This window comes from Pseudomonas sp. JDS08PS003 (assembly GCF_045013505.1).
GTDB classification, from domain to species: domain Bacteria; phylum Pseudomonadota; class Gammaproteobacteria; order Pseudomonadales; family Pseudomonadaceae; genus Aquipseudomonas; species Aquipseudomonas protegens_B.
The window spans coordinates 4,905,675-4,963,345 of sequence record NZ_CP120724.1; the positions used below are offsets into that span (position 1 = coordinate 4,905,675).

The window sequence follows — 57,671 nt, forward strand, 5'->3', positions numbered from 1 at the left end:
GTGATCAGGCCCAGGCTCAGACGGCGCTGGATCGACCTCACGAATCACTCCCGCCGAACAGGTAGCCCTGGCCACGGCGGGTTTCGATCACACTGCGCCCCAGCTTGCGCCGCAGGTGATTGACGTGGACTTCAAGGACATTGGAATCGCGTTCGGTTTCACCGTCGTACAGGTGTTCGGCCAGGTGGCTTTTGGACAGGATCTGCTGCGGGTGCAGCATGAAGTAGCGCAACAGGCGAAATTCCGCGGCGGTCAGCAACACGTCCTGGCCATCGCGGACCACGCATTGGCGGCCTTCATCCAGATGCAGCCCGGCGGCCTGCAAGGTCTGCTGATTGGCCTGGCCGTGGGAGCGACGCAACAGCGCCTGCACCCGCAAGTGCAGCTCCTCGGGGTGAAAGGGCTTGCTCAGGTAATCATCGGCGCCGGCCTTCAGACCTTCGATACGCTCGGCCCAGGAGCCGCGGGCGGTGAGGATCAGCACCGGGGTCGCCAGGCCACCGGCACGCCATTGACGCAGCACATCGAGTCCCGGGACCCCGGGCAGGCCGAGGTCGAGAATGATCAGGTCATAGGGTTCACTGGCGCCCTGGTACAGGGCATCGCGGCCGTCGGCCAGCCAGTCCACCGCGTAGCCCTGAAGTTTCAGGCCCTCCAGCAGTTCATCCGCCAGGGATACGTGATCTTCCACCACAAGCAGGCGCATCAGTCATCTTCCTCATCTTTCAACAGGCGCCCAGTGGCGGCATCCAGATCCAGCTCGCGGACCACGCCGTCCACGGTCAACAGCTCGACCTCGTAAATGTACACATCATGTTTTTCTTCCAGTTCGGCTTCCAGCAGCCTGGCACCGGGATAGCGGTCCATGGCCTGCTGCAGCAGTTGCTCCAGAGGCAGGATCACCCCCCGCTGGCGCAGGCGCAGGGCCTCGTCCTGGTCCAGGTCGCGGGCCACGGCCAGGGAGCAGAATAGCAACAGCGCCAGGGCCGCCCGGCTGCCGGCGCGCATCGTCGAGTTCATTAAGTGTCCTGATGGTCCTTGAGCACCTGGCCGGTCACCGCGTCCAGTTCCAGGTCCCACTCCAGCCCTTGCGGATCGCGCAGTTCAACCTGGTAGATGTACTTGCCGTACTCCTCTTCCAGCTCGGTTTCACTGATGCTCGCCCCAGGATGCCGGGACAGGGCCGTGGCATTGAGTTTTTCAAAGGACACAATGGTACCAGCGTCGCGCAGCCTCAGGGCTTCGTCCGGGCCCAGGTCCCGGGCATGGGCGAGGCTGGCGGCCAGGCTGGTGGTCAGAGCAATCAGGCTGGCGCCGAACAGCGCGGTCAGGGTTTTCATGGCAGGTCTCCAAGGTCAGTGGCCAAAGGCCGATGACGCCGACGATACCCAAGGCAACTTAATTGAAACTGAATGGCCATCATGGGCCTGACACAAGTTTCACTCGGCCCGCAGCGGCGGGGTTCTCTATACTCGGCGGCTGATTCAAGAGTGAGCCCGGTATGACCGCCATCCATATCAAGTTTCCCGCCCTGTCCCTCAAGGCCGGCCCCCGCGCCCTGGCCCGCATCCGTCGTCAAGGCCTGCACGCCGGCGAAGTCGGCACCTTGCCGGGCGCCGCCGGCGGGCCCAAGGCCCTGGGCATTCAGGGGCTGGACCTGGCGCTGTTCGGTGAATGGTTGCCCGCAGTCCCCCGTGAGCGTTCGTTGATCGGCGCGTCGGTGGGTTCCTGGCGCTTTGCCAGCGCCTGCCTGCCGGACGCCGCCGAAGGCATCCGCCGCCTGGGCCAGCTGTACAACGCCCAGAGTTTCGCCAAGGGCGTGACCATGGCGCAGATCAGCCAGAGCTCCCGGCGCATGCTCGACGACCTGCTCGATGGCCGCGACGCTTCGATCCTCGACAACCCCCACTACCGGCTCAACATCATGGTGGTCAAGAGCCACGGCCTGCTGGCGGACGATCACCGCGCACGCCTCGGCCTGGGCCTGTCCTCGGTGATCGCCGACAACCTGCGGGGCCGCGCGCGCCTGTCCCGGCACTTCGAGCGCCTGGTGCTGCACGACCCGCGCCTGGCGCCGCCGCTGCTGGCCCTGGAAGACTTCCCCTCGCGCTTTGTGCCCCTGGACCGCGGCAACCTGCGCCAGGCCCTGCTGGCCTCGGGCTCGATTCCCATGGTCATGCAGGGCGTGCGCGAACTGCCCGGCGCCGGGGCCGGCACCTTCCGCGACGGCGGCCTGCTGGACTACCACCTCGACCTGCCCTACAGCGGCAGCGACATCGTGCTCTACCCGCACTTCACCGACCGGGTGATTCCCGGCTGGTTCGACAAGACCCTGCCCTGGCGCCGGGCCAGCCCGGAGCGCCTGCGGGACGTCTTGCTGCTGGCGCCGTCGAAGGAGTACCTGGCGCGCCTGCCCTACGGCAAGCTGCCGGACCGCAACGACTTCAAGCGCTTCATGGGCGACGACGCCAGCCGGCAGAAATACTGGCGCAGCGCCATGGACGAAAGCCGGCGCCTGGGGGACGAGTTTCTCGAACTGGCGGCGCAGAACCGCCTGGGTGAGCGCTTGCAAAGCCTGTAAATCCAGAGCTGCGCTGCGCACTGACCCTTTAGTCAGGGTTTTTCCGCAGCCTTGGGGCCAAGCTGATAAACTCGCCGCCTGCCTCAACTCGCCCCCCGGCGATCGCCATCTGACAGAGCTGACCGACACTGTGGAAATCTTCAAAGAATTTACCTTCGAATCCGCCCATCGCCTGCCTTTCGTGCCCGAGGGCCACAAGTGCGGCCGCCTCCATGGCCACTCGTTCAAGGTGGCGATCCACCTCAGCGGCGAGGTCGACGCACACACCGGCTGGATCCGCGACTTCTCGGAAATCAAGGCCATCTTCAAGCCGCTCTACGAGCGTCTGGACCACAACTACCTGAACGACATTCCCGGCCTGGAAAACCCCACCAGCGAGGTCCTGGCCAAATGGATCTGGAACGAGCTCAAGCCCCTGCTGCCGGAGCTTTCGGCGATTCGCATCCACGAAACCTGCACCAGCGGCTGCATCTATCGCGGCGAATAAGCCGAACCATCTGCAGGTCGCAAGGAAGCTGGCCATGAGCCCACGTATCTACCTCGCCGGGTTCGATGTGTTTCGCAGCGACGCCCAGGCCCATGGCGAGTACCTCAAGCGACTGTGCAGCGTTCAGGGCCTGCACGGTCTGTTCCCCCTGGACAACCAGGCCCCGCAGAACCTCTCGCCAGACGCCACCGCGCAGTGGATCTGTCAGCAGAACCTGGCCATGATCCGCGACTGCGACGCCCTGCTGGCCAACCTCAACGACTTTCGCGGCCTGGAGCCGGATTCCGGCACCGCCTTCGAAGTGGGTGCGGCGATCGCCCTGGGCAAGCCGGTGTGGGCCTACTTCAGCGGCCCCGCGACCCTGCGCCAGCAGGTGCCCCACGATGACGCCGGGCGCGACGCCCAGGGTTTTGCGGTAGAAGACTTCAACCTGCCGCGCAACCTGATGCTGGCCTGCAGCTGGAGCGGTCGCAGCACCTGTGTGGAAGCCGCCATCAGCGACCTCGGGCGCTGGCTGAACGCTTCCCCTGCACCTCGCTGAGATAGCCAGCAACGTCACTTTCTGCCGAAAACGACCACCCCGGACAAAAGCCTTGTTTTGTCGCGAAAGCCGATGTTATGTTTCTAACACAGGCTACAAAAATGAAACCTTGATAACATTTTCCGCGAACGCCTTGCGAGATCGTCATGGACAAGAACAGTTTCCAAGTCACCCTGGAACAGCAGTTTGCAAGCCTGACGCCCACCGGCAAGCGCATCGCTACCTATCTGTTGGCCAACCTCCAGCAACTGCCCTTCGAGACCGCTGACAGCATCGCCCAGCAAGCCGGCACCACTGGCATTTCCGTGGGGCGCTTCCTGCGTTCGTTGGGCTACCGCAACCTGGATGACGTCAAGCAAGGCCTGCGCGGCGATGCCCCGGCCTCCTGGCTGATCACTGACCGGCTTGGCGCGTTTCGCAGCGAGGCCCATCAGGACGATGCCCTGGAGCGCTCGATGCATCGTGAGATCGAAGCCATCCAGCACGTCTACGGCCTGGCCCGCAGCCAGCCGTTCGCCGATATCGTGCGGCAGATCGTCGAGGCCGACGCGGTGTTCATCATCGGCATCCAGTCGACCCGGGGCATCCTCAACGCCTTCCACAGCCACCTGGAATACATCCGGCCCAAGGTCTACTACGTCGATGGCCTGTCGGGCATCTATGCCGAGACCCTGAACTCGGGCTTCGCCAAGCCCTACGCGATCATTTCCGACTTCCGCGCCTACTCCGCCATCACCCAGACCTTCTGCGAAGTAGCCAACGCCAATGCCCTGCCCCTGGCCCTGGTCACCGACCTGCAATGCCCTTGGGCCCGGGATTACCCACTGGACCTGCTGCAACTGAAAACCGATGTCGGCCAGTTCTGGGACTCCCTGGCGCCGCTGACCTGCCTGTTCAACCTGATGGTGTCCGCCGTGGCCGAGGGCTATGGCGAACGTCTGGACCAGCGCCTGGCGAAGAACCGTCAGTTGCAGGAAGCCTTCGGCCAGTTCGAGTCCTGACCTTCAAGCGTTAACCCAGATGGAGTGAGTGAGTGAACAACAGCCCCCTTGTCGAAATCGACGCCCAGCGCCACCAACTGGAAATCGACCTGATCTACGCCAGCGCCGACAACCTGGCCGGTCAGGTGATCTACCGCAACGCCCGCTGCCTGCTGCACAAGGACGCCGCCGCCTGCCTGTACAAGGCCAGCCAGCTGGCGCGCATGGCCGGCCTGGGCCTGCGCATCTACGACGCCTATCGCCCGGCCTACGCCCAGCAGCTGCTGTGGCAGGCCCTGCCCAATCCGGACTACGTGCGCGACCCACGCCTGGGCTCGCACCATACCCGGGGCGTGGCCGTGGACCTGACCCTGGTGGATGAAAGCGGCCAGCCCCTGGACATGGGCACCGCCTTCGATGCCATGGAGCCCAAGTCGCACCAGTTCTACAGCGACCTGCCGCCCCAGGTGCAGCGCAATCGCCTGCTGCTGCTGGGGATCATGCTCAGCGCCGGCTTCGAGGCGATCCCCACCGAATGGTGGCACTACGAGCTGCCCAACGCCGAGGACTTCCCCCTGATCCAGGAGCACGACCAGCCCTTCGAACACTGATCTCCCGTTCCCCAGCCGGCCACAACAACAGGCAGCCCACTGCCCCAAGCCGGTCGTTACCCGCCACACCGCTTCAGCTCCAACTGCCCGGTTATAGCTTTTATAAAAAACCTGACGAACTTCCCAACATCGAATGATCAAGGAAACCGGCATGACCCCAAATCTGCGCAATTACCCTGATGTGCGTCTGTCCACCCGTGTCGCCCTGTCGCTGCTGTGCGCCGCCCTGAGCCTGGGGGCCTGGCAGGCGGCCAGCGCCGCTGCGCCCAAGGACACCCTGATGATCGGCAAGGCCGCCGACCCGCAGACCCTCGACCCGGCCGTGACCATCGACAACAACGACTGGGCCGTGACCTACCCGGCCTACCAGAAGCTGGTGACCTACAAGGTCGAGAACGGCAAAGGCAGCACCGAAGTCCAGGGCGACCTGGCCGAGAGTTGGAGCACCTCCGCCGACAACCTGACCTGGGACTTCAAACTCAAGCCCGGCAACAAGTTCGACGACGGCAAGCCGGTGGACGCTGCGGCAGTGAAGTTTTCCTTCGAGCGCCTGATGCAGCTCAAACAGGGCCCGTCCGGGGCCTTCCCGGATGACATGAGCGTGGCCGTGGTCGATCCGCTGACCGTGCGCTTCACCCTGAAGAAGCCCTATGCGCCCTTCCTCTACACCCTGGCCCACAACGGCGGCGGCATCATCAACCCGGACGTGGCCAACAAGGGTGAGGACGTCAATGCCTACCTGTCGACCCACACCGCCGGCTCCGGGGCCTTCCGCCTGAGCAACTGGCAGAAGGGCCAGTCGCTGACGCTGGAGCCCAACAGCTATTACGCCGGCCCCAAGCCGAGCCTGAACAAGGTGGTGATCAAGATCATCAGCGAAGCCTCGGTGCGCCGCCTGCAACTGGAACGCGGCGACCTGGACATCATCGAGGACATGCCCGAAGACCAGCTCGGCACCCTGGCCGGCAAGTCCGGGGTGGTGATCCAGACCTTCCCCTCGCTGCGGGTCAATTACCTGTACCTGAACAACCAGCGCGCGCCCCTGGACAACGTCGAGGCACGCCAGGCGCTGGTCCAGGCCATCGACTACAAGGGCATCGTCGACGGCATCCTCAAGGGCCAGGCCAAGCTGATGAACGGGCCGATCCCAGACGGCATGTGGGCCCACGACCCGAGCCTGCCGCTGATGCAGCAGAACCTCGACGGCGCCAAGGCCAGCCTGGCCAAGGTCCCGCAGAAGATCAGCAACCTGACCTACCTGTACTCGGACAAGGACGCCAACTGGGAGTCCATCGGCCTGACCCTGCAAGCGGGCCTGGCGCCCCTGGGCATCAACCTGAAGATGGAGAAACTGGCCAACGCCACCATGCGTGAACGGGTCGGCAAGGGTGACTACGACGTGGCCATCGGCTCCTGGAGCCCGGACTTCGCCGATCCCTACATGTTCATGAACTTCTGGTTCGACTCCAGCCTCCAGGGCTTGCCGGGCAATCGCTCGTTCTACAGCAACCCCGAGGTCGACAGCCTGATCCGCGAGGCGGCGGCCACCAACGACACCGCCAAGCGCATCGAGCTGTACCAGAAGGCGCAGAAGATCGTCCTCAAGGACAACGTCTACGCCTACCTGTACCAGAAGAACTACAGCCTGCCGATGCGCGATTCGGTGAAGGGCTACGTGTTCCATCCGATGCTGGAGCAGGTGTTCAACATCGCCGAAATCAGCAAGTAGGACCGGCCCTGCGATCCCCGTCGCCGGCCCCTGAACCGGGCCGGCGACGGGCTGCCGTGTCCCCGCTGCGGGGCTGCTGTCGCCCCTGCCGTTCGTCAAGCGTTAACGAGGTTGCCTCATGGCCTTCCTGAATATGTTGCGCAAACGCCTGCTCGGCCTGTTGCTGGTCGTGGTCGGGGTTTCGCTGATTACCTTCACCATCTCGCACCTGATTCCCGGCGACCCGGCGCGGCTGATCGCCGGCGACCGGGCCAGCGATGCGATCGTGCAGAACATCCGCCACCAACTGGGCCTGGACCTGCCCCTGTACCAGCAATATGGCCGCTACATGCTCGACCTGCTGCACGGCGACCTGGGCACCTCGATCCGCACCAGCCGCCCGGTGCTGGAGGACCTGCAAGCGTTCTTCCCGGCCACCCTGGAACTGGCCCTGGCGGCGCTGCTGCTGTCGGTGCTGGTGGGCGTGCCGCTGGGGGTGCTGTCGGCGGTCTATCACAACCGTTTTATTGACCAGATCGCCCGCACCCTGGCGGTCACCGGGATCTCCACCCCGGCGTTCTGGCTGGGCTTGGGACTGATCCTGCTGTTCTACGGCCACCTGGGCTGGCTGCCCGGCAGCGGCCGTCTGGACGAAGGCCTGGAGCCGCCGCCGACGATCAGCGGTTTCTACCTGATCGACTCGTTGCTGGCCGGGGATATCCCGCTGTTTCTCAATGCCCTGCAGCACCTGATCCTGCCGGCCGTGACCCTGGGTTTCGTCAACCTCGGGGTGGTGGCGCGGCAGATTCGCTCGGCCATGCTCGACCAGTTGGGCGAGGACTACATCCGCACCGCCCGGGCCTATGGCCTGTCGCGCTGGGCGGTGATCCTGCGCCACGCCCTGCCCAACGCCCTAATCCCCTCGGTGACGGTGCTCGGCCTGACCCTGGGCGACTTGCTGTACGGCGCGGTGCTGACCGAGACCGTGTTCGCCTGGCCGGGCATGGGCGCCTATGTGGTGAAGTCGATCCAGGCCCTGGATTTCCCGGCGGTGATGGGCTTCGCGATCCTGGTGTCATTCATTTATGTGCTGCTGAACATGGCGATCGACCTGTTGTACCGGGTGATCGACCCGCGCATTGGCGAGGTAAATTGAGATGTCCGCTCCCTTGAACATTCCCCTGCCGCTGCCCGTGGTCCAGGCCAACGGCTGGCGCGCGCGTCTGGCCTACCTGGGCTACCGCGTGCGGCAAAGCCCGCTGACCATCGCCGGGCTATGCATGACCCTGCTGGTGCTGCTGTGCATGGCCTTCGCCCCCTGGCTGTCGAGCCATGATCCCAATGCCCTGAACCTGGCCGAACGCCTGGCCGCCCCCAGCGCCAGCCATTGGTTCGGCACCGACGAAGTCGGCCGCGACCTGTTCAGCCGGGTGCTCCACGGCAGCCGCCAGTCGGTGGGCGTGGGCCTGTTCGTGGCCTTCGCCTCGTGCCTGGCCGGGGGCCTGTTGGGCTGCCTGTCGGGGATCATCGGCGGGCGCTTCGACAGCCTGATCATGCGCCTGATGGACATCATGCTCTCGGTGCCGTCGCTGGTGCTGATCATGGCCCTGGCCGCCGCCCTGGGCCCGAGCCTGTTCAACGCCATGCTGGCGATCACCCTGGTGCGCATTCCGTTCTACGTGCGCCTGGCCCGAGGCCAGGCCCTGAGCATCCGCCAGATGGGCTACGTCAAGGCCGCCCAGACCTACGGCGCCGGGCGCTGGCACATCGTCAGCTGGCACGTGGGGCGCAACGCCATGCCGCCATTACTGGTGCAACTGAGCCTGGACATCGGCAGCGCCATCCTCATGGCCTCGGCCCTGGGCTTCATTGGCCTGGGCGCGCAGCAGCCCACCGCCGAATGGGGGGCGATGGTGGCCACCGGGCGCAACTTCATCCTCGACAACTGGTGGTACTCGACCTTTCCCGGGCTGGCGATCCTGTTCACCGCCACCGGGTTCAACCTGCTGGGTGACGGCATCCGTGACCTGCTCGATCCACGGCAACAGGGGAAATGACCATGAGCTCATCCGCCGTTCTCAACATCGATAACCTGAGCCTGGAATTCCCCGCCTACCGCAGCAACGTACAGGCGCTCAACGGCGTGTCGCTGCACGTCAACCCGGGGGAGATCGTCGGCGTGGTCGGCGAGTCCGGCTCGGGCAAGTCGGTGACCGCCATGCTCAGCCTGCGCCTGCTGCCCGAACGCAGCTACCGCATCACCTCCGGCAGCCTCAGCCTGCTGGGCCGCGACATGCTCGCCACCCCGGAAAAACAGCTGCTGCAGATCCGCGGCCGCGACGCGGCGATGATCTTCCAGGAACCGATGACCGCCCTCAACCCGACCCGGCGCATCGGCCGGCAGATGCTCGACGTGATCATCCATCACCAGCGCCTGAGCCAGGAGCAGGCCCGGGCCAAGGCCATCGCCCTGCTGCGAGACATGCACATCGCCGACCCCGAGCAGGTGCTCCAGGCCTACCCCTTCGAGCTGTCCGGGGGCATGCGCCAGCGGGTGATGATCGCCCTGGCGTTTTCCTGCGATCCGCAGTTGCTGATTGCCGACGAGCCGACCACCGCCCTGGACGTCACGGTGCAGCGCCAGGTGCTGCTGTTGCTGCGCGAGAAGGCCCGGCAACGGGGCACCGCGATCCTCCTGATCACCCACGACATGGCGGTGGTCTCGCAGTTCTGCGACCGGGTCTATGTGATGTACACCGGCGCCGTGGTCGAGCAAGGCAGCACCGCCCAGGTCATGCTCGACCCGCAGCATCCCTACACCCGCGGCCTGCTCAGCGGCCTGCCGGAACAGGTGCCCCCCGGCGCACCGCTGCTGACCATTCCCGGGCAAGTGCCCAACCTCGCCCACCTGCCCGGCGGCTGCACCTTCCGCGAACGCTGCAGCCAGGCCATGGCGATCTGCGCCGAGCGTCCGCCGCTGCATTCGATCAACGCCTGCGAGCAGCGCAAGAGCGCCTGCTGGCTGGCTGCCCCGGAGTCCGCCCAATGACCGCCACCCACTCCCAAACCGGTAGCGCGCCGCTGCTGCGCCTCAACGATGTGCAAGTGCGCTTTCCCCTGAGCAATGACTGGCTGGGGCGGCCCCGGGCCTTTGCCCATGCCCTCAACGGCATCGACCTGGAACTGCGCCCCGGGGAAACCCTGGGCATCGTCGGCGAATCCGGCTGCGGCAAAAGCACCCTGGCGCAACTGCTCATGGGCCTGGTCAAGCCCAGCAGCGGCGACCTGCGCTGGGCCTACGCCAGCGACCGCGAGCGCCACAGCCACGTGCAGATCGTGTTCCAGGACCCGCAATCGTCCCTCGACCCACGCCTGCCGATCTGGAAGATCATCACCGAGCCGCTGTTCGCCCTGGGCAACACCCCGGCCGGGCAGATGCGCGAGATCGCCGCCAAGGTGGCGCAGCAGGTGGGTATTCGCGGCGAATACCTGGAGCGCTACCCGCACCAGTTTTCCGGTGGCCAGCGCCAGCGCATCGCCATTGCCCGGGCCCTGGCGTCGAACCCAGACATCATCGTCCTCGACGAACCGACCTCGGCCCTGGACATCTCGGTGCAGGCGCAGATCCTCAACCTGCTGGCAGACCTGCAACGCAGCCGCGGCCTGACCTTTGTGCTGATCTCCCACAACGTTTCGGTGGTGCGGCACATGGCCGACCGGGTGGCAGTGATGTACCTGGGGCAGATCGTCGAACTGGGCAGCGCCGAACAGGTGCTGGAGCGGCCGCGCCATCCCTACACCCAACTGCTGCTGGATGCGGTGCCACGCCTGGGCGCGCCCCTGGCGGACAGCCAGGTCTCGGCCCCCACCGAACTGCCGGGCAACCGCAAGCTGCCCGCCGGCTGCTTCTTCTTCGACCGCTGCAGCCGGCGCGGCCCGGGCTGCGAGCTGCCACAACAACTGCTGGGCGATGCCGACCAGCAGGTGCGTTGCCACCGGCAGGATCTCGCGGGGTAATCCAACAGCACCACGCCGCCTGGCGCGGCGTGGTGCTTGCTCCCTGCTCGCCAAGGGCTTAAAACAAGCGCCTTCTCTTTGACGTTGCAGGAACCTCTCTTATGGAAAGCAGCTGGCTGACCCACGCCAAACGCTTGCAAGCCATCGCCTCGACCGGCCTGCACTTTTGCCAGGACGTGCACGACCGCGAGCGCTACCAGGAAATCGCCGACATCGCCCACGGCATGCTGGCGCAATTGGGCAACGTGCCCCTGGAGCGCATCACCGATCTGGTCTCGGACTTCGCCCAACGCTATTCGACACCAATGGTGGAAGTGCGCGGCGCGCTGATCGAGGACGGTAAGATCCTCCTGGTGCGCGAGCAGCACGACGGCCTCTGGGCCCTGCCCGGGGGCTACGCCGATGTGGGCCTGTCGGCGGCGCAGAACATCATCAAGGAAATCCACGAAGAAGCCGGGCTGCAGGTTTCGGTGCGCCAGCTGTACGGCCTGCGGCACAAGGCCAAGGGCCCCTACAAGCCGGATCACCGGGACTTCTACAAGCTCTACTTCCTCTGCGAACGGCACGATGGCGAAAGCCCGGTGGCGGGCAGCGAAACCAGCGACGCAGCGTTCTTCGCCCCGGACCAATTGCCGCCGCTGTCCCAGGGCCGCACCGTGGAACGGGATATCCAGGAAGCCTTCGATTTCCATCAGGGACGGCGCAGCGTGACCCTGTTCGACTGAGCAGAGCACCAGATGTAAAGCACCCTTGACACAGAAAAGACTCGCGCCTAATGTAAAGGACACTTTACTTCAGGAGATCGCCCCATGGGCAGTAAACGTTATTTCGTCGAATTCGGCCTGGCCTTGCTGGCCTACATCGCCTGCGTGCTGCTGAGCAGCCACTGGCTGGCGGACCTGAACCCGGGCCCGGGCAAGATCGCCCTGGCCCTGGTGCCGGTGATCCCCATGGTGGCCATGGCCCTGGCGGTGGTGCGCCAGTTGCGGCGCATGGACGAACTGGCCCGGCGCATCCAGCTCGAAGCCCTGGGCCTGTCCTTTGTCTGCACCGCGCTGATCACCTTCAGCTACGGCTTCCTGGAAACCGCCGGCCTGCCCCGGCTCTCGATGTTCTACGTATGGCCCGTGATGGGCCTGGTCTGGGCCCTGGCCACGGTGGCCGGCGTGCGGCGCTACCGATGAACAACCAACTGCGCGAACTGCGTACCCGGCAAGGCTGGTCCCAGGCCGAACTGGCCACCCGGCTCGAGGTATCACGGCAGACGGTGAATGCCATCGAGACCGGCCGCTACGACCCCAGCCTGCCCCTGGCGTTCAAGATTGCCCGGGCCTTCCAGCTGCCCATCGAAAGCATTTTCAGTCCCGACCAGGACTGAAACCGGCCACGCGGCAGTGCACCACTTTCGCCCCGGTGCCGCCTGCATCCGGTGCAGACCCACGGGCATCGGCTATAACTGCTGGGGCGCCCGCCCCGGCGGTACCGGTTTGGCACGGCACCTGCAACGGCGAGGCACCACTGCGACCAGGGACAGGCCATGACCCAGCACGAACCCGGCAACGACTACCCCTTGAGCGAAGTTCCGCAGCACGCCCGCAAGGGCCTGGCCTCCATGGCCATGGTGCTGCTGGGCTTCACCTTCTTCACCGCCACCATGTTCGCCGGCGGCAAGCTGGGGGTGGCTTTCGACTTCCCGACCCTGCTGGCAGTGATCCTCGTCGGCAATCTGCTGCTGGGGATCTACGCCGCAAGCCTGGGCTACATCGCCTTCAAGAGCGGGCTGAACACCGTGCTGATGGGGCGCTTCTGCTTCGGTGAACGGGGCAGCAAGCTCAGCGATTTGATCCTCGGCCTGACCCAGGTCGGCTGGTACGCCTGGGGCACCGCCACAGCCGCGGTGGTGCTGGGCAAGTATTTCCAGCTGGATTCGGGCGCGGTGCTGGGGCTGATGCTGCTGTTCGGCATGGCGTTCTGCGCCACCGCCTATATCGGCTATCGCGGCCTGGAGATCCTGTCGTGGATCGCGGTGCCGGCCATGGGCCTGTTGCTGGTGCTGTCGATGGCGGTGGCAACCACTCGGGTCGGCGGTCTCGACGGCCTGCTGGCCCTCACCCCCAGCGCCACCATGGACCTGTCCACGGCCCTGACCCTGGTGTTCGGCACCTTTGTCAGCGGCGCGACCCAAGCTACCAACTGGACCCGTTTCTCCCGCTCGGCGCGGGTGGCGGTGAGCGCCAGCCTGATCGGTTTCTTCATCGGCAACGGCCTGATGGTGCTGATCGGTGCCTACGGCGCCATCGTCTACCAGCAGCCGGACGTGGTGGAGGTCTTGCTGCTGCAAGGCTTCGCCATGGCGGCCATGGCCATGCTGCTGTTGAACATCTGGAGCACCCAGGACAACACCATCTACAACTTCGCCGTGGCTGGCTGCAACTTGCTGCGCACCCGTCGACGCAAGACCGTGACCCTGGTGGGCGCGCTGATCGGCACCTTGCTGGCGATGCTCGGCATGTACGATTTGCTGGTGCCCTACCTGGTGCTGCTGGGCACGGTGATTCCGCCGATTGGCGGGGTGATCATGGCCGACTTTTTCTATCGCTGGCGCGGCCGCTACCCGCGCCTGGCCGACAGCCAGTTGCCCGCCTGGAACTGGTCCGGGCTGTGCGCCTATGGCCTGGGCACCCTGGCGGCCTTCTGCTCGCCCTGGGTCGCGCCCCTGGTGGGCATCGCGGCTGCCGGCCTGAGCTACATCCTGTTGAGCGCGATGCTGGGCGCGCGCGTCCCCCAGGCCGTCGACATCCAGGCCTGATTTGCTCACCCGGCACCTTCCGGGTCTATCATGGCCCGGTCACGCAACACCCTGCCCCCTGCCCCACGGCGCGTTAACGCCTGGTCGGGAGCAGTCCAACGACCGTGGGACAAGGACCTGCCCTGATCCGACGGCTGAACCACTGATTGCCCGACCCGAGGAACTGCTCCGATGCTGATCACCAACGCCCGCCTGCGCCACCGTGAAGGCCTGCACCAACTGCACCTGGAAAACGGCCGCATCGCCCGCATTGTCCTGCAAAGCGCCGACACCTCTGACGCCGTCCCGGCCTTCGGCCCCGAACACCTGGATGCCGGCGGCAACCTGGTGGTGCCGCCCTTCGTCGAGCCGCACATTCACCTGGACGCCACCCTCACCGCCGGCGAGCCACGCTGGAACATGAGCGGCACCCTGTTCGAAGGCATCGAGTGCTGGGGCGAGCGCAAGGCTACCATCACCGCCGAAGACACCCGCACCCGCGCCCACAAGACTATCCGCGCCCTGGCGGCCCACGGCATCCAGCACGTGCGCACCCACGTCGACGTCACCGACCCGGACCTCACTGCCCTCAAGGCCATGCTCGAAGTGCGCGAGCAAAGCGCGCACCTGATCGACCTGCAGATCGTCGCCTTCCCTCAAGAGGGCATCGAATCGTTTCGCAACGGCCGCGAGCTGATGGAAGAAGCCATCCGCCTGGGCGCCGATGTGGTGGGCGGTATTCCACACTTCGAATACACCCGGGACCAGGGCGTGAGCTCGGTGAAATTCCTCATGGACCTGGCCGAACGCACGGGTTGCCTGGTGGACGTGCACTGCGACGAAACCGACGACCCGCACTCGCGCTTTCTCGAAGTGCTGGCCGAGGAAGCCCGCAGCCGCGACATGGGTTCACGGGTCAGCGCCAGCCACACCACCGCCATGGGCTCCTACGACAACGCCTACTGCGCCAAGCTGTTCCGCCTGCTGGGGCACTCGGGCATCAGCTTTGTCTCCTGCCCCACCGAAAGCATTCACCTGCAGGGGCGCTTTGACAGCTTCCCGAAACGCCGTGGCGTGACGCGGGTGAATGAGTTGCTGGAAGCGGGAATGAACGTGTGCTTTGGCCAGGACTCGATTGTCGACCCCTGGTACCCCTTGGGTAACGGCAACATCCTGCGAGTGCTGGAAGCCGGCCTGCACATCTGCCACATGCTCGGTTACCGCAATCTGCAGAACGCTCTGGACCTGGTCACCGACAACAGCGCCAAGGCCCTGGCCCTGGGCGAGGGTTACGGCCTTGAAGAAGGTCGACCGGCGAACCTGCTGATCCTCTCAGCCGACAGCGACTACGAAATGATCCGCAGCCAGGGCCTGCCGCTGTATTCGATCCGCCACGGCAAGGTGCTGATGCAGCGGCAGATGGCTCAGGTGCAACTGGCCGGCGACTGACCCGTGGCGATGCTTACTTGACCCGAAACGGCTGGGCCGCCATGAACGCCACCGGCAACAGCGGCAGGGCGAGGATCGTCAATACGCCGTCTGCGGTGAGGGTCACCGGCGTCAGCAGCACCTGGCCAACCTTGCTCTTCTCCCGGTACGCCGAGAAGTTCAGGGTGTAGGTGCTGTTCAACGCGTTGGCCTGATAGACGCTGATATCCCGCTTGGACTCAAAGCGGCTGCCGCGAATGGCATAACGGTGCAACAAGGCGTTCTGCGACGTCGCCACGACGAAGCCCAAAGCCTTGGCTTCATCGATCTGCTGGGCGTCAAGCTGGTCCAGCCCGGGAATCCTCAGGACCAGCTCACCCTCCAGGTTCTGCCACGCATTGACGAGGATCTGCGAAAACTCGGCCTGCATTCTTCCATGCAGGCCCGACTTGATGGCCTGTAGCAACTCCGGATCGACCATCACGAAGTAGTGGTACTTCTTGCCCAGGATGACAAAGCTCTTCGCGTCCGCCGTGAGATAGAACTGGCTGACGGTTTCCGTATAGACCTCATTGCTGGCTCGGCTTTCGTACAGCTTGCTGGTCAGACAACCACCAAGACTGCCAGCGACCGCAGCCCCCAGGGCCATAACCGTGCCTTTGAGCAAAGCTCGGCGGGGCGTTCCTTTTTGCATGTCGAGTCCTTTACGTAAATGTGGGCTGTGTCGAGAGACGAGCCGCGACTGCCGCCACGCTATAGAAACTCCAGCCGTTTTGCACTCTGCCACCGCAACTCCGACGTCCTCACTCAGCCAGTGCCAGCGCCGTGCCGAACAGGCTCACCCGGGTTAACACCCCGTCGGTCTCTTGCAACATCAACGGCGCGGTGCCGCCCGGCATCAGTACTTCGACCCGCCCGGCCTGGACCCAGCCAACCCGCCAGGCCGCGCAAGCCACGGCGCTGGCACTGGTGCCGGACGACGCGGTGGGACCTTCGCCGCGCTCGAAGACCCGGGCCGCGATGCGCCCTTCGCCTGCGCGCATGGCCCATTGCAGGTTGACCCCGGCCGAGCATGGCTCGCCGCTGCCGAAGGGCCGGGCGAACGCGGTACGGGTCAGGCCCTCCAACAACGGCGGTTCGAGCATCTGCCGATTGCTCGGCAAAGCGTCGGCGTGATCAACCAGGCTCACACAGTGGGGATTGCCGATACGCACGAACTGGCTGTGCTGCCACTGTGGATTCAGCGCCTGCAAGGGCGCGACCCGGCTCAGTTGGCAGCCATTGAAGGTCACGCTTTCGACCCCAATGGCAGCCACCGCCTCAGGCCCGAAGCTCGGCTGCCCGAGATCCAGCCAGAACCCCTGCACCCCCGCCACCCGCGCCGGCTCCACTGCGGTGATCACCGGCGACTCGCCACCGGGCTGGTCATGATGCACCCGCAATAGCGTCTCCCCCTCCGCCGCCAACAGCCCCTGTTCGGTGAGGGCCTGGGAAAAAATCGTCAGGCCATTGCCGCTGCGCTCGGCCAGGGTGCCGTCGGTATTGACGATCAGCAGATCGAAAGGCGCGCCGGCCTGGAACGGCCCCACCAGCAAACCGTCACTGCGATGAGCCTTGGCCCCTGGCGGCCGGGTACCCGGCGCCCAGTCACACAGCGCGGCGATGGCCTGCACGGCCCACCGGCGCCGGTCCAGGGCCGCCTGCGCCGCCGTGTCGGGCAAGGCAATGCCCAGGCTGCGCAGCGCCTCGGGCGACACCACGCCATAGATATTGCCCCGGGCATCGTAGAACGCCGCCATCACCCTGCCTCCAGAAAAAAACCGAGCCGCTGACATTACGGGCAATCCAGCGGCTCGACCAGAGGGGACTAAGCAACCTGGGTGGACATCGCGCGCTGCTGAAGAAAAACCATCCGCCAGGCTAGCGAATGGGCAAGGCCATAGGCCGGATCGGCGCCGCGTCGGCACCCCGCAGTTTGAGTGAGGCACCGATAAAGGCGAACTGATAGACCTTGTCCCGGGACAAGCCTTCCAGATTCACCAGCTCCAGGATCGGCGCGCCCTGCATCGCCAGCAGGTAAGTGTGCAACGGCAGGTAATTGCCCTCGACCTCGGAAGGGAAGGTTTCAAAGCTGAGGTTGTCCGCCCCCACCACCATGGCCCCGCCCTCTTCCACCAGGAACTTCGCCGCATCCAGGCTCAGCCCCGGCGGGTTGGCCATGTAGCGCTGGGCATTGTCGTAGTCGCGCATGCGCCCGGTACGAATCAGCACCACATCGCCCTTCTCCAGGGCGACCTGCTGTTTGGCCAGGGCCTGTTGCAGGTCGGCGCGGGTGACCCGGTAGCTGTCCGCCAGCTGTTCCAGGCCCTTGGCCGCAGCGACGTCGATCAGCACCCCGCGAGCAATGATCGGCGGCAGTTTTTCCGCGCCGGTGACGTTCCAGCCGCGGTCCCCCAGGTGCTGGTCGGCGCGGTAGCCGTTCCAGATCTTACCGTTGAGGCCGAAGTGGTTGAGGGCGTCGATATGGGTGCCCATATGGGCGTACATCGACACCGCCGAACCGCTGTAGCTGACGTGCTGGTTCATCGGTTCGCCGACCTGCATCGGATCGGCGACCACATTGCCGTGGGGCGTATGGGTCATCCACATCTGATAGGGCGGATCTCCAGCGGCCTGCCAACTAGGCATGCCGACAAAGTAATCCACTGCTAGGTCGTAGGCCTGCTCGCCGCTGACCCGGGCCATGATCGCCGCCCGGGACTCGGGGGTGATCAGGTTCAAGCGACCGATCTCATCCTTGGCCCCCCAGGGGCTGATACCCACCTCGGCTCGGGCCGCAGTGGCGGCATTGCAGCCACCGCTGAAAAGGGCCAGGGCTAGCACCCCGGGAAGGATCTTCGACATTGCGCGATGGGCCATGACAACACTCCTGTGAAATGAAGTGCTCATGGTATTGAGAGATCAATCAGAGATAATCAGCCGATTCGTGGATAGATATTCAACCCTGAGGAAACAATATGGACGTACTGATGGCCATGCGCACCTTTCGCCGGGTGGTGGAGCGGGCCAGCTTCAGCCAGGCCGCCGCCGACCTCGGACAATCCACTGCCGCCGTCAGCAAGCAGGTGCGGCAACTGGAAGAGCGCCTGGGCAGTCTGCTGATCCTGCGCACCACCCGACGCATGAGCCTCTCGGAAGCCGGACAGAGCTACTTCAATGAGTGCTGTCATCTGCTGGATGAGCTGGACACCCTGGAGCGCGCCACCCAGGCTGGCAGCCGCGAACCCGGAGGCCGCCTGCGGATCAATGCGCCCCTATCCTTTGGGCTCAAGGTGCTGTCGCCGATCCTGGTGGCCTTTATGCAGCGCTACCCGCAATTGCAGGTGGACCTGACCCTCAACGATCAGGTGCTGGACGTGGTGGGCGAAGGCTTCGACGTGTCCCTGCGAATTCGCCGGCAACTGGAGGACTCGACCTTGATCGCTCGTCACCTGGGTCAGGTTGAGCAGGTGATCTGCGCCGCGCCGACCTATCTCCAGGCCCAGGGCACGCCCAGCGCCATTGCCGACCTGCATCGCCACCGTTGCCTGGCCTACCGGTTGGCGGAGCATCCCGGACGCTGGCAGCTGGAGGGCCCGGAAGGCCAGACGCGACTGGAACTGCCGGTGCACTTTGCCGTGGACAACAGCCTGCTGCTGAGCGAGATGCTGGTGGCCGGCCTGGGCATCGGCGCCCTGCCCGGCTTTGTCGCCCAACCGCTCCTGGACAGCGGCCAACTGCTGCGAGTGTTACCGGAACAACGCCTGCCCAGCCGCCAGATCTACGCGCTCTACCCCAGCCAGCGCCACCTGTCCCAGAAAGTCCGGGTGTTCGTCGACTTCCTGGTGGAGGCGTTGCAGACCCCTTGAACCTCAACCGTCGGTGGGCACCTGGAGCCCGACCTTGACCCGGTTCATCGCCACCAGGGTCTTGAAGCGCTTGACGTTGTCATTGCCAAAGAACAGTTCGCGGGTCAGCTGGGTGTACTGGGCCATGTTGCGCACGCAGAAAATCAGCACGAAATCGCATTCGCCGGCCACGTAGTAGCACTGCTGGACCTGGGGACAGGCCTGGAAATTGCGCTTGAGGGCATCGATCTGGTCGATGCGCTCACTCTCCACTTCCACCTCGACGATGATGCTCAGCTCATGCCCCAGGGCATCCGGGGCGACGATGGCACTGTAGCGCTCGATCACCCCCTCATCGCAGAGGCGCTTGAGCCGCCGGTTGACCGCCGCCGTGGACAGGTTGACCCGCAGGCCCAGTTCGCTCTGCGCGGTACTGGCATCGCGTTGCAGCTCGGCGAGCAGCTTCAGGTCGTAGGCATCGAGACTGGCATTCATGGGGGGGCGAAACTCCGGGGATGGATGGCGCGCGCTGCAACGTTTTTGTGCAAAGCCGGCGAGTATGCGAAACAAACCGCCGACCTGTGCAAATTTATTTCACCCGCAACTCACTGCGCAAACGCCGCGCTGGCGATTACTGCAACCTTCGAGAGCTAGATTTGTCACAATCCCCACCCGGCCGCCATCACGCCATGGGGGCATCAGGTGGCCGGCAGCGAGTTTGATCGCCAAGGATTTTTATGACTGCCAGCAACACCCACTTCCAGGCTACCCCCGGCCGCCTCGAACAGATGTCCACGCGCATCGCCTTTTTCATCGCCGGTTTCGGCATCGCCGCCTGGGCGCCGCTGGTGCCCTACGCCAAGGCCCGGGCCGGGCTCGACGAAGGCACCCTGGGCCTGCTGCTGTTGTGCCTGGGCGTGGGCTCGATCCTGGCGATGCCGATCGCCGGAGCCCTGGCCGGGCGCTTCGGCTGTCGCCGGGTCATGGCCGGCGGCACCCTGCTGATCTGCCTGGCCTTGCCGCTGCTGGCGACCCTGACCTCGATCCCGCTGTTGATGGCGGCGCTGTTCATGTTCGGTGCCGGGCTCGGTGGTGTCGATTCCACGGTCAACCTGCAAGCGGTGATCGTCGAGCGCGCCAGCGGCAAGACCATGATGTCGGGCTTCCACGGGCTGTTCAGTCTCGGTGGGATTGTCGGCGCCGCCGGCGTCAGCGCGCTGCTGGGCCTGGGCCTGTCGCCCCTGGGCGCGACCCTGGTGGTGATCGCCCTGATGCTGGTGGCCCTGCTCAAGGCCGCGCCGCACATGCTGCCCTACGGCAGCCAGAGTTCGGGCCCGGCCTTTGCCGTGCCCCATGGCGTGGTGTTGTTCATTGGTTGCCTGTGTTTCGTGGTGTTCCTCGCCGAAGGCGCGGTGCTGGACTGGAGCGCGGTATTTCTCACCGCCGAACGCGACCTGGATGCCGCCTACGCCGGCCTGGGATACGCCGCTTTCGCCCTGACCATGACCCTGGGCCGCCTGACCGGGGATGCCATCGTCCACCGTCTGGGCGCACGGCGGGTGATCGTCATCGGCGGCAGCACGGCGGCGGCCGGCCTGCTGCTGGCCACCCTGGCCCCGGCCTGGGAAGCGGCACTGGTGGGGTACGCCCTGGTGGGCGCGGGTTGCTCGAACATCGTGCCGGTGCTGTACACCGCCGTGGGCAAGCAGAACGTCATGCCCGAGAGCATTGCCGTCCCGGCCATCACCACCTTGGGCTATGCCGGCATCCTGGCCGGCCCGGCGGTGATCGGCTTCATTGCCCATGGCAGCAGCCTGAGCTTGGCCTTCGGCCTGATCGCGGTCCTGCTGCTGGCGGTGGCCGCCAGCGGCAAGGTGCTCAAGGTCTGAGCCACTCAAGCAACCCAGCGGCCACGCCCTGCGTTGCACCCGGGATTCGCCGCCGGTTGCTGTAGGCGCTGGCTTGCCGGCGAAGAGGCCGCCGGCCATGCCCCATCGTCCAGAACCTGCGCCGCTCTCGGGATTCGCCGGCAAGCCGGCGCCTACACCGGCGCCACCGTCGGTAGTGGGTAAAAATACCCCCAGTCGAAGTAGGTTATTCAGCTACTGTTCTGGAGTGCATGGACGTTCGCAATCGGCACCTAGCTCCCCCCTACCTATCGCTGCCAATGCCAGGAGTAGCGCGCCCAAGTAGTCCTGTGCAGTCAAGCTTGATCGTAATGACTCATGGCCAAGGAGAGTCCTATGTCATCCAGATCCTTGTTGCTTTCCATCGTGATGGTCCTACCCACCGCCTACAGCATCAACGTTCACGCGCTGTCCGGTGACGACGGCTATGACCAGGCCGCCATCAAGCAATTCAACACCTCCGCCAGGGCGCCCTGCATCCCCGGCGCGCCCTGCTTCGCTATCAACAATCAATACCCCGCCAGCCCGCCGGCCCATGTCCCGAACTTTCCCTGGAGCGGCACCAACTACAAGACCGATCCACAGAAGTACATGGCCGAGGTCCTGAGTTATGTGATCGAAGGCAATACCGGGGTCGACTGGGAAGTGCAGAAGAACAGCGTGCGTCGCTGGTACCACGCGCCCTGGATGCACGCCAAGCGCGAACCCGTACATGGCCTGACCATGGAAAGAGGCAGCCGCCTGCATGAACTGGGACCAAACCAGACCCGGCGCACCAGTAACTGGGCGGTGGGTTTCTATAACGATTTCGGCGGCAGTACCTTCGGCAAGGTGTGGAAAGGCTCGGTGCGCCCGACCACTACCAACGCCTCATTCCCGGTAGGCACGGTCACTGCCAAGCTGCTGTTCACCGATGCCACCGATAACGAAGCGCCCTACCTCAAAGGCCACAACCTGGAATGGCAAGCGGACATCACCAACAACGGTCAGTTGAAAAAGCTACGCCTGCTGCAGATGGATATTGCGGTCAAGGAACAGGCCGATGCCACCCACAGCGGCTGGGTATTCGGCACCTTCGTATTCAACGGAGCCCGGGGCTCCGCCAACTACTGGGAAAACCTGATTCCCGTGGGCCTGGAGTGGGGTAACTCACCGGGGTTCACTTACGCTGACTACCGAACAGGCAAGCGCCCGGAGGAAAGCTGGATCAACCCCGAGGCCAAGGCGTTGTTCGCCAACCGTGCACCAGACGACCAGATGGGCTACCTGGGACGCATGAACGGCCCCGTCGACAGTCCGCTTTCCGGTTGCATGAGCTGCCACAGCCGGGCCATGGATACCCGGGGCAAAGCCGGACCGGATTTCAATCCCAAAACCAAGGACAATTGCCTGGAAGTGGTCAAGCTCGCCGACAACAGCAACGAAACCTACAAGCGTTTGCCCGGCTGTGTGGTCAATGAAGCAGCGGTGGCGCCGTTCTACCGCAATCTCAAGTCCAACGAGCCCTTCACTCCCGGCTTCAATTCCCTGGACTACTCGCTGCAAATGGCCCTGGGCGTGGCCAGCTGGAACACCTGGACCCAGCAGAACTACCCGACGGTGTTCAAGGCCAACAGCATGACCTTCAAGCTCAAGAGTTTCAGCCTCGACGCGCCGGCGTCGATGACCATCCCTCTGCTACCTGCCGAACAGGCCTACCATCGCGGCGATTGATCGCTCTGGCTGCCCATGGCGCTTTCTCCTGCAAGCGCCATGGGCAGCGTCTCAGACCGTGGATGGCTTAAGCAGGTCAGGTGACTGCCAAGTCTCCGCTAAACGCCTGCCGCGGGTATTTATCTGCTCACCCGAGTCTGGAATCATGCCCACTCGTCTCGACAGGAGTGAGCCCCGATGAACCATGTCTTACGCCTGGGCCTTGCCCTGGGCACGCTGCTGGCGAGCGCCTGGCTGCAGGCCGCAGACCCGGCCGAACCCCATGTCTACTACAGCCTGGTGCCCGGCCAGTTCATGCTGATCGGCAAGGAGCCGGATGGCGGCCCGACCTACTCGGGCACGGCGGTGATCCGCTTTGAAAACCAGGCCCTGACCCTGGTCAGGACCATCGACGGCAAGACCACCACCGCCATCGGCAAGGTGGAGCGGGCCACCATGGCCGAGGCCGATGTGCTGCGCTTCAGCTGGCCAGGGCACGACGCCACCTGCCTGGTGCGCGGCGATCTGGACAACTACTCGCGCTTGAGCTGCTACTGGACCCGGGACGGTGTGGATCACAAGGAACCGGGGCTGGAGGCCTACTTTCCCACCGAAACCTGGCCCGGCCACCAGGACTGAAACCCGGCCACCGCCCCCCCTATGCCCCCCTTTTTAGAGAGCCCACGCCTTGATCCAACTCGTCGAATACAGCAACGCCCACCATCGCCAACCCGTGATCGATCTGTGGAACCGCGCCTTCGGTTATGACACCGCCCACAACACCCCTGACCTGGCCATCGATCGCAAGCTCGCGGTGGATGACGGGCTGTTCTTCGTCGCCCTGGACGAAGAACAGGTCATCGGCACCCTGATGGCCGGCTACGACGGCCACCGCGGCTGGCTCTACTCTCTGGCGGTAGACCCGCACCAGCGCCGGCTCGGCACCGGCCGGGCGCTGGTGCGCCATGGCGAACAGGCCCTGCAGGCCCGCGGTTGCCTGAAGATCAACCTGCAGATCCTCAGCAGCAACGTCGCGGTGCAGGGTTTCTACCAGGCCCTGGGGTATCAGGTTGAACCACGGATCAGCATGGGCAAGGTGATCACCGCGAACATCCCCGAACACCTGCGTCATTGAAGCCAAAGCCCTACCAGTTGTGCTGGTTGACCCGGGCTGTGACCAGCAATTGCTGGGCCATAGCGGCGGCGGCCTGCTGCGAGGCACTGTGCAGCAGCGGGTAGCCCCAGAACTTTTCATAGGTATCGGCAAACGCCTCGACCCCGGCCTGGGCCTCAGGCTCCGGGGCGATGACGATCATTGCCTTGATCCAGCGGCGGATCGCCGCCTTGTTGCGCTTCATCCACAACGAACCCTGCTTGAGCCGTTCCTTGCTCTGCACACTGTTGCGCTGCGCGGGGTCAGGCATGGCATCGCTCATCAGGACAAAAGCCTGACCGCGCTGCATTAGTGCCTCCAATTGCTGGAAAGGAGTGTTTCCAGGCTGCTCGACGCCCTCGGCGCGACGCATCCAGACCAGGGGGAAATGCTGATGATCGAAGTACATGGGAACACCTCAAGAGAGCTGACAAACAAGAATGCTTATCATCTTCCTGAAAAGAACTGTCCGCATCAGTCGAGATTGACAAGTTATTGACCAATCCAGCCAAACGATTACAGCGTCAGGTGTCACCGCTGCCGCAGGCTGCGCACGAGCGCGCAACGGCCGCGGCAATCTTGAGAGCGCGGGTGCTCGACATCTCCCCAGGGCCTTTGCGCTGCCTCGCAGGCTTGGCAGCAGCTACAGGGGTTGGTCGTTCTCCAGGGCTTGGCGGCGTTCGGCAAAGAAACGCCCGGGCGGCTGGCCGACGGCTTTCTTGAACATGCGGATAAAGGCGCTGGCGCTGTCATAGCCCAGGGACAGCGCCACACGCTCCACCGCGTCGCCCTGGCCCAATTGCTTGAGCCCCAGGAGGATGTGCAACTGGCGCTGCCAGCGACCGAAGCTCAGGCCCGTCTCGGCCACGATCAAGCGGCTCAGGCTGCGTTCGCTGAGGCCGATCAGCGCCGCCCAATGCTCCAAGCTGTGGCGCTGCCCGGGCTGTTCGAGAATCTGCTGGGCCAGGCGCCGCAGCTGTTCATGCCGGGGCATGGGCAGGTGGATCTGCTCCCGCGGCGCAGCAGCCAGCTCGTCCAGGGCTACGGCCATCAACCGCCCTTCGGCGCCCTGCTGGTCATACAGAACGGGCAATTGCGCACAACGCCGCAGCAGCTCCTGCAACAGCGGCGACACTGCCAGGGTGCAGCAGGCCAGCGGCAGAGATCGGGCATGCTCGGGTTCGACGAACAGGCAGTAGCCCTGAGCGTTCTCCAGCCCCTGGACCCGGTGTTCGATGGCGCTGGGAATCCACACCGCGCACTGCGGCGGCGCCAGCCACAGGCCCTCGGCGCTCTCGCAACTGAGTACCCCGGACAGGGGGAACAGCAACTGCGCCTTGCGGTGGCTGTGCCACGGCCGTTCCCAGCGCTTGTCCTGGCTTGAAATGCGCAGAGCACAGACCGGCCGCGCGATCGCATCCGGGTCATGCTCCTGCTCCTGGCCTTTGAACACCGACATCCTCGTCTCCCTCCTAGGCACCAGCAGTTTCCAGCAGCCAGCCCTTGAACGCACCCATGGCGGCGGTTTCGGCCCGGGACTGCAAACGGGTCAGCCAGTAGCTGCCGGTGACAATGCCGATCTCGAACGGCTGGACCACCGCCCCGCTGGCCAACTGTCGCTCGAACATCAGCGGCGGCGCCAGGGCCACCCCCAGTCCTTGCAGCGCCGCTTCGAGCATGCCCAGGGAAGAGTCGAAAACAATGCTCTGGGGCAAGGGACTGCCGCCGCCCAGTCCCGCCTCCTGGAACCATTGCGGCCATTCATCGGTGCGGTAGGAGCGGAACAGGGTCTGGCCCAACAGGTCCGCCGGGCTGTGCAACTGATGGGCAATCTGCGGTATGCACAACACCGACAGCGGCGCCTGCAACAGCTCCAGGGCCTCGATGCCGTGCCAGGCTCCCGTGCCAAAACGGATCGCGTAGTCCAGGCCCTCGGCGGCCACGTCGACACGGTTGTTGTTGGTACTCAGGCGCAGGTCGACAAAGGGATAGCGCGCCTGGAAATCCCCCAGGCGCGGCAACAGCCAGCCCACGGCAAAGGTGCCTACGGCCCCCACCGTCAGCACTTCGCGGTAGTGCCCACCCTCGAAGCGTCCCAGGGTCTGAGCGATGCGGTCGAAGCAGTCCCGCAGCACCGGCAGCAGGGTCTCCCCTTCGCTGGTCAGCATCAGCCCCCGGGGCAAGCGCTTGAACAGGGTGACGTTGAGCTGGGCCTCCAGGCTCTTGACCTGATGGCTGACCGCCGCCTGGGTCACACAGAGCTCGATGGCGGCGCGGGTGAAACTCAAATGACGGGCCGAGGCTTCGAAAGCCCGCAGCGCGTTCAAGGGCAGATGTGGACGGAGCATGGGCATTCCCTAGTTTTTCTAATGGCTCCTGCGAAATATCGTCGTTTGCCGATCCTGCGCAGACTGCCTACATTGGCCTCGCTCGCGCAGTGCTGACCACCCTCTCCCTTATCGGGAAGACTTCGCGAGCACTGCGCTCCGGGGTTCCGGCAAAGAACCCCAAGGCCGAAAAGCCGCTGGGAATAGGCGGCAAAAAAATCAGAACCCATGGAAAACAAACCATCATGCGCCAAAGAACCTTAACCGGATTGGGCATCATCAGCGCCTGCGTACTGCTCCTGGGCAGCGTCGACGCCCTGGCCGAGAACACCCAGGACAGCCGTCTGAAAACCACCGTGGACGCCACCATCCGTCCGCTGATGCACCAGCAGGGCATTCCCGGCATGGCGGTCGCGATCATCGCCAACGGCAAGCGACATTACTTTAACTACGGCATTGCCTCCAAGGACAATCAACAGCCGGTGGACAACGACACCCTGTTCGAAGTGGGTTCGGTGAGCAAGACCTTCAGCGCGACCCTGGCCGGCTACGCCCAGGCCAGCGGCAAGCTGGCCCTTGAGGACCACGCCAGCCAGTACTGGCCGGCCCTGCGCGGCAGCGCCTTCGACGGCATCAGTCTGTTGCAGTTGGGCACCTACAGCGCCGGCGGCCTGCCGCTGCAGTTCCCCGACGACGTCCAGGGCGAGGACAAGACCCTGGATTACTACAACACCTGGAAGCCCACCTTCAGCCCGGGCACCCAGCGTCTGTATTCCAACCCCAGCATCGGCCTGTTCGGCTACCTCGCTGCCCGCAGCCTGGGTCAACCGTACGCTCAACTGCTGGAAAAGAGCCTGTTCCCCAAACTGGGGCTCAAGCACAGCTACCTCCAGGTGCCCAAGGACCAGCAGGCCCACTACGCCCAGGGCTATGACAAGCAGAACAAGCCGATCCGGGTCAGCCCCGGCCCCTTGGATGCCGAGGCCTACGGGGTCAAGACCAGTGCCCCGGACCTGCTGCAGTTCGTTGCCGATAACCTGCAACCGCAGCCGTTGGACGACACCCTGCAAAAAGCCATCGCCAGCACCCAGAGCGGCTATTACCGGGTCGGCGACATGACCCAGGGCCTGGGCTGGGAGCGCTACGCCTACCCGGTGCCCCTGGCACGGCTGCTGGCAGGCAACTCGACGCCAATGGCCCTCGAACCGCACCCGGTGCAGTGGCTGACTCCGGCCCAACCGCCCAAGGCCGACGCCTTGTACAACAAGACCGGTTCCACCAGCGGCTTCGGCGCCTACGTGCTGTTTGTCCCGAGCCAACAGATTGGCATTGTCCTGCTGGCCAACAAGAACTACCCCAACGAGGAACGGATCAAGGCCGCCCATGCGCTCCTCAGTGCCCTGGAGGCAACGAAGTAACCGAGCAGCGCAGCATCACGCCCCCCGGGGCAGCCAATAAAAAACGCCACCGGTGTTCAGCGCCAGGTGGCGTTTTTCTTGTCGCTTCGGCCATGGCGCCTAGACTCAGGAAATCCCCCTCGACCGTTGACCTCGGCCAGCTGTGCAACGCCCGCCTTCCTGGATAGCGACAAGGACCGCAAGGCCCGCATCGAGCCTGATTCAGGGGTGGCGCTGAACCTTCTGCCAGGCTTTCCGGTCGATAACTGCAACCTGGACCAGCACCGCCGCGTGCACAACGCTGGTCGTCCGGGAACCACAGCCGCCGGAGAAACGCCCCGTGATATCGACCCTGCAAATCGCCAGAATCAAAGCCTGGGGCGCCCATGGCTTCACCGCCACCGGAGTGGTCAGCGCCCTGCTCGCCACCCTGGCACTGTTCGACAACCAGCCCAAGGCCTGCCTGTTGTGGCTGGGGGTGGCGCTGCTGGTGGATGGCGTCGACGGCTCCCTGGCGCGCAAGGTCAAGACCAGCTCGGTGCTGCCCAACATCGACGGTTCGGTGCTCGACCTGGTGATCGACTACCTGACCTATGTGTTCATCCCGGCGTTGTTCATCTACCGCTACATTCCTCTGCCGGAGTACAGCGCGCTGCTGGCCACCTCACTGATCCTGCTGTCGTCGCTGTTGTGCTTCTGCAACGTCAACATGAAGAGCCACGACAACTACTTCCAGGGTTTTCCCGCCGCCTGGAATGTGGTCGCCCTGTGCTTCTACCTGATCGAGCCCGGCCCCTGGCTGAGCTTGCTGAGCATCTTCGCCCTGGCCCTGCTGACCGCCACCCGGGTGCAGTTCCTGCATCCATTCCGGGTGCGCAAGTGGATGCCGCTGAACATCATCGTGACGTTCGTCTGGCTGCTCAGCGGCGCGCTGCTGATCCTCAGCCACCCGTTGCACAGCCCGCCGATCATGGGCCTGTGGCTGGCGGCTTCGGCCTATTTTCTGGGGATCTGCCTGTGGCGCTCGGCCCAGGAATGGATGAAGGGCAGCCACCAGCCCTAAGCGGCGGCCTGTGTCACAGCGGCAGGTCGTTGCCGATCGCGGCACTCAAGGCCTGGGCCAGGGCCGCCACCGAGTAGGGTTTCTGCAGGAACACGAACTCCCGGGTCTGGCCCTGGGCCAGGGCCGGGCTATAGCCGCTGGTGAGGATCACCGGCAGTCCGGGGTAATCACTGCGGATGCGGGTGGCCAGTTCGATGCCGCTCATGCCGGGCATCACCACATCGGAAAACACCGCCTGGAACACCCCCGATTCCTGGCTCAGGCGACGCAGCGCCTCGATGGCGCTGGTGGCCCATTCGGTCTGGTAGCCCAGCTCGTTCAAGGCCTGGGCCAACAGCACGCCCACCTCGGGATTGTCTTCCACCACCAGCAGCGTGGCGCCCTGGCCATCCACCAGCAGCGGCCCCGGGCAAGCGGGTGCTGACGGGCTGACCACGGCTTCGGAGCGCGGCAGGTACAAGGTAAAGCACGTGCCCTGCCCCGGCTGGCTGTGAACCACCAGGCCGCCGCCGGACTGCTTGGCAAAACCGAACACCTGGGACAGGCCCAGCCCGGTGCCCTTGCCCACCTCCTTGGTGGTGAAGAAGGGCTCGAAGATCCGCTCGATCTGCTGCGGGTCGATGCCGGCGCCGGTATCGGTCAGAGACACCGCGACAAAGTCACCGTTCTGGGCGCCCTGGCTGGTGCTGGCGGGAATCTGCCCGACCCGTTCCACGGCTATCACCAGCAGGCCCTCGCCCTGCATGGCGTCCCGGGCATTGACCGCCATATTGATCAGCGCGGTATCGAACTGGCCGGCATCGGCATGGATGCAGCACGATTGCTGCGGCAGTTCGATACGCAGTTCGATGCAGGCGCCGATCAGCGGATTGATCATCTGTGCCAGCAGTTGCACGCTGACGCCGACATCGAAGGTTTCCGGACGCAGATTCTGTTGGCGGGCATAGGCCAGGAGCTGGCCGGTGAGTTTGCTGGCGCGATCCACGGTGTCGGAAATGGCATCGATGTACAGCTGCCGGCGCTCCTCGCTGAGGTTGCGCCGCAGCAAGTCGGTGGACGAGCGGATCACCGTCAGCAGGTTGTTGAAGTCGTGGGCGACACCACCGGTCAGTTGCCCCACCGCCTCCATCTTCTGTGCCTGGCGCAGGATGTCCTCGGTCTTGCGCAGCGCCTGCGCGGCTTCACGCTCGGCCTGAATGTCACGCCCCACGGCATGCAGGTGCTGAGGGTCGGGCACGGCACTCCAGGACACCCAGCGATAGCTGCCGTCCTTGTGCCGAAAGCGGTTTTCCACCCGAGAGAAACTCTGGCCCAGAGCCAGTTCGGTACAGGCGTTGACCGCCGCCACGCTGTCCTGGGGGTGGATAAAATCGTAGAAGCTGCTGCCTTCGAGTTCGTGCCGCTGCCAGCCCAGCAATCGGGTCCAGGCCGGGTTCACGGCGACGATGCGCCCGTTGAAATCCGCCACCAGCATCAGGTCGGTGGACAGTTGCCAGATCCGGTCGCGTTCCTGGGTACGCTCCTGGACTCGCTGTTCCAGGGACTCGTTGAGGCGGCGCAATTGCTCCTCGGCCTCGCGGGTAGCGGTGATGTCCCGGGAAATGCAGAGGATCTTCTCCGGCTGACCGGCCTCATCGAGCATCGGCGTGACTTGCACATCCCACCACTTGGCGTTGCCGGCCAGGGTATTGGCGGCGCCCTGGAACCGCGCCGACTCCCCGGCCTGGGCGGCGGCGATGGCGGCCTGGGCGTCGAGGTTGCCCTGGCCCTGCCAGAAGTCCGGCCAGGGGCAGCCGGCAATGGCGTTGAAGTCACTGACCTCCATGACCCGCAGGCCACCCTCGCTCATGAACGACAACTGACCATCGAGGTCCAGCACCTTGATGCAGTCATTGCTGCTGGCCAGCACCCGGGTATTGAGCTCGCGGGTCTCCCGCAGGCGCGCCTCGGTGAGCCGGGCATGCAGCCCCAGGCGCACCCGTGCGGTGGTTTCCACGGTGTGGCAGAGCACCCCCAGCACCTGCTCCTGGCGCTCGTCGAATACCGGGCTCATGGAAAACGACCACCAGGTCAGTTCCTCTCCGGGATAGCGCTGCATGTTCACCGGCAGGTCTTCGTGACGACAGGCCTGGCCGCGAAACGCCTGCTCGACCATGGGCTGCACATCCGGCCAGGCATCGGCCCAGAGCGTCTCGATGGTCTGCCCCAGGGCATTGGCCAGACGCGGCCCCAGCACCGGACGATAGGCGTCGTTGAAAAAGAACTGCTTCTGCGGGCCCCATAGCAGGTACAGACTTTCAGGGGATTCGAGCACCAGGCCCAAGGTGCTGTGCAGCAGGCTCGGCCAATGCTCCCGGGGGCCCACCGCAGTCTGCGACCAATCGAACTGGCGGATGGCGGCACCGGTCTCGCCGCCACGCCAGGTCTGGGGAGCTGCACCATCAGAAGAGGAAATAGTCATGGACCGCATCACACAAGGAAAAAAGGGGCAGCACTGCCAAACAAAGGCCTGCGCAGGATAACTGACCCCTGGAATCCACGGAAGTTAGCTGCCTCGAAGGCCGTTTCAGATCTGTCACCGGGAATCCTCCTGATGCCTTTAAACCACGCCGGGCTTGGGGCATCCTCCGTCAACGCAACGCCCATCGGCCTGATGAGAACGCCTCGATGAACACCACGACCCTGCTGCTCTACACCTCAAGCTGCTTTATCGGCGCCGTGATCCCCGGCCCCACTTCGCTGCTGGCCATGGCCAACGGCACCTCGCGCAATCGCCAGCTGGTGGCGGTGGGCATGGCCGGTGCGGCGCTCTCGGATGTGCTGATCATTGCCGCGGTGGGCCTGGGCCTGGGGGCCATGCTGATGGCCTCGCAGCAGTTGTTCATGGTCTTGAAGTGGGTCGGCGTGTGCTACCTGGCCTGGCTTGGCATCCAGCTCTGGCGCAGCACGCCCCAGGCCCTGGGCGAGCAGCAGGTGCGGGCCGGCTCGCGACGTGGCGAGGTGTTCCGTCGTAGTTTCTCGGTGGCCATGACCAACCCCAAGGTGCTGCTGTTCTTCACTGCCTTCCTGCCGCAATTCGTCGATCCCGCCCAGCCGGTCTTCGCCCAGTACGCCACCCTGGCGCTGGTCACCGCGCTGGTGGAAGTGCTGGTGATGGGGCTGTATGCCGCCGGCGGAGTGCAGGCGGCGAAGTTCCTCACCCAGACCGGCATGCGCCGGCTCAATCAATGCTGCGGCGCGGCCATGCTCTCGCTGGCGGGGTTTCTGGCGCTGTATCGCCGGGCCTGAACTGGCCCGGCCGCAGAGGAATCAGAAAGCCAGCTTGTAGCCGATGGAAAACAGCATGACCGCCAGGCACGGCCGCAGGATCTCGTCGGAGATCCGTCCGGTCATGTGGCTGCCGATCCAGATCCCCGGCAGCGAACCCATCAGCAGGAACCCCAGCAGGTGCCAGTCCATGTTGCCCATGCTGGCATGGCCCAGGCCGGCCACCAGGGTCAGGGGCACGGCGTGGGCGATTTCGGTGCCCACCAGGCGCTTGGTGGCCAGGAACGGATAGAGGATGAACAGCGCCACAGTGCCCAGGGCGCCGGCACCGATGGAGGTCAGCGCGACCAAGGTGCCGAGGATCAGCCCGGTGACCACCGTCAGGCCATTGAGACCGCGGGGGCTTGGCTGATAGTCGCTACCGTGGCGCTGGGCGAAGGCCATGAGCTTCTTCTTGAAGACAATGGCCAGGGCCGTGAGCAGCAGGACGAACCCCAGCCCCTGCTTGATCACCGCGTTCAAGGCCTGGGGATCGGAGTCCAGGTTGTTCAAGAACCATAGGGTGGCCAGCACCGCCGGCACGCTGCCCAGGGTCAGCCAGCCGGTGATGCGCCAGTCGATATTGCGGTTTTTCTGATGCACCAGCACCCCACCGGACTTGGTGATGGCGGCGTACAGCAGGTCAGTGCCCACTGCGGTGGCGGGGTTGATGCCGAACCAGAGCAGGATCGGGGTCATCAGCGAGCCGCCGCCAACCCCGGTCATGCCCACGATGAATCCCACTACCAGGCCTGCGATTACAAAACCGAAATTACCCACATCCATCAATAAAACCCTACAAATCACACGGCCAGGTCAAAAACTGGCGGCAGCATAGCGGCTAAAGCTTATGTCCATTTATATGAATAAAATCTAACGTTATAACCAGGGTTATTTTTTCCATGCGCCAGACGCATCAAGCGCCTTCACCCCTTGCATCCGTCACATGCCCGGTCAGCCCTCCCGACTTGCGCCGGTGTCGCCCACCGGAGCCAGCGCATCCGGTATTCTGCTGGGCGCTCGCCGGGGCAACCGATCCAGGGCTACCCCAGATCCTGCCCCCTCCGTCTCCCAAGGAAGGCCCATGACATCCGACGCGAACCCGTACCAGATCGAGCAACAGCGCATTCGTTTCAGACGCCTGAGCCTGCATCAGCAAGCCCCCGGGCAAACCACGCCCCAGCGTGGCAACTGGGGCCTGGCACTGTCCGGTGGCGGCATCCGCAGCGCCACCTTCTGCCTCGGCGTCCTGCAAGCCATGGCCCGGGCGCCGGCACCGGCGACGCCCTCCACGCCCCCACTCCAGCCAGTACCCGAAACCGCCACAGAGCACAGCCTGCTGTCGCGCATCGACTACCTGTCCACGGTCAGTGGCGGCGGCTATATCGGCAGTTTCTTCTCCAGCTTGTTCCTCCCCGGACGCCTGCGCGACCGAGACCTCCAGGACCCCGTGGGCCAGGCCGCCCGCGATGCCTACCAGGCGCTGCGCTTCGAGCCGCCGGGACGTATCAGCACCGGCGTCGACTACGCCCAGCAGCCCGTGGGCCGGGGACCGGGAGCCTGGCTGCGGGAAAACGGCCGCTACCTGACGCCCACCGGCTCCGGCGACATGCTCTATGCCCTGGCCATGACCTGGCGCAACTGGCTGTCGCTGCACGCCATGATCGGCATGCCGATCCTGTTGATGCTCAGCTTGCTGACCCTGTTCCAGGTGCTGAGCCAGGCCAGCCTGCTGCTGTGGCCGCTGATGGCTGCCCTGCTGTTCGCCCTGCCCTGCGCCGTGGCGTACTGGCTGGTGATCCCCCAAGGCGACCTGGACCAGCCACCCAACCTTGGCAACCCGGCATTTCGCTTCATGCTGGCCATCGTCACCGGCCTGTGGATCGGCGGCGCCCTGGCCTATGACCTGGCCCAATGGCAGGTAGTGGGCACCCTGGCCCTGTCGGCCGCGCTGGTCGGCAGCAATGCGCTGCTGATCACCCACCGGCTGGTCCGCCGGCTGGCGGATCACCGAGACCCAGCCAAGGACAGCATCTGCAACAACTGTGTGCGCAACTACCGGGTGCAGATCACCCGCGCCCTGGGGCGGGCCATGGCGGCGGTGGCCATTCTCGGTTTCCTGGCCTTGCTGGTGACCGGTGCCCAGGCACTGTATCGCTACCTGCTGGACTATCAGGCCCTGGCCACGCCCCTGCTTCTGGCGCTGCTGGTGTGGCTGGTGCGCCGCCTGGTGCTGCTCAAGGATGAAAAACCGCTGCCCGACTGGATGCGCAAACTGCCCCTGGATGTACTGGCGCTGGTTGCCGGATGCCTGCTGTTGAGCCTGCTGTGCCTGTGCTGGGCGCTGCTGGTGCAATGGGTCGCCCATGACGGTGGCGCCATCAGCTACAGCGCCGCTGCAGTCTGGCGCCTGCTGGCCTTGAGCCTGGTGACGGCCTTGCTGGTTTGCGTCAGTGGGCGCTTCATCGGCTTTCTCAACACCTCGTCACTCCAGGCCTTCTATAGCGCCCGGCTGACCCGCGCCTACCTCGGCGCGTCCAATGGCCGGCGCTTCAACGGCCCGCCACAGCAGCGCCGCACCTACCTCAGCGTGGCCGAGCCGATGTCCAGCGACGACCTGTCGCTGCAGCAGTACTACGCCACCCCCAGTGCCGGACCGGTGCACCTGATCAACGTCACCATGAACCTGACGGTGGACCCCGCCGAGCAACTGGTGCAGCGCGACCGCAAGGGCAAGCCGCTGTGCATCGCGCCGAACTGGGCTCCCGCAGCCGAAGGCGGCGTCGCCAGCGACGGTCCGGCGGAACGCTACACCCTCGATGGCAAGCCCTACCGCCGTGACCTGAGCCAGGGCCCGACCTCGGAAATCATGAGTCCCCTGAGCCTGGGCCAGTGGATTGGCGTCTCCGGCGCCGCCTTCAGCACCGGCCTGGGGCGAGCCAACAGCCTGGGCATGTCGCTGATCCTGGGACTGGCCAACATACGCCTGGGCATCTGGTGGCCCAGCCACTTCGTCGATCCCGGACAGCAACATTGGGTGCCCCGTGACCTGACGCCCTGGACCTACTTCAGCACCCAGGCCTATCTGTTCTATGAGCTGACCTCGCGCTTTCATGGGCATCGGCGCGACTACCAGTACCTGTCCGACGGCGGGCATTTCGAAAACACCGCCACCTACGAGTTGCTGCGTGAGGGGCGCGGGGTGGAACTGATCGTCACCTGCGACAGCGGCTGCGATCCGGATTACCAGTTCGACGACCTGGCCAATCTGGTGCGCCTGGCGCGCATCGACCAGGCCCTGGAGATCCGCGAAGACCCGGGGGTGCTGGCCCATCCCCAACTCAAGGCGCTGTTCGCCAGCCAGCAAGAGTTTCGCCAGCCACCGAGCGCCGACAGTCAGAAGTGCGCCTTGCTGCTCAACGTCTATGCCCATAGCCCCGACACCCAGGCGGACATCGCAGCCACACCCCACTGCCGGATCCTGGTGCTCAAGCCGCGGCTGATCGCCGGGCTGACACCGGACGTACTCAACTACGCCCGGGCCAACCCGGGCTTTCCCAACCAGAGCACGGTGGACCAGTTCTTCGACGAAGCGCAGTTCGAGAGTTATCGCCAGCTGGGGCTGAATATCGGCCAGAAGCTGTTTGGCCGCAGTGGCCAGTCCAACGAAATGGCCGAGGCCTTGTGGCGCTACCTGGATGATCCGCAGCCCTGAAGCAGGGCTAGCGGATCAACCTGAACGTCAGCGCGGCTGGTGCACCTTGACCGCTTCCAGCCACTGCGCCTCCAGGCGTTCCTGTTGCGGGTCGATGCCCTGCTCGGCCAGCAGCGCCAGGTGGCGCTCCACTTCGCCATGCATCTGCCCGTGGGCGCTGGAGTTGGCGTCCAGCTGATGCATCTGGGTCAGCCCCAGGTGATAGAAACGCAGCAGCTTGAGAGCCGCAGGGTCTCGCGCCGCCACCCCGGCGGTGACCTGATGCATGACATTGGTCACCCGCATCAGGCTGCGCTTGAGGCGCCAGCCATAGACCGCCGAGGCCATCCACGGCTGGGTCCAGAAGACCGTGCGCAACAGCACGGCGCTGATCACCAGCCCGGTGAACACACCACCGGCATTCCACACCAGGTTATCGCCGCCGGGCTGGCCGAACACCGCCACCGCCGCGCTGGAAAACAGCATGGCCAGGGCGATGAACACCAGGGCGATGATCAGGGTGCTGCGGCGAGTTTGCCGGCGATAGAGTTCGGGGTCCTGCGGGGTGATGACGAACATGGGTGCGACGGGCTCCAGAAGCAGTAGGGAAATGAGCAGGCGGGCATTATCACCGCTGGGGCCGGGAGCGGTGGCTTAAATCGTCGGGGAGGGACACAAATACGCCATAACCCTGATCCAGGTCGCGGTATCGCGCCCTCCCCCCCCCCGCTCAACGCCGACGCGCACGCAATGTACGCCCCAGGCGACGCCAGCCCAACACCACGCCGCTGACGCTGATCAGTAGGCCTGCGGCGCTGAACAGGATCATCCACAGGTCCCACAAGGGTCGGTTGGCCAGCAGCGGCAGCCAGTCCCAGCTGTGCAACAGAGCGAACAGCCAGCGCGAAGCGCGGCGCGGCTGATCCAACTGCCCGGTGATCGCCCCGGTGTGAAGATCCAGGTGCAGCCAGGTCTGGGCCGGGTCGTCGAAGCGCACCCGCAGCACCGGCAGGCGCTGTTGCAGGTGGCCCATCATGCTCTGGGGCTCCCGAGCGTAGTAATAGAAATCGTAGGCGGCCAGTGGCTGGACAATCATCGGCCGCTCGGGGCGAATGGCCCAGGCCGCCTGCCGCAAGGTGTCGGGGTTGAACTGACGCAGCACTTGGTTCTCGGCCATGGCCAGAATCCGCGTGCGCCCGGCACCGTCGTAGCCAATCACATACCCCTGGCCGCCGATCATCCGCCACTCCAGCTCCCGGGCCTGCAGGCCGTCATCGGCAAAGCGCTGCAGGGCCTGGGCCGCACTCAGGGGGAAAGCCGCCGTGTGCAGCGATCCGCCCTGGTAGGCCGTCACCGACAAGGGCTGGGCACTGCTGAAGAGCTTCCACGGGTTCATCGACATCAGGCCGCTGAAGATCCAGGTGACCAGCAGCACACCGAACAGCATGCCGCCCAGGTGATGCCAGCGGGCAAAACCCTGGTACGGCGAGTGCGAGCCGTTGCGATAGGTGCGTTTGAAGCGCCAGCGCAGCACGCCCACCGCCAAGCCGAGCACGGCCATCAGGGTCGCGGCCAGGGACAGGTAAGTGACGATCGGCCCCCAGGCGCCATCGATGCCGATGCCCCGCAGCGGGTACAGCCAGTGCAGCCAGGCACCGATCCAGTTCCAGCCACGTTCGGTGGCGGTGGCATCGCGCACCACCTCGCCCGTGGTGCCGGAAACATACAGCAGACGTCGTTCGGCATCGGCGGTGGCCACCCGCAGCAAGGGCCGATCGGCGTCCAGGGCTCGGGATTGGCTCCACATGTCGCCGTTCACTGTCCCGCGATCACGCACCGCCACGCCCGGCGCAAACTGCCGGGCCGCCGCCAGAGCCTCGATCCGATCGGTGGGCAGCGCCTGCAGGCCACTATCAGCCTCGATCGCCACCTTGCGCGGCCCGGGGTATTCGAGAATGTAACGGGGCGCGCCGGCCACCGTGGTCAGGCGGATGCTCGAAGGCGGATGTTGCGGGTCGGCGGCATGCAGCACCTGTTCCAGGTCGGCGCTTTGCTCGTCCAGGACCAGCGCCGGCAAGTGCGCCAGATGCTCGGCGGGGGTCAACTTGGGGTAGCCGACATACAGCATCACCACCCCGGAAATAAACCACAGGGCCATGAACAGGCAGGCCACTATGCCCAGCCAACGGTGCCAGAGGTACAGGTAACGCTTCATCACAGGCTGCTCGCAAATGCGCGGGGCGCCATCGGACGCCCCGCTGTCTCAGGTTAAAAGCGCGTTTGCAGCGCCAGCTCGAAGGTCCGCGGCGCCCCCAGGTACAGCTGGGTGGGCGCAGTGGTACGGGCGTAGACCTGATCGGTGAGGTTGCGCACCCGACCGGTGATCCGCGTATCGGCATTCAACTGGTAGCCGACGAAAGCGCCGAAGATCGTGTAGGCCGGGGCATAGCGAGTATTGGCTGCGTTGGCGTACATCGACGACACGTAGCGTGCATCGGTCCCGACCTGCCAGGACGGGGCAATGTCGTAGGTCAGCCACAGGTTGCCCACCTTGTCCGGGGTGTTGGTGGGGCTGTTGCCCTTGCGCGACACCGGCCGCCCGCCGACGTTTTCATAGAACTCATCGTATTGGGCGTCGACGTAGGCGAAGTTGCCTTCGGCCAACAGCTTGGGCGTCACCCGCAACGAGCCCGCCAGCTCCACGCCCCGGGACGATTGCTGGCCCACCGGCTGGCTGCTGCCGGGGTTGCTCGGATCGGCGGTGGACAGGTTCTTGCGTTCGATGCGGTAGGCGGCCAGGGTCGCCGAGCCGCGGCCATCGAGGAAATCGAACTTGCTGCCGATCTCCCATTGATTGCCGGTGCTGAGGTCAAAGTCGCGCACCTGACCGTAGCTGGCGGTGGTCAAAATCCCCGCCGGTGGATCGGCGGCGGTGCTGTATTGCACGTAGACGTTGGCCGCCGGCGTCAGCTCATAGACCAGCCCCAGGCGCCCGGTGGTGGGCCGGTATTTACGCTGGAAGAACGCCGGGTTGGCCTCGGTGACCGCGCGGTAGTTGGTCACTTGCAGGTCGATCTGGTCATGGCGCAGGCCACTGAGCAGGGACAGGCGATCGGTTAGTTGCAGGCGGTTTTCCAGGAACAGGGCCCAGGTGTCCACCTGGTTGCGGCGGTTCTTCTCGAAGCCGCGCTGCATGCCCGGCAAGTCCCAGAAGCTGCCCGGATCAAAGGCGTCCGGATCGACCCCAGGCAGCGAGCCCGACACCGAGCGCGGGTAGTTGCTCATCACGTTGTGGCTGTAATCGATACCCGCCGACCACTGGCTGTCGAGGCCGAACAGGCTGTTGTGATGCAGCAGTTCGAAGCGATTGCCATTGAGCTCCTGAGCGTGACGCTGGAGCAGGATGCCGGAGCGGTTCACCTGGGTGTTGCTGCTGTTGTAGGCGTAGGTTTCCAGGTTGCGGTATTCGCGGTCGGCGTTGTAGTGGTACAGGGTGTTGCGCACGGAAGTACGGTCATTGACCTGATAGTCGATGATCGAGCGCAGCCATTGCACCCGCTGTTCATAACGACCGTCGCTGACGTTGTAGTTCTCGAAGCGCCGGCTCTGGTCCACCTCCATCTTGCCCCCCAGCGGATTCAGCGCCGGCGTGCCCCAGTAAGGGCTGTCGACGCTTTCGTTCTGGTACTCGTAAGCCAGGGTGTGGGACAGCTGGTCGTTGAAATCCGTCAACAGGGAAAACGCCGTGGTCCAGGCATCGCGCTGCTCGCGGTCGACATAACCGTTGCTGGTGGTGTGACTGACATCGAAGCGCGCGTAATGCCGCGGCCCTGCCCCGTCGTTCAGTGCGTGGTTGAAACCGAAGGAGGTTTCGCGGCTGTCGTAGGAGCCATAGCTGACCCGCCCTTCATTGAACGACTCGGTGCGCGACGGCAACTTGGTGATGTAGTTGATCGAACCGCCCACGGCGCCGGCGCCATAGAGAAAGCTCGACGGCCCGCCGACGGCCTCGACCCGGTCGTAGATCCAACTGTCCACCGGGCGCGCCGCAATGGAGTCGTATTGCACGCTGATGCCGTTGAACAGCTGGGTGATCTGCGAGCCGGAAAACCCGCGATACGAGACGAACCCGGGCACGCCCGGTGACGCGGCGGCGTTCATCCCCGGCACGCTGGCAAGCATGTCCTGGGTGTTGGCAGCGCCGCGCTGCTCGATCTGCTGGCGGTTGACCACATTGACCGTCGCCGGGGTTTCCCGCGGGGTCAGGCCCAGGCGCGAGCCGGTGCTGGTCTGGGTATCGAGTTGCAGACCGGTTTGTGGCGCTTCATCGGCGCTGATGCGCATCTGCGGCATTTGCAGCGGGGCATCGGCCAGGGCATTGAACGACAGGGCACAGCACAGCGCCGCGCAACTGGGGGAGCGATACAGGAACTTCATGGACTCGGACTCGAAAAAAAATCATCGAACAGCGTCCGGCAGCCGTCGCCACAGCGACCGTGCAGCTAATGCCGGAGGACGAGAAAGCGCGACCGTCTGATGCGGTCGCCAGGGCGAGTCAGCCCAGTGGCGGTGCCCGGGGATTGAGCGCAGGCCAGGAATAACGTGGCGGCGCCTTGCTGCGCTGCTCGCCCCCCAGCCGTGGCGGGCGTTGGCGGCGCAGCATCCAGCCCAGGCAAAACAGCAGCGCGATGCCCAGGCTCACTGCCGAGCACAATGGGCACATGAACGTGCTCAGCCCGCCGGCGGCGGCCTGATCACTGAAGTCAGCGTCCAGCGCCGGGCCCGGGTTGCCCATGGCGGAACAGAACTGCCCGCCGACGCCATTGAGCTCCAGCCCGACCATCTGCCCATGGCCCAGACCGCAGACGAACACGTTGAACAGCACGCAGAAATACAGCGTCCAGGCAATGTGGGGGCGGTGGGAGGAGGCATGGGTCATGGCGGCAAGATTAACAGCGAAAAAAGCACTGGAAAATCACCAATGCATGGCAAGCGAAATTCATTGGCCTGCCCGCGGTGAGGTTGTGGCGAGCTTTATAGCCGACTCCCGAAGAGCGGAGGATCGGACCAGAACTAAAGTCGCCGGGTGGCGGGGACGGCAGCCCCCGGGCGCCGCCGGGTGAGCCCGTGCCTTGGCGGCCCCCGGCTACCTGCATTGCCCATGATGGCTTTTGGCCTTGATGCGCAAGAAGTTGCGCACGCAAATGTGGATAAGCCTGTGGGCACATGGCTGTAGGCCTGATGGCCGGGGCTGTACAGAGGAGTGCGCAAGAAGTTGCGCAGTACTGCGCAACTTCTTGCGCACTTTCTGTGGGAATTTCGGTTGGAAACAGCCTGTTGAACCCTGAATTTTCATCAAGTGATTGATTGGCAAGGAGTATTGGCAAGTTGGCATGACTCTTGAGATGTCCCTGGAGCCCGGCGGCCATTCAGGCCTCCGGTTTTCCGTATGTCCAAGCAAGGAGAGCAACAATGGCAACCCCAGCGTATATGTCCGTCACCGGGACCAAACAAGGTCTGATCACCGCCGGTGCCTTCACCGCTGACTCCGTTGGCAACACCTACCAGGAAGGTCACGAAGATCAGGTCATGGTCCAGGGCTTCAGTCATGAAGTGATCATCCCCCGCGATCCGCAGTCCGGTCAGCCCACCGGCCAACGGGTACACAAACCGGTGAAGATCACCAAGGTTTTCGACAAGGCTTCACCGCTGCTGCTCGCGGCCCTGACCTCCGGTGAGCGCCTGAGCAAGATCGAAATCCAGTGGTTCCGCACCTCCGCCGCCGGCACCCAGGAGCACTACTTCACCACCACCCTGGAAGACGCGATCATCGTCGACATCAAAGACTACATGCACAACTGCCAGGACCCGTCGAACGCGCATTTCACCCACCTGGAGGACGTCGAGTTCACCTACCGCAAGATCACCTGGACCCACGAAGTCTCCGGTACTTCGGGCTCCGATGACTGGCGTACCCCAGTCGCCGGCTAAATCCAGCGAAACGTTGCAACCCATCGGCCAGCCAGGCGGGTCGATGGGGTCGCGCGCCCCTGGCAGACCTGGGGAAGGCGCACCGGTCATCCGTTGGAGAGGGTGAAACTCGGGAAAGCCGAGTGCCGGATGCGCAATCCCTGATCGGTCATGTTGTCAGGGGGGATGAGCACTTCACGAAGTGGAGATGGGAGTCATGCGGCAAAGGGATTTGAAGTTCACTTTTTCTGTGCTGACCGCGCAGGTGGCGTTCGAGGTGGTTGAGTTCACCCTGGAAGAAGCCTTGTCCGAGCCTTTTCGCTTGACGCTCGAGCTGGCCAGCGACAACGGTGCTATCGACTTCGGCCAGATCCTCGACCAGCCGGCCTTGCTGACGATCTGGCAAGGCGGCCTGCAGGTGCGGTATGTCCATGGCTTGGTCAGCAGCTTCACCCAGGGTAAAAGCGGTTTTCGCCGCACCCGTTACCGTCTGCTGGTGGAGCCGCAACTGGCCCGGCTGGCCCTGAGTTCCGACTGGCGCATTTTTCAGCAGAAAACGGTGCCCGATATCCTCAAGTCGGTGCTGGACGAGCACGGCGTTCTTGACTACCAACCCTACATCCACACCGAACATGCGCCGCGTGAATACTGCGTCCAGGCCGGAGACACCGACCTCTACCTGTTTGACCGCCTGTCCACCGAGGAAGGCCTGTTCTATTTTTTCAAACACGATGCCAACGCCCACACCCTGGTCCAGGGTGACAAGTTGTACGTCCAGGAGCGCATCCAGGGGGCTGCGGTGCTGTACAGCACTCAGCCGGCCGGGGATGCCCCGCAACCGGTGCTGTACGCGTTCAGCTACACGGAAAACGTGCGTAGCGCCGAGCAGACGCAGCGTGACTACAGCTTCAAGCGCCCGGCCTTCGACCAGCAGCAGCGACTGCTCGGCGATAACCTTGAGCATCAGGCTCAGCGCTATGAGCGCTACGATTACCCAGGCCGCTACAAGAGCAGCGCCGTCGGCCAACCCTTCACTCAGAACCGCCTGCTGGGCCATCGTCGCGATGCCCGTGTCGCGACGGTGGAAGGGGATGATCCGCGGCTGATTCCGGGGTTCTCCTTCCAACTGACCGGGCACCCCCGGGGCGACTTCAACCGCTGGTGGCGCTCGGTGCGTATCACCCACACAGGGATACAGCACGCCAGCCAGCAAGAAGAGGCTGCTGGCGCCGAGATGGGGGTGAGTTACGACTTCCGCGCCCAGATCATTGCCGAGGACTGCGAATGGCGGCCGATGCCACTGCCCAAGCCGGTCATTGACGGGCCGCAGATTGCCACGGTGGTGGGCCCGGAAGGCGAGGAAATCCACACCGATGAATATGGCCGGGTAAAAATTCAGTTCCCCTGGGACCGCGAGGGCAAGCACAACGGATTCAGTTCCTGCTGGGTCCGGGTTTCACAGAACTGGGCCGGAGCGGACTGGGGCCATATGGCGATCCCGCGTATTGGTCAGGAAGTCATAGTCGACTACCTGGATGGCGACTGTGACCAGCCGATCATCACCGGACGCACCTACCGGGCCAGCCATATGCCGCCCTACCGCCTGCCGGATCACAAGATCCTCAGCACCATCAAGAGCAAGGAACACAAGGGCAGCCGGGCCAACGAACTGCGCATCGATGACACCACCCAGCAGATCAGTGCGGCCTTGATGAGCGACCACGGCAGCAGCGCCTTGCACCTGGGGTACCTGACCCATCCCCGTCCCGAAGGCGGCGCACCGCGTGGCGAGGGTTTTGAACTGCGCACCGACGAGCGCGGCGCCTTGCGCGCGGCCAGGGGGCTGCTGCTCAGTACCGAAGCGCAACTGCAGGCCAATGCCGGGCAGTTGCAGCGTGGCGCGGCCATCCAGGTGCTGGAAGCCGCGCTGCAACTGGCCAAGGGGCTGGGCGACTATGCGCAAGACCATCAAGGCATCGGGCATGACACCGAGCCACAGCAAACCCTCAGCGAGGCGGTGCGCGACCTGGGGCATGGCGCCAACGACGAGTCGCAGCAGAGCAACGGCGGCAACCCGGCCATTGCCCTGAGTGGCCAGGCGGGCATCGCCGCGGTGTCTCCCCAGAGCGTCACCCTGGCGGCGGGCGAGCATATCGACAGCGTCGCCCAGCAGAATCAGCAGCTCACCTCGGGTCAGAAATTCGTGGTCAATGCCGGTACCGACCTGGGCCTGTTTGCCCAGAGCGGCGAGATGCGCCACATCAGCCACCAGGGGCCGATGTTGTTGCAGGCGCAACAGAACAGCATTCGCCTGGAAGCGGATCAGAGCGTGGAAGTCAGTGCAAGCAAGCAGCACGTCCTGGTGTCTGCCAAGGAGCACATCACCCTGATGTGCGGCGGGGCTTACCTGACGCTCAAGGGCGGCAATATCGAGCTGGGCATGCCGGGCAATTTCACGGTCAAGGCGGCCAAGCACTCCTCTATCGGTCCCGCACATGCCTCGACCACGTTCAACTCATGGGAGTCGACCCCGTTCAATGACGCCTATGTGCTGCGTGATGAAATCACCCTTGACCCCCTGGCAAACACCACCGTAGAACTGCGGCGCGGCGACGGTGGGGTCACCACCCTCACGACCGACGGACAAGGCCGTCTGCCCAGGCAGCAGGACCTGGCCATGGATCAAGTACAGATGCGCATTCTGGCCAAGGGAAAGAGTTCCAACGACGACAGGGAGTCCACTGCATGAGTAGCCAAGCAGCCGATAACACTGAGGACGTCATCATTCCTCGCTCGCGCGACAATCTGGGGCGACCGGTCTACAAGACCCAACTGACCCGCACCGAGGACCAGCGTGAAAAGGTCCTGCTGGCGAGGCAGGCCGCGCCGATTCCGGTGATCTTCATTCCAGGCATCATGGGCAGCAACCTGCGTAACAAGGAGGACCAGAGCAAGGTCTGGAGTCCGCCGAATGCCAGTTTTTGGCCCACTGATATCTTCCCCGCTCTCGCAGCCTTGGCTGTCTGGTGGGGCCGAGGCCCCAAGGATCGACAGATACTGCTAAAGCCGGAAAACGTCGAGGTGGATGATCGAGGCTCGATTGATACGGGCTCATCCGGCCTGAGCAAAGAGGCGGCGCGCATTCGTGGCTGGGGGACGGTGATGCGCAGCGCCTACAACCCGTTCATGGCCCTGATGGAGGGCCGCTTGGACAGCATCGTCAGCCGACAACAGATCCAGCAATGGTGGAACACTGAAAGCCTGCATGAACCCGCAGCCTATGGCGAAGAACTGGGGCAGGCGACGCCCCTCAGCGAAGATGAACTGCAACAGGCGGGCAAGTATCAATTCGACGTCTGGTGCGCCGGTTACAACTGGCTGCAATCCAACCGGCAGTCCGCCCTGGATGTGCGTGACTACATCGAGAACACCGTCCTCGCCCACTACCGCGAACACGCAAGCGTCAGCCCTGAGCAGGCGGATCAGATGAAGGTCATCCTGGTCACCCACTCAATGGGTGGGCTGGTTGCACGCTCCCTGACCCAATTGCACGGTTACAAACGAGTGCTTGGCGTGGTGCATGGCGTGCAACCGGCAATCGGTTCATCGGCCATCTACCACCACATGCGCTGCGGCTATGAAGGTATTGCCAGCATCATCCTTGGCTACAACGCAGGCGAAGTGACCGCAGTGGTGGCCAATGCCCCAGGGGCGCTGGAACTGACGCCTAGCAACGAGTATCGGGAAGGTCGCCCCTGGTTGTTCCTGTGCGATGCCCAGGGGCAGGTCATCAAGGATATGGAGGGAAAACCCCGCGCCTATCCGCAGAACCAGGATCCTTACGAGGAAATCTATAAGAGCACTGCCTGGTATGGGTTGGTGCCGGAGCAAAACACTAAGTATTTGGATATGTCGAAAAGCAAAAATGTAAAGGGAAGCTCTCGAATAAAGTTCGAAAAGAAAATTGAAGCTGTTGCCAAGTTTCATTCGGATTTGGCTGTGCAAGGCTACCACCCTGAAACCTATGCCCACTACGCAGCGGATGATGACCGTCACAGTTGGCGCGACATGATATGGCAAGGCGACCCTGCTCCTCTGGAAACACCCGGTTCCGCGCTCAAGGATAACGAAACCGGCAGCTACAGCAGTTGGTTTCGCCGTGGATTGCCGGTCATTGTACCGACGCTTGAAACTTGGACGGTCAAGGAGGAAGACCAGTCTGGCAGTGGTGGCGACGGCACAGTGCCAACCGACTCCGGGCAGGCCCACAAGAAGGCGGGTATCAAGGCCAGCTTCCGCCAGGGCAGCAAAGGCAAGGGACAGTACAACACCGAAAAGGGCTACGAACACCAAGAAAGCTACAACGACAGGCGAGCCCAGTGGGCCGCGCTTTATGGCGTGATCAAGATCGCTCAGTTGGCTGACTGGCACCCCGACGACAAGGGGGGCTTATGACACTCACTCGTCGCTTGTTTACTGTTTTTGGCCTGGTCGCTTTAACCAGTGTGACCAGTTGTACTTCGTTTTCATCTTCTCGGAGTCCCACCATGGACAAAACCGGATGGATTACTCATTGCTACGGACGCTTTCTAATTGATTTACCGCCCCAGGCAGAGATCAATGCTGGCTACTACCTGTGGGGCGACAATATCAAAGCGCTCGACGATACCCCTGCCGCCCTAGCAATCAGAATCGATAAGCGTGAACAGAAACTAAAAAGTGAACGCCATAGCAAAACACAAGAGAGCATGTTTCTAAGGCGGACTGAACATCAAAATGGTTCAGTTAGCCTGTGGTCATGGGATTCAACAGCTAGCACCTTGTCATACAGAGTTGATTCATATTTGGTGACACCACTAAAAAGCTCTGTCTATTACTATTCGGGAGAAGTTACTTATGACAGAGAGAAAAGAGGATTAGAAATAGTTAATGATTTAGCCCGTAACCTACGCTCTCGCTCTCCCAACGAAATCCCCGCCGAACCAGGATTCTGTATCGACCGGGCTTATATCGCGGGTGACAGCTTTCAAAGTGAAAACTTCGGGATTGGCGTGACCTTCCCGGAACACCCTAGAACCTTTTTGTCATTCAGATCCAGCACCGGAGCCGAGGAAGATCGGTTACTGGATCGAGTGAGTGGCTTTCTGATGGGTGCGGCAAAGATGGTTGCAGGCATCGAGACCCTGCGCAAAAGAGAGCGTGGCGGTGCAATTCCCGCGGATGAGTACCTGCTGGCGGGCAGCGCAAAGGGGCAACGCACCTACACCTTCCTCTGGGAAGCCCAGGGCAAGGACGAGTCGGTCAACGAGCCCCATCTCAAGGCGGAGCTGAGCGTAGAGGAAGCTGACGTCGATGACGTTGCCCCCCCACCAGTTCCCGCTTTCAAGTCAGATAAAGCAGCACTGGAACTGTGGGATGCCATCATCGATTCGATTCGCCTGCGTCCGGTATCGGCTACTGGACGCGACGAACATGCTGGCACGCCCTCCCCGCCTAAAGGTCCGCAACGGATGGCCAACAATCCATCGGTAGATGATGACTACGCCCTGGGAGAGTTCCTCGCTGAGCTGAAGCCTAAAGATAACTGGATGGATGATTTGTGAGTTTCTCAAGGAAGAGAGAAATGTTGCAGGTGCTAGAGCGACGGAGCCTTGAACGCAAGGGTTGCACACCAAAAGCGCTACCACAGCACACTCGCCAATGGGCCGCATTATCCGACGTGATCAAGATCGCTCAATTGGCTGACTGCCAGCTGGATGCCAAGGAGGGCTTATGAAGCGCGCTCGTTGCCTAATAACCATCGTTGGTCTCATCGCCCTGACTAGCGTTATCAGCTGCACATCGATTTTTTCTTCTCGGAGCCCGGCCATGGACAAGAGTGGATGGATTACTCATTGCTACGGACGCTTCCTGATCGACCTGCCGCCACAGGCTGAGATCAAAGCAGGGTATGACTTGTGGGGCATAAAAATTAAGGGGCTTGAAGATACTCCTACCTCCTTAGCGGCCAAGATCGATCAGCGCGAGATGGAGCTGAAGAGTCAAAAACATAAAAAGATACAGAACAGCATGTTTCTTCGTCGAGTAGATCTTGGCGAAGGAGCTACAGGGCTACTCTCTTGGAGCTCAGATGCCAGCACGGAAATGTATCGGTTAGACACTTACCTGGTGTCTAAACCAGAAGGGCGGACATACTACCGAAAAGGAGAAATATCAGTTGATAGAGAGCACCGCGGCATTGAAATCGCTACCTCTCTGGCCCGCAACCTACGCTCTCGCGTCCCCAACGAGATCCCCACCGAACCAGGATTCTGTATCGACCGGGCCTACATCGCGGGTGACAGCTTTCAAAGTGAAGGCTTCGGGATTGGCGTGACCTTCCCGGAACACCCTAGAACTTTTTTGGCATTCAGATCCAGCACTGGAGCCGAACGTGATCGGTTACTGGATCGAGTGAGTGGCTTTCTGATGGGCGCGCTGAAGATGGTTGCGGGCATCGAGACCCTGCGCAAAAGAGAGCGTGGCGGTGCCATTCCCGCCGATGAGTACCTGCTGGCGGGCAGTGCAAAGGGGCAACGCACCTACACCTTCCTCTGGGAAGCCCAGGGCAAGGACGAGTCGGTCAACGAGCCCCATCTCAAGGCGGAACTGAGCGTGGAGGAAGCTGACGTCGATGATGATGCCACTCCCCCGGCTCCCGCTTTCAAGTCCGATAAAGCAGCACTGGAACTGTGGGATGCCATCATCGATTCAATTCGCCTGCGTCCGGTATCGACGCCTTAAAGCGATGGCAATGACCGGATGCTCAAGGCTGCAATACTGCAGAAGCAGCCTTGAGCAAAGACCCTGAAAGGGCTGGCCTTAGCGGCAAAATCCTAAGCCGGCGTTACCGCAGCAACGGGTATGTCTCCCCATCCGTGTCGCCACCTCGCCGACGGCCAGCACACTCTGATTTGAAGAAGACCGGGGGACTCGGGCTTTACGAGCGCGGCTCGTCCGAGCATGAGCAGAGACTTCGCGGGCTAGCGTCCAGCAACGCCTCCACCACCGCCCGGGCCATCTCCACGGAATGCACCATGGACCAGATCAGCCCGCGCTCGATGCCGCTGCCCTGCTGGGTGATTTCATCGCAGACCTCTTCGGCGCATTTGAGCAACAACGACACATGCACCAACGCCTCTTCAGCACTGACGCCTGGGCGCACGCTGAACAGCGAGTCGGCAGAAACAGGTTTGGCTTGGGTGTTGCGCTGGAACAGCGCGGGGTCCTGCGGTTGCCGGGCCAGAGCCACGCGCAAGGTGGCATTGGCGGCCTTGAGTTCGGGATCGCGATAGGACGTGGGTGGATCGGGGACAATCTTTTTCATGGTCAAACTCCTTGCAGATAAAAGGAGCCGACACCGTTCGCTTGCACACGAATAAGGTGGCAGCCGTACGCAGGTGTGCAAGACCGAGTCTGCAAGGACACCCGGCAGATCCGAAGATCTCCCACGCACGGCCGCCATAACGCAGCGGACATGAAAACGATCAATCAGTGCTGATCGTTTGTGCGCCTTTGCAGAGTTCGGACTTGCACATCCGAGCCATCGATTTGGCGATGGCTCCGGCACCCTAGCCCGCCCATCAGGCGCATTCAAGCGGCCGGCAGTTTCTCGGATTTGCCTTACAAAAGAAAGCGAATCGGCGTAGTTCCAAGCACCTTTCAGCACTCTCTGAAACAGCCAAAGATGTGTGGCGATAGCGTTTGCCCCCGCTGGTTAGCTTGTCAGCAACCAGCCCGCTCACAGTCCCGCCGCCCTGTTTTCGTATCAGCGATGTGCCTGATGTACCGCGCCGACTGGCCGGGCGATGCTCGCCCGTTCGCAGCCTTCGGCAGCTCCTACAAGGGAAGGTGCCCCCCATTCCCGCTCCAGGCCGGCCGCAAGGCCGCCGTCACGCTCTTGATTTTGATCTGAGCGCCCCGTTAACCACGATGGCCGAACGCAGGCATTGAGCCGTGGGTAACCCGGCAGGACGCCGGGTTAGCCGCCACCCGGCCATGGATGGCCGGTGGCGGCGGCCCACGGCTCAATGCCGGAGTTCGGGCATGCCGAGCCTAGGCGAGGCACCGAGTGGAGGGGCAAGAGCGTTTTGCTTACTTTTGTCTGGGCCGGCATTCCGGATTTTCAAAAGTGAGTCGCTGTAAGAGCGAAACCATAAGTGGTCGTTACCGCATCAACGGATATGTACACAGCCCACCGCTGTAAGAGCGAAACCGCCAGCAACCACACCCGCAGCAACGGATATGCCCACCAACAAGACCGCACCCTCAGGTTCCACAACCGCTACGCCCCCAAACAGGAACAAGCCCCCTCGCCACGCCAAACCACCCAGCAGCAATGCCGGTCATCCGCCTATGTGCCCCAACGCACAGACACCCTCCCCCACTCCCGCCACCGTCAAGGTTGCAGCTTTTTGCCTGAAACGTTCGTCGCGACGGTGCATCGATTTGACCGCACGCCCCGCTCCCGGCCCTCCCTCGCACCCCGTGCCGAGGGACGGCTCTGTTATGCCAAGGAAAACATGGACAGTCATTGGACCCACGCATTCCTGAGGTTCTGGCGTCTGCCCGCCGCCAGATACGGCCAATGGAAGGCCTCGCGCAACAGCATCGAATACGAAGCACCGCTGCGCTCGGAATTGTTCAGCAGTGAACAGATGGCCAGCCACGGTACCCTGCTGGCGCAACAGCACCGCCTGAGCCAAAGCCGCAACCCCGACTGGCTGCTGGCACGCCTGGCGGACAACGCCAGCGCCCTGGCCAGTTGCTGCAAAAGCCTGACCGCCGCCACCGGCAGCTCGCCCCGGGCCACCCCCGCCGCCGAATGGCTGCTGGACAACTACTACCTGCTGGAAGAACAGATCCGCATCACCCGCACCCACCTGCCCCGAGGCTACAGCCGGCAATTGCCGCGCCTGGCCAACGGCCAGTCGGCGGGCCTGCCACGGGTCTACGACATCGCCCTGGAAACCATTTCCCACGGCGACGGCCGGGTCGACAGCGAAAGCCTGGGACGCTTCGTCGACAGCTACCAGAGCGTCACCCCGCTCAAGCTCGGCGAGCTGTGGGCGATTCCCATCATGCTGCGCCTGGCCTTGATCGAGAACCTGCGGCGCGTGGCCTTCCGGGTCATGGCCAACTGGAGTGAGCGCAATCTGGCCAACGACTGGGCCGACCGCCTGATGGAAACCGCCGAGCAGGACGCCAAGAGCGTGGTGCTGGCCGTGGCCGACATGGCGCGCTCGGCACCGCCCATGAGTGCCGCCTTCGTCGCCGAACTGGCGCGGCGCCTGCAGGGCCAGAACGCCGCCCTGGTGCTGCCCCTGGCCTGGATCGAGCAACTGCTGGGGGAAACCGGGTTGAACATCGAGCGTCTGGTGCAGCTCGACGCCCAACAGCAAGCCGCCGATCAGGTGTCCATCAGCAACAGCATTTCCAGCCTGCGCCTGCTCTCGGCCAGCAACTGGCGCGAGTTCGTCGAGCTGATGAGCCGAGTCGAACAGGTGCTTCAGGACGACCCGGCCCAGGTCTACCGGCGCATGGACTTCGCCACCCGCGACCATTACCGGCATGTGCTCGAACGCCTGGCACGCCACTGCCCCCTCAGTGAAGAACAGGTGGCCCGCCAGTGCATCGAACTGGCCCGGGCCCACTACCGCGTCGACGACCCGGAAGCCGTGGCCGGACACGTCGGGCATTACTTGATCGGTGCCGGACGCCGCACCCTGGAACAACAGATCGGCGCTCGGGTGCCCCTGGCCGAACGTGGCCGGCGTCTGCTGACCCAGGCGCCCCTGGGCTTTTTCCTGGGGCCGGTGATGCTGCTCTCGGCGCTGTTCGCCTGGCCGTTTCTCGACACCCTGTACCAGGAAGCCAGCCCCGGCCATTACTGGCTGGCACTGTGGGCGGTACCGGCGCTGTTGCTCGCCAGCCGCTTGGCCATCGGCCTGATCAACGGCCTGGTGACCCTGACCGTGGCCCCGGGCATTCTGCCGCGCCTGGACTACAGCGAAGGCATCGCCCCCCGCGCCCGGACCCTGGTAGCGGTGCCCTGCCTGATCGGCAGCGCAGCGGATATCGAGGAACTGGTGGAAGGCCTGGAAGTGCGCTTCCTGGCCAACCGCGACGCCCAGCTGTATTTCGCCCTGCTCAGCGACTTTCTCGACGCTCCCAGCGAAACCCTGGACAGCGACGCGGCCCTGTTGCTGCTGGCCCGGCAACGGATCGAAACGCTGAACCTTAAATACCCCGAAGAAGCCGTGGACCGCTTCTACCTGCTGCACCGGCCACGGCTGTGGAACGCCGCCGAACACTGCTGGATGGGCCATGAACGCAAGCGCGGCAAGCTCGAAGACCTCAATGCCCTGCTGCGCGGCCGGGGCCAGGAGCGCTTCTCGCTGATCGTCGGCGATATCCAGGCCCTGCCCAGCATCACCTACGTGATCACTCTGGACAGCGACACCCAACTGCCCCGGGACGTGGCCCAGCAATGCGTGGGCGCCATGGACCACCCACTGAACCGGCCCCAGACCGACCCGCTCAGCGGGCGCATCGTCAGCGGCTACGGGATTCTCCAGCCCCGGGTCGGCATCAGCCTGTCGAGCACCGCGCGCAGCGCCTACTCCCGGCTGTTCGCCAGCGATGCCGGGATCGACCCCTATACCCGCGCGGTGTCGGACGTCTACCAGGACCTGTTCCAGGAAGGCTCCTTCGTCGGCAAGGGCATCTATGTCCTGGACACGTTCGAGCAGACCCTGGGCGGGCGCTTCGCCGACAACCGGATTCTCAGCCATGACCTGATCGAGGGCTGCTACGCCCGTTCCGGGCTGCTCAGCGATGTGCAGCTGTTCGAGGAATACCCGGCCCGCTACAGCGCCGACGTCAAGCGCCACCAGCGCTGGATTCGCGGCGACTGGCAACTGCTGCCCTGGCTCCTGCCCTGGTCGCCCAAGGCAGCCGGCGGCCTGGAAAGCAATCGCCTGAGCCCTCTGGCACGCTGGAAAATCCTCGACAACCTGCGCCGCAGCCTCGAGCCCCTGGCCTTGCTGAGCATGCTGTTGTGGGGCTGGCTGGGCTCCACCCAGCCCCTGGCCTGGACCCTGGCGGTGCTGATTGTGCTGCTGGTGCTACCCCTGTCCGCCGCCTTGCGCGAGCTGGTGCACAACACCCCGGAAGTACCGTTGCTGCAACAACTGAACGCGGCCCTGGGCAGCGCCGGCCAGCACCTGTCTCGGGCCCTGTTGCCCCTGGCCTGGCTGCCCTATGAGGTCGCCTACAGCCTGGACGCTATGAGCCGCGCGCTGTGGCGCATGGGCATCAGCAAAGCTCATCGCCTGCAATGGCAACCCTCCCGGGAAGCCGAGCGCGGCCCGGATGACAACCTGCTGCAGCTGTACCGGCGGATGTGGATCGGTCCGCTCCTGGCCCTGCTGCTGACGGGGCTGCTGTGGCCGCGCCCGCAACTGCTGATGGCCGCGCCCTTGCTCCTGGCCTGGCTGGCCGGCCCGGCCCTGGCCTGGTGGCTCAGCCGCCCTGCAAGCCAGGTGGCGTTCGAGCCCTCCAGCGGCCAACGGCGTTTCCTGCAGAGCCTGGCCCGCCGCACCTGGGGCTTTTTCGACCAGTACGTCGGCCCCGAGGACAACTGGCTGGCTCCGGACAACCTGCAGGAGCAGCCGCAGCGCCGCATCGCCCATCGCACCTCGCCAACCAACCTCGGGCTGGCCCTGCTGGCCCATCTGGCGGCCCACGACTTCGGCTACCTGAGCAGCCGCCGGCTGATGCAGCGCCTGGAGCAGATGCTGGCCAGCATGGGCCGGCTGGAACGCTACCGCGGGCACTTCTACAACTGGTACGACACCCAGAGCCTGCAACCCCTGCCGCCGCGCTACGTGTCCACCGTGGACAGCGGCAACCTGGTGGGCATGCTGCTGACCCTGCGCCCCGGCCTGCAGGCCCTGGTGGATAGCCCACCGGCGCTGCTGCAGATCGCCAACGGCCTGCTGGACAGCCTCGATGTGTTCCAGGACGCCCTCACGGCGGCCGGCCAGGACACCGCCCCGGTGCTGCGCTGGCGCCTGGAAACCCGCGCCGTGCATGAGCACCTGAGCCTGCACGCCGACGTGGCTCCGGATGCCTTGCTGGGGCTGCTGCAACGCATTGCCGAAAGCACCGACCAGGCGCAGACCACAACGACGGACGATGTGGAGTTCTGGCGCCAGGCGCTGGCCGCGCAATGCCGTGACCTGCATGACGAACTGCAATGGCGCTGCCTGCCGCCCATGGCCGACGGCCGCCGCTTCGGCACCCTGAGCTGGCGCCAGCTGGCCCAGCTGGACGCCGGATTCTGGCTGCCGATGCACCACGAGCGGATCGCCGCCGTGCAGGAGCTGGCCCTGGAGCGCATCAGTTGCCTGAGTCGATTGCTGGAAGCGGTAGCCAGCATGGCGCAGATGGACTTCGGCTTTCTCTACGACACCCGTCGTCACTTGCTGGTGATCGGCTACAACGCCGACGAGCACCGCCTGGATGCCGGCTACTACGACCTCTTGGCCTCGGAAGTGCGCCTGACCCACTTTGTCGCCATCGCCCAGGGGCAACTGCCCCAGGAAAGCTGGTTTGCCCTGGGCCGCCTACTCACCAGCAGCGCCGGCACCCCGGTGCTGCTGTCCTGGACCGGCTCGATGTTCGAATACCTGATGCCGATGCTGGTGATGCCCAGCTACCAGGGCACCCTGCTGGACCAGACCTGCCGCGCCGCGGTGGCCCTGCAGATCGAGTACGGCCAGCAACTGGGCCTGCCCTGGGGCGTGTCCGAGTCGGGCTACAACACCCTCGACAGCCAGTTCAACTACCAGTACCGGGCGTTCGGCGTGCCGGGCCTGGGGCTCAAGCGTGGCCTCGGCGCGGAACGGGTGGTGGCGCCCTATGCCAGCGTCCTGGCGCTGATGGTGGCGCCCCAGGCCGCCTGCCAGAACCTGCAGCGCCTGGCACAGCTGGGGCTGGGTGGACGCTTTGGCCTCTATGAAGCCGTGGACTACACCGAATCGCGCCTGCCCCGGGGCCAGGACCATGCCGTGGTGCAGTCGTTCATGGCTCACCACCAGGGCATGAGCTTGCTGGCCCTGGCCTGGTTGCTGCTGGATCAGCCCATGCAGCGGCGTTTCGAATCCGATCCGCAGTTCCAGGCCATCGCCCTGCTGCTTCAGGAACGGGTACCGAAAACCGCCGCCCAATACCTGCACGCCGCCGGAGCACCTGCGGCCGACGAAGCGGCCCGGGCCCACGAGAACAAACTGCGGGTGTTCGCCGACCCGGACCGCAAGCGTCCGGCCGTGCAACTGCTGTCCAACGGTCACTACCACCTGATGCTCAGCAGTGCCGGTGGCGGCTACAGCCGCTGCAACGAACTGGCGGTGACCCGCTGGCACGAGGACCCGACCCGGGATCACTGGGGGCAGTTCTGCTACCTGCGGGACGTGGCCAGCGGCGACTTCTGGTCCGCGGCCTACCAGCCGACCCGACGCCGCCCAGAGAGTTTCGAGGCGATCTTCACCGATGCCCGGGCCGAATTCCGGGTGCGTGAACGGGACTTCGACAGCCACATGGAAATCGTCGTGTCACCCGAGGACCCCATCGAACTGCGCCGCTTGCACCTGTGCAACCGTGCCCGGGGGCGCCGCAGCATCGAGCTCACCAGCTACGCCGAAGTGGTCCTGGCCCCGGCCCAGAGCGATGCGGCCCATCCGGCCTTCAGCAACCTGTTCATCGAGACCGAACTGCTGCCCAGCCTGCAGGCCATTGTCTGCAGCCGCCGGCCACGGGCCCAGGAGCAAGCCGTGCCCTGGATGTGCCACCTGCTGGCGGCCCACGGTGTGGACATCGACTCCATCTCCTATGAAACCGACCGCGCACGCTTTATCGGCCGCGGCCGGGATCTGGCCTCGCCCCTGGCCATGGACCCGCAGATCGAACGGCTCTCGGGGACCGACGGCTCGGTGCTGGACCCGATCGTGGCGATCCGCTGCCGGATCACCCTCGATCCCGGTCAGAGCGCCACCATCGACCTGGTGACCGGAGTCGCCGACAGCCACGAACAGTGCCTGCAACTGATCCACAAATACCGTGACCGGCACCTGGCGGACCGGGTCTTCGACCTGGCCTGGACCCACAGCCAGGTGCTGTTGCGCCAGCTCAACGCCTCGCTGGCCGAAGCCCGGCTGTTCCAACAGATGGCCGCGTCGCTGCTCTACGCCAACGCCACCCTGCGGGCCGACACCAGCCTGCTGCTGGCCAACCGCCGCAGCCAGTCCGGGCTCTGGGGCCAGGGCATTTCCGGGGACCTGCCGATCGTCCTGCTGCAAGTGGGCGACCTGGCCAACATTACCCTGGTGCAGCAGTTGATCAAGGCCCACGCCTACTGGCGGCAGAAAGGCCTGGCGGTGGATCTGGTGATCTGGAACGAGGATCAGGTGGGCTACCGTCAGCAGCTCCAGGACCTGATCATGGGCCTGGTGACTTCCGGCAGCGAAGCCAGCCTGATCGACCGTCCCGGAGGCATCTTCGTGCGTCCGGCCCAGCAACTGTCCGGCGAAGACCGCATCCTGATGCTGGCAGTGGCGCGCCTGGTGATCAGTGACAGCCGCGGCAGCCTGGCCGAGCAGGTCCATCGGCGCCGTGCCGACCCGTCGCTGCCGCGTCTGGAGGCGCCCCTGGTGCGCCTGCCACAGCCGGCCAGCAATGCCCCGGCAGCCCCGCTGCCGGAGCTGATCCTGGAAACGCCCTTTGGTGGTTTCAGCAACGACGGCCGCGAATACCTGATCACCCTCAACCCCGGGCAACCCACCCCGGCGCCCTGGGCCAACGTGCTCGCCAACCCGCTGTTCGGCACGGTGATCTCGGAAAGCGGCGGCGCCTACAGCTGGCGCGAAAACGCCCACGAGTACCGCCTCAGCCCATGGCACGACGACCCGGTCAGCGACCCCAGTGGCGAGGCCCTGTACCTGCGTGACGAAGACAGCGGCCAGGTCTGGTCGCCCACTCCCCAGCCCTGCCCCGGCAACGGCAGCTATCGCACCCGCCATGGCTTCGGCTACAGCGTGTTCGAACATGAGGAGAACGGCATTCACAGCGAGTTGACGATCTATGTGGCGCTGCAGGCGCCGATCAAGTTCTCGCGGTTGAAGATCCGCAACCGCAGCGGCCGGCCACGGCGCCTGACGGTGACCAGCTACGTGGAATGGGTGCTGGGGGAATTGCGCGGCCGCTCGGCCATGCATGTGGTCACCGAAAGCGATCCGGTGAGTGGCGCCCTGTTCGCCCGCAACCCTTACAACATGGAGTTTTCCGGGCATGTGGCGTTTCTCGACACCGACTCCGCGGTGCGCAGCTTTACCGGCGACCGCAGTGAATTCATTGGCCGCAACGGCAGCCTCGCGGCGCCCGCCGCGCTGACCCGAGAGCGTTTGTCCGGACGTTCCGGCGCCGGTTTCGACCCCTGTGCGGCGATGCAGGTCGCGGTGGAATTGGCGGACGGCCAGAGCCAGGAAGTGCTGTTCCGCCTGGGGGCCGAGGTGGATGCCAAGGCCGCAACCCGACGGGTCCTGCAATACCGCGGTACGCAGATGGCGCAGAGCGAACTTGCCGCCGTGCATCAGCACTGGCAGCACAGCCTGGGCACGCTGCAAGTGCGTACCCCGGACCCGGCTATCGATGTCATGGCCAACGGCTGGCTGATGTACCAGACCATCGCCTGCCGCTTCTGGGCCCGCAGCGGTTTCTACCAGTCCGGTGGCGCCATCGGCTTTCGCGACCAGTTGCAGGACAGCATGGCAATGATCCACGCCGAGCCGGCCCTGGCCCGCGAGCACCTGCTGCTCTGCGCCGCCCACCAGTACCCCGAGGGCGACGTCCAGCACTGGTGGCATCCGCCGCAGAATCGCGGGGTGCGCACCGGCTGTTCCGATGACTTCCTCTGGCTGCCCCTGGCCACCAGCCGCTACGTGCAGATCACCGGCGACCGCAGTGTGCTGGAGGTCGAGGTGGGTTACCTGGAAGGTCGTCTGCTCAATCCCGGCGAAGAGTCCTACTACGACCTGC

The 57,671-nt window shown here is 64.3% G+C and carries 48 protein-coding genes (2 of these 48 cut by a window edge); 30 read left to right on the forward strand and 18 right to left on the reverse strand.

Features of this window, described 5'->3' with window-relative positions; all coding sequences use genetic code 11:
- The 4 genes in view from P7C00_RS21750 to P7C00_RS21765 are tightly spaced (at most 11 nt apart) and all read right to left on the reverse strand, a layout consistent with a single transcriptional unit that may run on beyond the window.
- A protein-coding gene (locus P7C00_RS21750; protein WP_404937338.1) for a sensor histidine kinase crosses the window boundary here: on the reverse strand, positions 1–41 show its beginning. 1,273 nt of this gene lie to the left of the window's left edge; the window shows 41 of its 1,314 coding nt (coding positions 1–41); it begins with the start codon at positions 39–41; its stop codon lies beyond the left edge, outside the window.
- Positions 38–706, reverse strand: coding sequence for a response regulator transcription factor (locus P7C00_RS21755; protein WP_123727854.1), 669 nt, complete (start codon positions 704–706; stop codon positions 38–40). Before P7C00_RS21755 ends, P7C00_RS21750 begins: the two co-directional genes overlap by 4 nt.
- The gene (locus P7C00_RS21760; protein ID WP_402887585.1) at positions 706–1,008 is read right to left on the reverse strand and encodes a PepSY domain-containing protein; all 303 of its coding nucleotides are present in this window, start codon (positions 1,006–1,008) and stop codon (positions 706–708) included. The genes P7C00_RS21755 and P7C00_RS21760 overlap by 1 nt, the downstream gene beginning before the upstream one ends.
- Before the next feature lie 11 nt (positions 1,009–1,019).
- Positions 1,020–1,340: a PepSY domain-containing protein gene (locus tag P7C00_RS21765; protein ID WP_346635168.1), complete on the reverse strand. Its 321-nt coding sequence runs from the start codon at positions 1,338–1,340 to the stop codon at positions 1,020–1,022.
- A gap of 161 nt (positions 1,341–1,501) precedes the next feature.
- Between P7C00_RS21765 and P7C00_RS21770 the strand changes: the two genes are divergently transcribed.
- The 15 genes from P7C00_RS21770 to codA all read left to right on the forward strand — a co-directional run bounded on the left by P7C00_RS21770 (position 1,502) and on the right by codA (position 15,162).
- Positions 1,502–2,581: a patatin-like phospholipase family protein gene (locus tag P7C00_RS21770; protein ID WP_346635169.1), complete on the forward strand. Its 1,080-nt coding sequence runs from the start codon at positions 1,502–1,504 to the stop codon at positions 2,579–2,581.
- Between the two features lie 130 nt (positions 2,582–2,711).
- Positions 2,712–3,068, forward strand: coding sequence for a 6-carboxytetrahydropterin synthase QueD (gene queD / locus P7C00_RS21775; RefSeq protein WP_011062303.1), 357 nt, complete (start codon positions 2,712–2,714; stop codon positions 3,066–3,068).
- A gap of 34 nt (positions 3,069–3,102) precedes the next feature.
- Positions 3,103–3,609, forward strand: a complete 507-nt coding sequence (locus P7C00_RS21780; protein WP_346635170.1) for a nucleoside 2-deoxyribosyltransferase — start codon at positions 3,103–3,105, stop codon at positions 3,607–3,609.
- Between the two features lie 146 nt (positions 3,610–3,755).
- Positions 3,756–4,610 carry a MurR/RpiR family transcriptional regulator gene (locus P7C00_RS21785; RefSeq protein ID WP_346635171.1) on the forward strand — a complete coding sequence of 285 codons (855 nt, stop codon included), beginning with the start codon at positions 3,756–3,758 and terminating at the stop codon, positions 4,608–4,610.
- Between the two features lie 32 nt (positions 4,611–4,642).
- Entirely contained in the window at positions 4,643–5,200 is a 558-nt protein-coding gene (gene ddpX, locus P7C00_RS21790; protein WP_346635172.1) for a D-alanyl-D-alanine dipeptidase, read from the forward strand.
- Between the two features lie 151 nt (positions 5,201–5,351).
- The gene (locus P7C00_RS21795) at positions 5,352–6,929 is read left to right on the forward strand and encodes an ABC transporter substrate-binding protein (RefSeq protein WP_346635173.1); all 1,578 of its coding nucleotides are present in this window, start codon (positions 5,352–5,354) and stop codon (positions 6,927–6,929) included.
- Positions 6,930–7,047: 118 nt separating this feature from the next.
- On the forward strand, positions 7,048–8,064 hold the full coding sequence (locus P7C00_RS21800; RefSeq protein WP_346635174.1) for an ABC transporter permease: 1,017 nt from the start codon (positions 7,048–7,050) through the stop codon (positions 8,062–8,064).
- Between the two features lies 1 nt (position 8,065).
- Positions 8,066–8,965: a D,D-dipeptide ABC transporter permease gene (gene ddpC, locus P7C00_RS21805; protein ID WP_346635175.1), complete on the forward strand. Its 900-nt coding sequence runs from the start codon at positions 8,066–8,068 to the stop codon at positions 8,963–8,965.
- Entirely contained in the window at positions 8,962–9,957 is a 996-nt protein-coding gene (locus P7C00_RS21810) for an ABC transporter ATP-binding protein (protein ID WP_346635176.1), read from the forward strand. Before ddpC ends, P7C00_RS21810 begins: the two co-directional genes overlap by 4 nt.
- Entirely contained in the window at positions 9,954–10,925 is a 972-nt protein-coding gene (locus tag P7C00_RS21815) for an oligopeptide/dipeptide ABC transporter ATP-binding protein (protein WP_346635177.1), read from the forward strand. The genes P7C00_RS21810 and P7C00_RS21815 overlap by 4 nt, the downstream gene beginning before the upstream one ends.
- Positions 10,926–11,026: 101 nt before the next feature.
- Entirely contained in the window at positions 11,027–11,650 is a 624-nt protein-coding gene (locus tag P7C00_RS21820; protein WP_346635178.1) for an NUDIX hydrolase, read from the forward strand.
- An 84-nt stretch (positions 11,651–11,734) separates the two neighbouring features.
- The gene (locus P7C00_RS21825; RefSeq protein ID WP_123727841.1) at positions 11,735–12,109 is read left to right on the forward strand and encodes a hypothetical protein; all 375 of its coding nucleotides are present in this window, start codon (positions 11,735–11,737) and stop codon (positions 12,107–12,109) included.
- Positions 12,106–12,303 carry a helix-turn-helix transcriptional regulator gene (locus P7C00_RS21830; protein WP_346635179.1) on the forward strand — a complete coding sequence of 66 codons (198 nt, stop codon included), beginning with the start codon at positions 12,106–12,108 and terminating at the stop codon, positions 12,301–12,303. The genes P7C00_RS21825 and P7C00_RS21830 overlap by 4 nt, the downstream gene beginning before the upstream one ends.
- Before the next feature lie 159 nt (positions 12,304–12,462).
- Positions 12,463–13,734 carry a cytosine permease gene (codB, locus tag P7C00_RS21835; protein WP_404937339.1) on the forward strand — a complete coding sequence of 424 codons (1,272 nt, stop codon included), beginning with the start codon at positions 12,463–12,465 and terminating at the stop codon, positions 13,732–13,734.
- A gap of 171 nt (positions 13,735–13,905) precedes the next feature.
- Complete coding sequence (codA, locus tag P7C00_RS21840) at positions 13,906–15,162, forward strand: cytosine deaminase (RefSeq protein ID WP_404937340.1); 1,257 nt, start codon at positions 13,906–13,908, stop codon at positions 15,160–15,162.
- Between the two features lie 13 nt (positions 15,163–15,175).
- Here the strand turns inward: codA and P7C00_RS21845 are convergent, their stop codons facing one another.
- The 3 genes from P7C00_RS21845 to P7C00_RS21855 form a co-directional block, all read right to left on the reverse strand.
- A complete protein-coding gene (locus P7C00_RS21845) occupies positions 15,176–15,835 on the reverse strand; it encodes a hypothetical protein (RefSeq protein WP_404937341.1) in 660 nt (219 codons plus the stop codon).
- A gap of 109 nt (positions 15,836–15,944) precedes the next feature.
- Positions 15,945–16,940: a diaminopimelate epimerase gene (locus P7C00_RS21850; RefSeq protein ID WP_404937342.1), complete on the reverse strand. Its 996-nt coding sequence runs from the start codon at positions 16,938–16,940 to the stop codon at positions 15,945–15,947.
- 121 nt (positions 16,941–17,061) lie between these two features.
- Positions 17,062–18,060, reverse strand: a complete 999-nt coding sequence (locus tag P7C00_RS21855) for a cyclase family protein (protein WP_346635184.1) — start codon at positions 18,058–18,060, stop codon at positions 17,062–17,064.
- 98 nt (positions 18,061–18,158) lie between these two features.
- Between P7C00_RS21855 and P7C00_RS21860 the strand changes: the two genes are divergently transcribed.
- A complete protein-coding gene (locus P7C00_RS21860) occupies positions 18,159–19,049 on the forward strand; it encodes a LysR family transcriptional regulator (RefSeq protein WP_404937343.1) in 891 nt (296 codons plus the stop codon).
- Positions 19,050–19,052: 3 nt separating this feature from the next.
- Here P7C00_RS21860 and P7C00_RS21865 read toward each other — a convergent pair whose 3' ends face one another.
- The gene (locus P7C00_RS21865; RefSeq protein ID WP_346635186.1) at positions 19,053–19,523 is read right to left on the reverse strand and encodes an Lrp/AsnC family transcriptional regulator; all 471 of its coding nucleotides are present in this window, start codon (positions 19,521–19,523) and stop codon (positions 19,053–19,055) included.
- A gap of 242 nt (positions 19,524–19,765) precedes the next feature.
- On the opposite strand from P7C00_RS21865, the gene P7C00_RS21870 reads away from it, so the two are divergent.
- From P7C00_RS21870 to P7C00_RS21885, 4 genes are all read left to right on the forward strand, one after another.
- On the forward strand, positions 19,766–20,917 hold the full coding sequence (locus P7C00_RS21870; protein ID WP_346635187.1) for an MFS transporter: 1,152 nt from the start codon (positions 19,766–19,768) through the stop codon (positions 20,915–20,917).
- Between the two features lie 354 nt (positions 20,918–21,271).
- A complete protein-coding gene (locus P7C00_RS21875; RefSeq protein WP_404937344.1) occupies positions 21,272–22,648 on the forward strand; it encodes a hypothetical protein in 1,377 nt (458 codons plus the stop codon).
- Positions 22,649–22,825: 177 nt separating this feature from the next.
- Positions 22,826–23,266 carry a hypothetical protein gene (locus tag P7C00_RS21880; protein ID WP_346635189.1) on the forward strand — a complete coding sequence of 147 codons (441 nt, stop codon included), beginning with the start codon at positions 22,826–22,828 and terminating at the stop codon, positions 23,264–23,266.
- 49 nt (positions 23,267–23,315) lie between these two features.
- Positions 23,316–23,762, forward strand: a complete 447-nt coding sequence (locus P7C00_RS21885) for a GNAT family acetyltransferase (RefSeq protein WP_404937345.1) — start codon at positions 23,316–23,318, stop codon at positions 23,760–23,762.
- Between the two features lie 10 nt (positions 23,763–23,772).
- On the opposite strand, the gene P7C00_RS21890 is transcribed toward P7C00_RS21885, so the two are convergent.
- From P7C00_RS21890 to P7C00_RS21900, 3 genes are all read right to left on the reverse strand, one after another.
- The gene (locus P7C00_RS21890; protein ID WP_123727826.1) at positions 23,773–24,189 is read right to left on the reverse strand and encodes a hypothetical protein; all 417 of its coding nucleotides are present in this window, start codon (positions 24,187–24,189) and stop codon (positions 23,773–23,775) included.
- 234 nt (positions 24,190–24,423) lie between these two features.
- Positions 24,424–25,239: a helix-turn-helix transcriptional regulator gene (locus P7C00_RS21895; RefSeq protein ID WP_346635191.1), complete on the reverse strand. Its 816-nt coding sequence runs from the start codon at positions 25,237–25,239 to the stop codon at positions 24,424–24,426.
- A gap of 13 nt (positions 25,240–25,252) precedes the next feature.
- Positions 25,253–26,128: a LysR substrate-binding domain-containing protein gene (locus tag P7C00_RS21900; protein ID WP_404937346.1), complete on the reverse strand. Its 876-nt coding sequence runs from the start codon at positions 26,126–26,128 to the stop codon at positions 25,253–25,255.
- Positions 26,129–26,352: 224 nt separating this feature from the next.
- Between P7C00_RS21900 and ampC the strand changes: the two genes are divergently transcribed.
- Positions 26,353–27,525, forward strand: a complete 1,173-nt coding sequence (gene ampC / locus P7C00_RS21905) for a class C beta-lactamase (protein WP_346635193.1) — start codon at positions 26,353–26,355, stop codon at positions 27,523–27,525.
- Between the two features lie 319 nt (positions 27,526–27,844).
- Positions 27,845–28,567 carry a phosphatidylcholine synthase gene (gene pcsA, locus P7C00_RS21910; protein WP_404937347.1) on the forward strand — a complete coding sequence of 241 codons (723 nt, stop codon included), beginning with the start codon at positions 27,845–27,847 and terminating at the stop codon, positions 28,565–28,567.
- 13 nt (positions 28,568–28,580) lie between these two features.
- Here pcsA and P7C00_RS21915 read toward each other — a convergent pair whose 3' ends face one another.
- Entirely contained in the window at positions 28,581–31,028 is a 2,448-nt protein-coding gene (locus P7C00_RS21915) for a PAS domain-containing protein (RefSeq protein ID WP_404937348.1), read from the reverse strand.
- Between the two features lie 206 nt (positions 31,029–31,234).
- On the opposite strand from P7C00_RS21915, the gene P7C00_RS21920 reads away from it, so the two are divergent.
- Positions 31,235–31,855 (forward strand): LysE family translocator, encoded by a 621-nt coding sequence (locus tag P7C00_RS21920; RefSeq protein WP_346635196.1) that lies wholly within the window; start codon positions 31,235–31,237, stop codon positions 31,853–31,855.
- Positions 31,856–31,876: 21 nt separating this feature from the next.
- Here P7C00_RS21920 and P7C00_RS21925 read toward each other — a convergent pair whose 3' ends face one another.
- The gene (locus tag P7C00_RS21925) at positions 31,877–32,659 is read right to left on the reverse strand and encodes a sulfite exporter TauE/SafE family protein (protein WP_404937349.1); all 783 of its coding nucleotides are present in this window, start codon (positions 32,657–32,659) and stop codon (positions 31,877–31,879) included.
- A 298-nt stretch (positions 32,660–32,957) separates the two neighbouring features.
- On the opposite strand from P7C00_RS21925, the gene P7C00_RS21930 reads away from it, so the two are divergent.
- Positions 32,958–35,588, forward strand: coding sequence for a hypothetical protein (locus P7C00_RS21930; RefSeq protein ID WP_404937350.1), 2,631 nt, complete (start codon positions 32,958–32,960; stop codon positions 35,586–35,588).
- Between the two features lie 27 nt (positions 35,589–35,615).
- On the opposite strand, the gene P7C00_RS21935 is transcribed toward P7C00_RS21930, so the two are convergent.
- The 4 genes from P7C00_RS21935 to P7C00_RS21950 all read right to left on the reverse strand — a co-directional run bounded on the left by P7C00_RS21935 (position 35,616) and on the right by P7C00_RS21950 (position 40,506).
- Positions 35,616–36,146: a DUF3087 domain-containing protein gene (locus tag P7C00_RS21935; protein ID WP_404937351.1), complete on the reverse strand. Its 531-nt coding sequence runs from the start codon at positions 36,144–36,146 to the stop codon at positions 35,616–35,618.
- Positions 36,147–36,297: 151 nt separating this feature from the next.
- Positions 36,298–37,782 (reverse strand): PepSY domain-containing protein, encoded by a 1,485-nt coding sequence (locus P7C00_RS21940; protein WP_404937352.1) that lies wholly within the window; start codon positions 37,780–37,782, stop codon positions 36,298–36,300.
- A gap of 53 nt (positions 37,783–37,835) precedes the next feature.
- Positions 37,836–40,004 carry a TonB-dependent receptor gene (locus P7C00_RS21945; RefSeq protein ID WP_346635201.1) on the reverse strand — a complete coding sequence of 723 codons (2,169 nt, stop codon included), beginning with the start codon at positions 40,002–40,004 and terminating at the stop codon, positions 37,836–37,838.
- A gap of 118 nt (positions 40,005–40,122) precedes the next feature.
- Positions 40,123–40,506: a DUF2946 family protein gene (locus P7C00_RS21950; protein ID WP_346635202.1), complete on the reverse strand. Its 384-nt coding sequence runs from the start codon at positions 40,504–40,506 to the stop codon at positions 40,123–40,125.
- A gap of 533 nt (positions 40,507–41,039) precedes the next feature.
- Between P7C00_RS21950 and P7C00_RS21955 the strand changes: the two genes are divergently transcribed.
- The 5 genes from P7C00_RS21955 (at position 41,040) to P7C00_RS21975 (ending at position 48,320) form a co-directional block, all read left to right on the forward strand.
- Positions 41,040–41,558 carry an Hcp family type VI secretion system effector gene (locus P7C00_RS21955; protein ID WP_025129830.1) on the forward strand — a complete coding sequence of 173 codons (519 nt, stop codon included), beginning with the start codon at positions 41,040–41,042 and terminating at the stop codon, positions 41,556–41,558.
- A gap of 196 nt (positions 41,559–41,754) precedes the next feature.
- Positions 41,755–44,286 carry a type VI secretion system Vgr family protein gene (locus P7C00_RS21960; protein ID WP_404937353.1) on the forward strand — a complete coding sequence of 844 codons (2,532 nt, stop codon included), beginning with the start codon at positions 41,755–41,757 and terminating at the stop codon, positions 44,284–44,286.
- Entirely contained in the window at positions 44,283–45,992 is a 1,710-nt protein-coding gene (locus P7C00_RS21965) for an esterase/lipase family protein (RefSeq protein WP_404937354.1), read from the forward strand. The genes P7C00_RS21960 and P7C00_RS21965 overlap by 4 nt, the downstream gene beginning before the upstream one ends.
- Positions 45,989–47,140 (forward strand): T6SS immunity protein Tli4 family protein, encoded by a 1,152-nt coding sequence (locus P7C00_RS21970; protein WP_404937355.1) that lies wholly within the window; start codon positions 45,989–45,991, stop codon positions 47,138–47,140. The genes P7C00_RS21965 and P7C00_RS21970 overlap by 4 nt, the downstream gene beginning before the upstream one ends.
- 169 nt (positions 47,141–47,309) lie before the next feature.
- Positions 47,310–48,320 (forward strand): T6SS immunity protein Tli4 family protein, encoded by a 1,011-nt coding sequence (locus P7C00_RS21975; RefSeq protein WP_404937356.1) that lies wholly within the window; start codon positions 47,310–47,312, stop codon positions 48,318–48,320.
- 196 nt (positions 48,321–48,516) lie between these two features.
- Here the strand turns inward: P7C00_RS21975 and P7C00_RS21980 are convergent, their stop codons facing one another.
- Positions 48,517–48,903: a DUF6124 family protein gene (locus P7C00_RS21980; protein ID WP_210672348.1), complete on the reverse strand. Its 387-nt coding sequence runs from the start codon at positions 48,901–48,903 to the stop codon at positions 48,517–48,519.
- A 1,195-nt stretch (positions 48,904–50,098) separates the two neighbouring features.
- Here P7C00_RS21980 and P7C00_RS21985 point away from each other — a divergent pair.
- On the forward strand, positions 50,099–57,671 hold the 5' portion of the coding sequence (locus P7C00_RS21985; protein WP_404937357.1) for a GH36-type glycosyl hydrolase domain-containing protein. 1,118 nt of this gene lie beyond the right edge of the window; the window shows 7,573 of its 8,691 coding nt (coding positions 1–7,573); the start codon lies at positions 50,099–50,101; its stop codon lies beyond the right edge, outside the window.

Excerpts from the sequence above, each read along its gene's own strand:
- P7C00_RS21955 (WP_025129830.1), top strand. The coding sequence starts at position 41,040 with ATGGCAACCCCAGCGTATATGTCCGTCACCGGGACCAAACAAGGTCTG.
- P7C00_RS21975 (WP_404937356.1), top strand. The coding sequence starts at position 47,310 with ATGAAGCGCGCTCGTTGCCTAATAACCATCGTTGGTCTCATCGCCCTG.
- P7C00_RS21865 (WP_346635186.1), bottom strand. The coding sequence starts at position 19,523 with ATGAATGCCAGTCTCGATGCCTACGACCTGAAGCTGCTCGCCGAGCTG.
- P7C00_RS21940 (WP_404937352.1), bottom strand. The coding sequence starts at position 37,782 with ATGAAGCGTTACCTGTACCTCTGGCACCGTTGGCTGGGCATAGTGGCC.
- P7C00_RS21930 (WP_404937350.1), top strand. The coding sequence starts at position 32,958 with ATGACATCCGACGCGAACCCGTACCAGATCGAGCAACAGCGCATTCGT.
- P7C00_RS21760 (WP_402887585.1), bottom strand. The coding sequence starts at position 1,008 with ATGCGCGCCGGCAGCCGGGCGGCCCTGGCGCTGTTGCTATTCTGCTCC.
- P7C00_RS21825 (WP_123727841.1), top strand. The coding sequence starts at position 11,735 with ATGGGCAGTAAACGTTATTTCGTCGAATTCGGCCTGGCCTTGCTGGCC.
- P7C00_RS21785 (WP_346635171.1), top strand. The coding sequence starts at position 3,756 with ATGGACAAGAACAGTTTCCAAGTCACCCTGGAACAGCAGTTTGCAAGC.
- P7C00_RS21875 (WP_404937344.1), top strand. The coding sequence starts at position 21,272 with ATGTCATCCAGATCCTTGTTGCTTTCCATCGTGATGGTCCTACCCACC.
- P7C00_RS21890 (WP_123727826.1), bottom strand. The coding sequence starts at position 24,189 with ATGTACTTCGATCATCAGCATTTCCCCCTGGTCTGGATGCGTCGCGCC.
- P7C00_RS21895 (WP_346635191.1), bottom strand. The coding sequence starts at position 25,239 with ATGTCGGTGTTCAAAGGCCAGGAGCAGGAGCATGACCCGGATGCGATC.
- P7C00_RS21765 (WP_346635168.1), bottom strand. The coding sequence starts at position 1,340 with ATGAAAACCCTGACCGCGCTGTTCGGCGCCAGCCTGATTGCTCTGACC.
- P7C00_RS21935 (WP_404937351.1), bottom strand. The coding sequence starts at position 36,146 with ATGTTCGTCATCACCCCGCAGGACCCCGAACTCTATCGCCGGCAAACT.
- P7C00_RS21960 (WP_404937353.1), top strand. The coding sequence starts at position 41,755 with ATGCGGCAAAGGGATTTGAAGTTCACTTTTTCTGTGCTGACCGCGCAG.
- P7C00_RS21810 (WP_346635176.1), top strand. The coding sequence starts at position 8,962 with ATGACCATGAGCTCATCCGCCGTTCTCAACATCGATAACCTGAGCCTG.
- P7C00_RS21855 (WP_346635184.1), bottom strand. The coding sequence starts at position 18,060 with ATGGCCCATCGCGCAATGTCGAAGATCCTTCCCGGGGTGCTAGCCCTG.
- ampC (WP_346635193.1), top strand. The coding sequence starts at position 26,353 with ATGCGCCAAAGAACCTTAACCGGATTGGGCATCATCAGCGCCTGCGTA.
- P7C00_RS21815 (WP_346635177.1), top strand. The coding sequence starts at position 9,954 with ATGACCGCCACCCACTCCCAAACCGGTAGCGCGCCGCTGCTGCGCCTC.
- ddpC (WP_346635175.1), top strand. The coding sequence starts at position 8,066 with ATGTCCGCTCCCTTGAACATTCCCCTGCCGCTGCCCGTGGTCCAGGCC.
- P7C00_RS21950 (WP_346635202.1), bottom strand. The coding sequence starts at position 40,506 with ATGACCCATGCCTCCTCCCACCGCCCCCACATTGCCTGGACGCTGTAT.
- P7C00_RS21945 (WP_346635201.1), bottom strand. The coding sequence starts at position 40,004 with ATGAAGTTCCTGTATCGCTCCCCCAGTTGCGCGGCGCTGTGCTGTGCC.
- P7C00_RS21980 (WP_210672348.1), bottom strand. The coding sequence starts at position 48,903 with ATGAAAAAGATTGTCCCCGATCCACCCACGTCCTATCGCGATCCCGAA.
- P7C00_RS21965 (WP_404937354.1), top strand. The coding sequence starts at position 44,283 with ATGAGTAGCCAAGCAGCCGATAACACTGAGGACGTCATCATTCCTCGC.
- P7C00_RS21925 (WP_404937349.1), bottom strand. The coding sequence starts at position 32,659 with ATGGATGTGGGTAATTTCGGTTTTGTAATCGCAGGCCTGGTAGTGGGA.
- P7C00_RS21870 (WP_346635187.1), top strand. The coding sequence starts at position 19,766 with ATGACTGCCAGCAACACCCACTTCCAGGCTACCCCCGGCCGCCTCGAA.
- P7C00_RS21970 (WP_404937355.1), top strand. The coding sequence starts at position 45,989 with ATGACACTCACTCGTCGCTTGTTTACTGTTTTTGGCCTGGTCGCTTTA.
- P7C00_RS21860 (WP_404937343.1), top strand. The coding sequence starts at position 18,159 with ATGGACGTACTGATGGCCATGCGCACCTTTCGCCGGGTGGTGGAGCGG.
- codB (WP_404937339.1), top strand. The coding sequence starts at position 12,463 with ATGACCCAGCACGAACCCGGCAACGACTACCCCTTGAGCGAAGTTCCG.
- codA (WP_404937340.1), top strand. The coding sequence starts at position 13,906 with ATGCTGATCACCAACGCCCGCCTGCGCCACCGTGAAGGCCTGCACCAA.
- P7C00_RS21880 (WP_346635189.1), top strand. The coding sequence starts at position 22,826 with ATGAACCATGTCTTACGCCTGGGCCTTGCCCTGGGCACGCTGCTGGCG.
- P7C00_RS21820 (WP_346635178.1), top strand. The coding sequence starts at position 11,027 with ATGGAAAGCAGCTGGCTGACCCACGCCAAACGCTTGCAAGCCATCGCC.
- P7C00_RS21920 (WP_346635196.1), top strand. The coding sequence starts at position 31,235 with ATGAACACCACGACCCTGCTGCTCTACACCTCAAGCTGCTTTATCGGC.
- P7C00_RS21900 (WP_404937346.1), bottom strand. The coding sequence starts at position 26,128 with ATGCTCCGTCCACATCTGCCCTTGAACGCGCTGCGGGCTTTCGAAGCC.
- P7C00_RS21915 (WP_404937348.1), bottom strand. The coding sequence starts at position 31,028 with ATGACTATTTCCTCTTCTGATGGTGCAGCTCCCCAGACCTGGCGTGGC.
- P7C00_RS21800 (WP_346635174.1), top strand. The coding sequence starts at position 7,048 with ATGGCCTTCCTGAATATGTTGCGCAAACGCCTGCTCGGCCTGTTGCTG.
- P7C00_RS21780 (WP_346635170.1), top strand. The coding sequence starts at position 3,103 with ATGAGCCCACGTATCTACCTCGCCGGGTTCGATGTGTTTCGCAGCGAC.
- P7C00_RS21830 (WP_346635179.1), top strand. The coding sequence starts at position 12,106 with ATGAACAACCAACTGCGCGAACTGCGTACCCGGCAAGGCTGGTCCCAG.
- P7C00_RS21795 (WP_346635173.1), top strand. The coding sequence starts at position 5,352 with ATGACCCCAAATCTGCGCAATTACCCTGATGTGCGTCTGTCCACCCGT.
- P7C00_RS21850 (WP_404937342.1), bottom strand. The coding sequence starts at position 16,940 with ATGGCGGCGTTCTACGATGCCCGGGGCAATATCTATGGCGTGGTGTCG.
- P7C00_RS21845 (WP_404937341.1), bottom strand. The coding sequence starts at position 15,835 with ATGCAAAAAGGAACGCCCCGCCGAGCTTTGCTCAAAGGCACGGTTATG.
- P7C00_RS21755 (WP_123727854.1), bottom strand. The coding sequence starts at position 706 with ATGCGCCTGCTTGTGGTGGAAGATCACGTATCCCTGGCGGATGAACTG.
- P7C00_RS21770 (WP_346635169.1), top strand. The coding sequence starts at position 1,502 with ATGACCGCCATCCATATCAAGTTTCCCGCCCTGTCCCTCAAGGCCGGC.